Here is a 56266-nt window from a genome sequence, read left to right as displayed (position 1 = left end):
AGGGCGTGTCCGACTGGGCCGGCCGGAGCGTGTCCGACAGGGGGCGGCCGGAAAATTTGAACCGAAGATGCGCATTACCTACCCTGTCGGGTATGCGGTTGCTGCGCTCCACCGACCTGGCCCTTCGCGTCCTGATGCGACTGGCCGTCGTCGGCGACTCGACGCCCACCACGCGCGAGGTCGCGGACGACATGCGGGTCCCCTACACGCACGCAGCCAAGGTCGTGGCCGAACTCCAGCACCTCGGGCTGCTCGATGCCCGGCGCGGCAGGGGAGGCGGTCTCACGCTCACGGAGAAGGGGCGCGGCGCGTCCGTCGGGGCGATCGTGCGCTCCTTCGAGGGTGAGGGAGACGTCGTCGAATGCGAGGGGGCCACGCCGTGCCCGCTCATCTCCGCGTGCCGGCTGCGGGGTGCGCTGCGGCGGGCGCAGGAGGCCTTCTACGCCTCTCTGGACCCGCTGACCGTCGCCGACGTCGTCGCCGAGCCGACCGGGCCGCTGCTGCTCGACATCACCCGAAGGGCGTAGCGGTCCGGTCGCCCGTACGGCGTCCCGCGGAGGTGTCCGGACGTGCCGGATCGAAGCGGGGTCCGGCGTGTGTGCCGGACCCCGCCTCCGCCGTGTGATCCCGCCGGACGGGGCCTGTCAGGCGTGGGCCAGCCAGAGGTCCGGACCGAACACCTCGTAGTGGATGTCGGAGGCGGGCACGCCCTTGTCGAGGAGCTGGGTCCGTACCGCGCGCATGAAGGGCAGCGGACCGCACAGGTAGGCGTGTGTGCCCGGCCGCACGGTGACTCCCGAGAGGTCGACCGGACCGGTCCGCCCGGCGGGGTGGCCCGGCTCGGCCCGCTCGTACCAGAAGTGGGTCTCCGCGTCGGCGAGTTCGCCCGCGAACGCCTCGTGCTCGGCGCGCAGCGCGTGCTCGGCGGGGGAGCGGTCGCCGTGCACCACGGTGACGGGGGCCTTGTGACCGGTGATCGTCAGCTGCTCCAGCATGGCGATCACCGGGGTGACGCCGATGCCCGCGGAGGCGAGGAGGAGCGGGGCGTCCGTGTCGTGCAGGACCAGGTCGCCGTACGGCGCGGAGACCTCCAGGACGCTGCCCTCGCGGACGTGCGCGTGCAGATGGCTGGAGACCTCGCCCTCGGGGCTCGTCACGCCGGCGTTCTCCTCCGCGCGGACCCGCTTGACGCTGATCCGGCGCACCTGGGAGCCGGGCGCGCCGGAGAGGCTGTACTGGCGTATCTGGCGGGCGCCGTCCGGGAGTTGTACACCGACGGAGACGTATTGGCCCGCACGGAAGTCCGGCAGGGCTCCGCCGTCGGCCGGGCGGATCCGGAAGGTGGCGACGTCGGCGGTCTCCTCGACGCGCTCGGTGACCACCCAGGGGCGCAGGGCCCCGTCGTCCGCGTTCTCGTCGTACAGGCGCTTCTCGATGGCGATCAGGGCGTTCGCCATGAGCCAGTAGACCTCGTCCCAGGCGGCGGCGACCTCGGCGGTGACCGCGTCGCCGAGCACCTCGACGATGGCGGCGAAGAGGTGCTCGTGCACGACCTCGTACTGCTCGGGCGCGACGCCCAGCGAGGCGTGCTTGTTCGCGATGCGGCTCAGCATCGCGTCGGGCCGCTCGTCGGGGTGCTCGACCAGATGGGTGGCGAAGGCGGCGATGGATCCCGCCAGGGCCTGACGCTGGGTGCCCGCGGCCTGGTTGCCGCGGTTGAACAGGTCGCGGAGCAGCTCGGGGTGGGCGGCGAACAGTCCGGCGTAGAAACGCTCGGTGATCTCGCCGATGGCGGCACCGACGACGGGGAGGGTCGCGCGCACGGTGGAGGCGGATTGTTCGGACAGCATCAGGACTCCTCGAAGCCGGGGCCAGAGCGGTGGGTTGCACCTCTCCGCATGGATCGCACACTAATAAAACTTGCATCTGAGATGCAAGTTTAAAAACGAGGGACGGGTGAGTACCGGCCTGCCCTTACGGGTGCGGGCGTGAGCAGGCAGTATGTGCGGCAGAGCAGGACACCTGCCGTACGCGAGGCGTTCAGGCCGAGGTCGCCCGGCCGATCATGGTCCGCAACGCGCATGAAATGGTGTTGTGGTGGGATGCTCAGGTGCGCCGATCGTCTTCGAGGCGTGGGAGCAGGCGGCCTGACCAGCAAGGATGGGTGGAAGCGGAAGATGGACAAGCAGCAGGAGTTCGTGCTCCGGACGCTGGAGGAGCGTGACATCCGGTTCGTACGTCTGTGGTTCACGGACGTACTCGGCTTCCTCAAGTCGGTGGCAGTGGCCCCGGCGGAGCTGGAACAGGCCTTCGACGAGGGCATCGGCTTCGACGGCTCGGCCATCGAGGGCTTCGCCCGCGTATACGAGTCCGACATGATCGCCAAGCCGGACCCGTCCACCTTCCAGGTGCTGCCCTGGCGCGCCGAGGCCCCCGGTACGGCCCGGATGTTCTGCGACATCCTGATGCCGGACGGGTCGCCGTCCTTCGCGGACCCGCGCTATGTCCTCAAGCGCGCCCTCAACAAGACCTCGGACCTGGGTTTCACCTTCTACACCCACCCCGAGATCGAGTTCTTCCTGCTGAAGGACCGCCCGCTGGACGGCTCGCGGCCCACCCCCGCCGACAACTCCGGCTACTTCGACCACACCCCGCAGAACGTCGGCCAGGACTTCCGGCGCCAGGCCATCACGATGCTGGAGTCGATGGGCATCTCGGTCGAGTTCAGCCACCACGAGGGCGCCCCCGGCCAGCAGGAGATCGACCTGCGCTACGCCGACGCGCTCTCCACGGCCGACAACATCATGACCTTCCGGCTGATCATGAAGCAGGTCGCGCTGGAGCAGGGCGTCCAGGCCACCTTCATGCCGAAGCCGTTCTCGGAGTACCCCGGCAGCGGTATGCACACGCACCTCTCCCTCTTCGAGGGCGACCGCAACGCGTTCTACGAGTCCGGCTCGGAGTACCAGCTCTCCAAGGTCGGCCGCTCCTTCATCGCCGGCCTCCTGAGGCACGCCGGAGAGATCTCCGCCGTCACCAACCAGTGGGTCAACTCCTACAAGCGCATCTGGGGCGGCTCCGAGCGCACGGCGGGCGCCGGCGGCGAGGCCCCCTCGTACATCTGCTGGGGCCACAACAACCGCTCGGCCCTCGTCCGTGTGCCCATGTACAAGCCCGGCAAGACCGGCTCGGCGCGGGTCGAGGTCCGCTCGATCGACTCGGGCGCGAACCCGTACCTCGCGTACGCGCTGCTCCTGGCCGCGGGCCTGAAGGGCATCGAGGAGGGTTACGAGCTCCCGCCGGGCGCCGACGACGACGTCTGGGCCCTCTCCGACGCCGAGCGCCGGGCCATGGGCATCGAGCCCCTCCCGCAGAACCTCGGCGAGGCGCTGGCCCTCATGCAGCGCAGTGAACTGGTCGCCGAGACCCTCGGTGAGCACGTCTTCGACTTCTTCCTGCGCAACAAGAAGGCGGAGTGGGAGGAGTACCGCTCCGAGGTGACCGCCTTCGAGCTGCGGAAGAACCTGCCGGTGCTGTAGGCGCAGGTCAGGGACGTTTTCTGTGGTCCAGCACGTGGGGCCCACGGTCGATGACCGTGGGCCCCACGGCTGTCCTCACGACCCCTGGGCCGTCTGCGGGCCGTCCGCCCCGGAAACGCCGCCCTCGTACATGCTGTCCACGGCCCTTCGTGCGCGGCCTTCGCTGCTCGGCAGCAGGTGCGCCGGCGGCGACGAGCGCGGGCTTCCAGTAGCGGACGTTGAAGTCCGTGCGCCGGACAGCGCCGTTCCCGTCGGTGCGCAGGAACAGCAGACGCTTCGTGACGGGGGCACCGTCCGGGCGCAGCCACGGCAGGGTGACCTCCACCGGCGGATGCGCGTCCATGTGTGCCTTGAGCGTGTGAGCGACCCGGTTCGGTAGTGGTACGTCCCGCTCCTTGTCGCGCTTGGGCGGGGCGAAGACGAGTTTTCCACTACGGACGAGGCGTGGACGGGTCGATGCCAGATTGGCTGTGGCTTTCCCGATCCCGCAGGTCAGCGCCATGGTCGGTGTTCGATCTTGAGGGGACTGTAAAGCTGATGGCTGTCGGCGGAGACGGATCAAAACAGCGTGGCGGTCGGTTCGTGGCTCTCCCCGGCGCTGGGCAAGTCGGAGACCGCAGGCGGTGCACGACTGTCCATTGTTTCGCTGATCGGCACATGCTGAACTGGCTCACGTATGGACGCCGCAGAAGGGGCTGGAACATGACCGCGGTCCTCAGCACAGGGTGGGACAGCGTACGGCAGCGGGCCAGGTTGAGCGCCCAAGTGGCCGGCGCCGCCGCCCCGATGGAGCGGCTGACCGTGCTCGGGCGGGCGGAGCTGCTCGGGCGGCTGCGCTGGGAAGTCCTCCAGGGCGGTTCTCTGTTCCTGACCTATCCCCAACTGCTCGATGGCGCCGTCTTCGCTGCGCTCCGGCCCGCCGCACTCCTTGACGAGTTGGCGATCCGGGGGATCGGCGGTGGTGCCGTGTTACCGATCCGGGTGAACTCCCGGAACGCAGACCTGGCTGAGCAGCTGATTGCGATGCTCTCCACTGGTTTCCTCTTTTCTTCCCTTCCGATCCCCGATGACCAGTGCCTGCGGCTCCAGCGGGAGCTGGCCGTGCGCGCAGACGTCGAGTCCGCGGTCGCGGCCCTGGCCACGGAGGGGCCGATCGGTATGGCGGACCGGTTGCTGGCGGCGACCGGTGTCCTTGGGATTCCGCTACGGCGGCGCACAGTTGCCCGGTGGGGTGACTGGCTGGAAGCCGCCGGGCGCGGCCTTTTGGACGTCAGCCCCCTGGTGCCGGCCGACTACGCGACCGCGTACGCGTTGCGGCCTCCGCCGCGCCCGGAGGATGCGGCCAGTGACGAGGGCCGGGCGGTGCTCGCTGCCTGGACCAGCGGGGAGTTCGACGTGAACGGGCTACCCAGCCGCAGCCGCCTGTACGAGAGACTTGACCCCCTGCAGCGCTCCGGTGACCCCGCAGCGCAAGCGGATGCGCAGATGCTGCGTGAGTCCTTCGACGAGACGTACTACAGAGCCATCGCAGCGAGCGAAGGTTGCCTGCTTGGGTTGGCTTCGCCTCGTCGCGGCATCCGGCGCCGAGAGGCAGCGACGCTGGGGGAGCAGACACCGGTCGTGATCTATCCGACCCGCTTCGAACTGCGGCTGGGCCTGATGAGCGGTGCTCAATGGCAGCGTTACACGGATGAAGCCGCCGATGCCCTCACCAATTGGTGGCACCAGCGTGACCTTGCTGCTTTGCAGGAGGTGGGTGACCTGCTCGCGGAGCGTACGAAAGAGCCGCCGGCCGCTGACGCGGGCGAGGTGTCTGTGACCCGACTCCAGCGGTTCGCACCGAGCGCGCGCGGGGTCACTGCTCAGATGGTCGCGGGCGGTGGATTGAGCCTGGCGACCAGCCTGCTTGGCGAGGGGACGCCCGGAGTGTTCGCGGCTGGCGCAGGCGGAGCGCTCGCGCCGGTTGTCGTTGCGGCCGTAGCGGCGGGTGTGACCCGCTTGGGCGATTTCCGAGGGCGGTATGACGTGGTTGAGCTCCCAGGGATGCTGCAAGGAGGGCCTAATGGACACTGAGGCGCCACGTACGCACACCCACAAGGCCTACACCGATGCTGACGGCGGGCGATGGTGCGAGGTCTACCTGGACACCTATCGCCTGCCCTCCGGCACGGAGACAGTCCGGCACCGCATCCGCGTTGGCGGTGGCCGTACAGGAGTCGTGGTGCTGGCACGACGAGGCGATGACATTCTGCTGGTCCGCCAGTGGCGGCCGACGGTCGGTCGGTGGGCCTGGGAACTGCCACGCGGATTCGGCGAGACCGATCCTGTCTCGGACGCGCTGCGAGAACTGGTTGAGGAGGCGGGACTGGTGGGCTCCGCAGCGGTTGCAGTGGCGTACCTGGACATCGACTCTGGTCTGCTGGAGAACGAGGTTGCCGTCGTCGAGGTCTCGGTTCAGGGCGATGCCCCGCTGCGCCCCGGCACGGCTGACGGCGAGATCGCCGCCGCGCGCTGGTGGAGTCCACACGAAATCGCAAAGGCGATCCGTGCGGGAGAGCTACGGGATGGCTTCACCCTTGCCGCGCTCGGAGCAGTCGGCGCAGCCCGCGGCTAGGCGAGGTGCTGCTTAGCAGGCGTGGGTTCCCCCAGGCGTCGCCCAACAGGGCCAGGATCAAGAAATCCCGAAGGCCCGGATCGCCGTACCCGATTCGGGGCGTGAGCTGGGCCGTCTGTGGGCGCCCCGGAAACGCCGCCTCCTGCACGCTGTCCACGGCCCGCCGGGCGCGGCCTTCGCCGGCACGGTACGTGAGGGCGGTGACTCAGGCGTCCTGTGTCTGCTGGAGGGCGTCGCGCAGGGAAGTGCCGCTGTCGTCGTCGAGGGTCGTGCCGAGGTGGCGCAGCTGGGCACGTCGTTCGGTGTCGCCCCGCTCGGCCAGGGCGGTGGCCCACGCGATCTTCTGTTCGTCGGTGATTCCGGCCGTCTCGTTGAACAGCGCGTACAAGGCGTACCAGCGCACCGCCTCGTTGTCGTCCTCGGCCAGCTTCAGGAGGGCCTCGACGGCCCGGTCCTGGGTGTGTTCGCCGTCGGTCAGGGCGGGAAGCGCGGCGGCCACCGCGAAGCGGACGGGCTGCGCCGGGTGCGCCTGGTGGCCGAGCACCAGGTCGAGGGTCTCCTCGGCGTTGTGGTAGCCGAGTGCGGAGATCATCCATCCCAGGACCCAGGGGTCCGGCTCGTCGGCCATCTCCGCCACGACGACCTCGATCGTCTCCGCGGTGAACGGCCGGTGGTCCTCGGTGTCGTAGGGGCCCAGCTCGCGCAGAACCCGCGCTCCCAGTTCCCGCTCCGTCGGCTCCTCACATGCCAGCAACCGTGCCGCGCGCTCGAAGACATACCGGGTCGGTCGCCCGTGCAGGGCGACCAGGCAGGGGACGGATCCGTCGTCCCCGTCCTCCCCGTCCTCCACGCTGATCTCATGCAGAGCTCTCACGAACAGCTCGTCGTCCGTGGCGGCGTCGATGTCATCGATTCCCATGCTGTTTCCCCCTGCTTTCAGATGCCCAGTATGGGCGTGGCCCGCCGGCTCCGCGGGTGACCGGTGACGTCGGCTCGACAGACCCGATCGAGCTCGCTGTTCAGAGCTCAGGGGCGTAGCGTTTTCAAATAAGGCAAGGTGATCCAACTTATCGACACGGGGAGTCCCCATGATCGGCGCCACCGTCACCTTCTCCTACACCGGCGACTTCGATCGCTCACGGATAACCAAGGTGGCCGAGAACGCCCGGGGCATGTTCGAAGGCATGCCAGGCGTGCGGTTCAAGTTCTTCACCTTCGATGAGAAGCATCGCCAGGCGGTCAACTTCTACGTCTGGGAATCGAAAGAACAGGCGGAACAGTTCTTCTCCGAGGAGTTGCGCGAGCGAGTGACCGGTCTGTACGGCGTCGCACCGGCCATCGATTTCGTGGAGATCGCCGAGATCGTCGACAATTCGGCTCCGTAGCGGCGTGCTCGTTCACGAGTCCCAAGTAGTTCGGTCGGTGCGGGACAGGCCGCGGGCCCGGACCGTGAGGAGCGGTCCGGGCCCGTTGTTTGCGTGCCGTCCTGGCGTCTGTCAGACCTGGGGGACGCCGCCCGCGTTCTGCACCTCGGACAGCGCCTTCTTGATGGTGACCTTCGAGAGGTAGCCGGCGCCGAAGAATATGCACTGGACGACGTACCAGAACTTCTCGGCCCCGGTCATCTCGACCAGCCCGTACTCGCTCAGGGCCTTCTTCACCGGGACCTTCTGCATGTAGGCGGCACCGAAGTAGATGCAACCCAGGATGTACCAGAACTTCTCCGCCGAGGTGGTGGAGCCCTGACCGAGGTACTGACGTTCTGCCATGACGTTCTCTGCCTTCCGATGACCGTGGGACCCGGGGAAACGCGCCGATCCGGTCCCTTGCGGGCAGCCTCGGGCAGCAGTCGGACACAGGCGAGGACGCCTGAGGGCATGCTGAAGCGCGAGTTGAGATGGCGTGGGTGATGGGCACTTGTCACGGTGCCGGTCGTCATGACGGCCGGCCGCCCCCCGGATGTGCAAGCGCAGCATAGGGGCAAGAGCCCTTGACCGTCACCTCGGATATGCCGAAGTCGGAGGGGAGCGTTCGGAGTTGGGCGTCGACGGCTTCCAGGAGCCCTCAGCGGACGTACGCGGGTGACACCGCCGCCGTGGTGACGCGCCGCGGTCTTCCCGTGCCGTCGGACGGGAGGGTCCAGAGGTCGGCTCCGTAGTCGCCGGGGAGGGCGTAGACGAGGGTGTGGTCGTCTCGCCAGACCACCTGGTCGTCGACGCTGCGGGGCTCGGCGAGCGGGGTCTCGTGCCAGGTGCGCAGATCGAGGACGTACAGATGCCAAGGGGCGTCCTTGGGAAGGCCCTTGACGCGCTTCTTGAACGCGATACGGGTGCCGTCGGGGGAGAGGGACGGGCATTCGACGTTCGTGCGCAGGGTGGTGACGGTGCGGGCGGCCAGGTCGCCGCGGACCAGGTGGGTCGTGCCGTGCGTGGCCATCGTGGCGTAGAACGTGCGGTCGTCGCCCGCGAACGTCACGCCCCAGAAGTTGACGTCGGCCGCGTGGTAGGCCCTGCCGTCCTTCACGACGCGGTACGCCTCCAGGGACGAGGTCAGCTTCCCCGTGCGGGTGTCGACGATCGCCGCCCGGGTGGAGAAGTTCGTTCCCGCGTAGGAGTCGCCGCCCACGAACGCCGTCCAGGCCGCGTACCGGCCGCTGGGCGAGACGCGGGCGCGGGACGGGATGCCGGGCACGTCGTAGCGGGCCCTGACGTGCAGAGCGGCGTCGAGGATCACCGCCCGGTAGGTGTCCTGGACCGTGCCGTGCACCGCCTGAAGGCACACCCCGGTCCCCGAAGCGGCGTAGAAACGCAGGCACTTGACCTTGGACGCGGTACGCGGGCCCGACGGGTCGGACGCCGGGACGGACGTCAGCTCGTCGCGGTGCGGGCCCCACGCCATGTTGCGGAAGACCAGCAGCCGGGAGTCGGTCAGGGAGACGGCCCCCGCGGTGATCCGCGGGCCGCCCGGCTGGGCCTGGTTCCGGCGCTCCGCGCGGGCCGAGGCGTGCAGCACGGAGGCCGCCGCGACGCCCGCCAGGACGACCAGGGCCGAGACCAGGACCAGGATGCGGGTTCGCAGTGTCATACGAGGCCTTCTGGGGGAGTGCGGCGGACGGGGCGCAGGATCGTCGAGAACAGGGCGCACAGGGCGAGTGCCACGGCCGACGCCATGAGCGCCGTACGGTCGCCCCACGCCGTCCAGGCCGCGCCGAAGGCGAGCGAGCAGACGAAACGGGCCAGCGCCTGACCCGTCTGGACCAGCGCGAGCCCGGACGACCGCAGTTCCTCGGGCACGCTGTCCGAGGCGGCGGCCATGAGCACGCCGTCGGTCGCGGCGTAGAAGCCGCCGTGCAGGAACAGGACGGCGAAGGGCAGCGCCGTGCCGTGCCAGGAGGTGAGCAACAGGGCGTACGCGAGGAGCAGCGCGCCGTGGCCGGCCAGGAACACCCGCCAGCGGCCCGTCCGGTCCGCGAGCCGGCCGAGCGGGACGGCCAGCAGCAGGAACGCGGCGGCCGTGCCGACGGGCAGCAGCGCGAACCAGCGGTCCGGCACCCCGAGCCTGCGCTGGAGCAGCAGGAACACGAAGGAGTCGCTGACCGTGGCGAGGCCGAGCAGCAGCGCGCAGAGCGCGATACCGCGCAGCTCCGGGCGGCGCAGGAGGGCGAGGGCGGCGCGCAGGGTGGGGCGCGGCGTGGCAGGGGCGGCGGGCGCGGCCGGCTCGTCCGGCACCCCGGCCGCACGGGTGGACCGCGCGGCCGTACCGCCCGGCACGAACAGCACCAGGACCAGGACGCCCACCACGGCCACGCAGAAGCTCACCATGAACACCGCGTCGTAGCCGTCGACGGTCGCCCGCAGGATCAGGAAGGCGGCCAGCGGGCCCAGCAGGGCGCCCGCCGTGTCCATCGCGCGATGGACGCCGAAGGCGCGGCCCCGGGTCTCCGGGGTGCTCGACAGCGAGATCAGGGCGTCGCGCGGGGCGGTGCGCAGGCCCTTGCCGGTGCGGTCGGCGGCGAGGACGAGGCCGATGGGGGTGAGGGTCTGCGCCACCAGGAGCAGCGGTTTGCAGGCGGCCGAGAGGGCGTATCCGGCGCCCGCCACCCACTTGTGGCGGCCGCCGCCCCGGTCGGCGAGATGCCCTCCGACCAGGCGGACCAGCGCCGAGAAGCCGTTGTAGATCCCGTCGAGGAGTCCGAAGCCGAGCGGGGACAGGCCGAGGCCCGCCACCAGGTACAGGGGCAGGACGGCCGTCACCATCTCCGAGGAGACGTCGGTGATCAGGCTGACCGTGCCGAGTGCCAGCACCGTGGGCGCGACCGCGGCGAGGCGCCGCCCGGCTCGGGGCCGGGCGGCGCTTTCCGCGGACGCCGCCGGAGTCTTGGGTGTACCGGCGCGGCTGTCCGCTACGTACATGTCAGGACGTCCAGATGCCCGTGATGTCCTTGGCGGAGGCGGCGTTGCCGGCGTGCGTGAGGCCGTGCATGTCCTCCAGCGTGCGCAGCAGGTCGTAGTGGTTGTAGGTGGTGGTGGACGAGGAACCCGGGGTCACCTGCTGGCCGTACAGCACCGTCGGGATCTTGTTGCCCGCGAGCCGGTTGTCCTCGTCGAAGGTGACGACGAGCAGGCTGTTGTGGGTCTTGGCCCAGGTGGCGTAGGCGCTCAGGTTGGTGTTCAGCCAGGTGTCACCGGTGGACACCGAGCAGTCGTGCATGTCGCTGCACAGGTTCGGGACGACGAAGGAGACCTGCGGAAGCGTCGTGTAGTCCGTCGGGAACTGGGCGAACGTCTTGGCGCTGGACGTCGGTACGTTGCTGAAACCGAACCAGGGGTTGTGCTTGCGGGCGTAGTTCCCGCTGCTGCACGTGGTCGAACCCTGGCTGGGCAGCGTCTCGTTGTAGCTGCCCCAGGTCTTGCCCGCGGCGATCAGCTCGGAGGCGAGGTTGGGGGCGGAGGAGAACCCGGGGGTGTAGCAGCTGTCGTCCGTGATGCCCTGGGTGGCGCCGGAGAACAGGGCGAAGTAGTTGGGCTGGCTCGGGTGGGTCTCGGCGTACGACTGGGAGAGGTTGGCCCCGCCGGTCTTGAGCGAGTTGATGTACGGGGCGCTGGAGGAGCCGATCACCTGGCTGTAGGCGTGGTTCTCGAAGACCACGACCACGACGTGGTCCGGGGTCGGGACCGCGGCTGCGGCGTGCGCGGGGGCCGAGCCGGCGAACCCGGTCCACAGCCCTACCGCGGCCGCGGTGAAGGCGAGGGCGGATGCCACGACGGCACGACTGCGGGTGTACACGTTTCTGCCGGACACTTTCAGACCTCCGGTGGGGGGAAGGCGACGGTGGCGGTGCGGACAGAGCATGCACACGCCAACATTCCCCGCGCTCACATCCCTCAACCGGCGGGATGAAGAGCCGGTGAACTACTGCCTCCCCGTCTTTTGTACCGCCTCGCACGGCCGTCGGCGCGGGGCGCGATCGGGCGTACCGGGGTTACGCTCGGGCGGGTACGACCTTGATCGGACCAGAGGTGCGGAACGGGGCCAGGTGTACGGGACGAGACCAGGTGTGCGGGACCGGACCGGGCGTACGACGTCGATCGACAGGAGGCCGGAATGACGGCGCCGGGGCGCAGGAGCAGTACCTTCACGCGGCTGCTGCGGCACGGCTTCACCGATCCGTCGGCCGCCGAGCGGCTCCTGGAGGGCCCCGAACTGGCGCCCATACGATCCGACCCGGTCCTCCTGGACGCGCTGGGCGCCACCGCCGACCCGGACCTCGCGCTGCTCGGCCTCGTCCGGATCGTCGAGGCGCAGGACGAGCACTCCCCCCGGCGCGAGCTCCTCGACACGCTGATCGCGGCCAAGCCCCTGCGGGACCGGCTGCTCGGTGTGCTCGGCGCCTCCGCCGCGCTCGGCGACCATCTCGCCCGGCACCCGCACGACTGGCAGGCCCTCGTCACCTACGAGGCGCGGGACCTGCATCCCGGGGTCAGGGAGTTCGAACGCGGGCTGGCGGACGCGAAGGACCCCGTCTCGCTGCGTGTCGCCTACCGCCGCTGCCTGCTCTCCATAGCCGCGCGCGACGTGTGCGGCACCACCGACCTCGCCCAGACCGCCGCCGAACTCGCCGACCTCGCCACCGCGACCCTGCGCGCCGCGCTCGCCATCGCCGAGGCCGCCGCACCCGACGACGCCGCGGTGTGCCGGCTCGCGGTCGTCGCGATGGGCAAGTGCGGGGGACACGAACTGAACTACGTGTCCGACGTCGACGTGATCTTCGTGGGGGAGGGTGCCGAGGGAGCCGACGAGAGGAAGGCCGTGCAGGCGGCCACCCGGCTCGCCTCGCACATGATGCGGATCTGCTCCGAGACGACCGTCGAGGGCAGCATCTGGCCGGTCGACGCCAATCTGCGCCCCGAGGGCCGCAACGGCCCCCTGGTGCGGACGCTCAGCAGCCATCTCGCCTACTACCAGCGGTGGGCCAAGACCTGGGAGTTCCAGGCACTGCTCAAGGCCCGCCCGGTGGCCGGGGACCTGGAGCTGGGCGAGGAGTACGTCGCCACCCTGGCCCCACTGGTGTGGCACGCCGCCGAGCGAGAGAACTTCGTCGCCGACGTGCAGAAGATGCGGCGCCGGGTCGTCGAGAACATTCCGGCCGCCGAGATCGAGCGGGAGCTCAAGCTCGGCCCCGGAGGGCTCCGGGACGTCGAATTCGCCGTACAGCTCCTGCAGTTGGTGCACGGCCGGGCCGACACCTCGCTGCGCAGCGGTACGACCCTGGACGCACTGAAGGCGCTCGCCGCCGGCGGATACGTGGGCCGCGCCGACGCCGTACAGCTCGACGACGCCTACCGCTTCCTGCGGTCGATGGAACACCGCATCCAGCTCTTCCGGCTGCGGCGCACCCATCTGGTGCCGACGGACGAGGCGGATCTGCGGCGGATCGGGCGGTCGCTCGGGCTGCGGGTCGACCCGGTCAAGGAGCTGAACCGGGAGTGGAAGCGGCACGCGGCCATGGTGCGGCGGCTGCACGAGAAGCTGTTCTACCGGCCGTTGCTCGACGCCGTCGCACAACTGGCGCCGGGGGAGACCCGGTTGAGCCCGGGAGCGGCCCGGGAGCGGCTCGTCGCGCTCGGGTACGCCGATCCGGCCAGCGCCCGGCGGCATCTGGAGGCGCTGGCGTCCGGGGTCTCCCGCAAGGCCGCGATCCAACGGACCCTGCTCCCCGTGCTGCTGGGCTGGTTCGCGGATTCGGCCGACCCCGACGCCGGCCTGCTCAACTTCCGGAAGGTGTCGGACGCGCTCGGCAAGACCCCTTGGTATCTGCGGCTGTTGAGGGACGAGGGCGCCGCCGCGGAGAACCTCGCGCGGGTCCTCTCGGCGGGCCGGCTCGCCCCCGACCTGCTGATGCGCGCTCCGGAGGCGGTGGCCCTGCTGGGCGACGGGGAGAGCGGCGGCCTCGAACCCCGCGGCCGAGCCCACCTGGAGCAGGAGATCCTCGCCGCGGTGCGGCGGGCCGACGGCGGAGAGCAGGCCGTGACCGCCGCGCGCGGCGTGCGGCGGCGGGAGCTGTTCCGTACCGCCGCGACCGACATCGTCGCCTCCTACGGAACCGAGGAGACGCCGGCCGTCGCCGATCAGGGGGCGCTGGTCGACCTCGTCGGCGCGGCGGTGTCGGATCTGACGGCTGCGACGATCGCGGGAACCCTGCGGGCCGTGGTCCGCGACGGCTGGGGCGACACCCTGCCCACCCGGTTCGCGGTGATCGGGATGGGCCGCTTCGGGGGCCACGAGCTCGGCTACGGCTCCGACGCGGACGTGCTCTTCGTGCACGAACCCCGCGAGGGCGTCGACGAGCAGGAGGCGTCACGGGCCGCGAACGCGGTGGTCTCCGAGATGCGGCGGCTGCTCCAGCTCCCCAGCGCGGATCCGCCGCTGCTGATCGACGCGGATCTGCGCCCCGAGGGGAAGTCCGGGCCGCTGGTGCGCACACTGAAGTCGTACGAGGCGTACTACCGGCGCTGGTCCCTGGTGTGGGAGTCGCAGGCGCTGCTGCGCGCGGAGGTCGTGGCAGGGGACACCGATCTCGGGAGCCGGTTCATGGAGCTGGTCGATCCGCTGCGCTATCCGGCGGAGGGGCTGGGCGAGGACGCCGTACGGGAGATCCGGCGGCTGAAGGCCCGGATGGAGTCGGAGCGGATGCCGCGCGGCGCCGACCCCACGCTGCACACCAAGCTCGGGCGCGGCGGACTGTCCGACGTGGAGTGGACGGTCCAGCTGATCCAGCTCCAGCACGGCTGGGTCGAGCCGGGTCTGCGGACGACCCGCACCCGGGAGGCGCTGGCCGCCGCGTGCGCGGCGGAACTGCTGTCCACGGAGGACGCGGCGACGCTGGACGAGGCCTGGGTCCTGGCCACGCGCGTACGGAACGCGGTGATGCTCGTACGGGGCAGGGCCGGCGACACCTTCCCCTCGGACGGGCGCGAGCTCGCCGCCGTGGGCCGCTACCTGGGGTACGACCCGGGCCACGTCGGAGACATGCTCGACGACTACCGGCGCACCACCCGGCGGGCCCGGGCCATAGTGGACGAACTGTTCTACGGCGCGTGACCCGCGCTACGGCGCGTGACCCGCGCTACGGAGTGTGCCGTGCGCCGGTTCGCGAGGGTGCCGACGGGGCAGCCTGCTCGTCACCGAGAGTGACGGAGCGGGGTGTGGTTCAGGGTTTCACCGGTAGGACCTGTGCCCCGCGCGTCCCCGGTACCCACTGCGGCAGCGCGTACGGCAGCGCCCCGTACCAAAGGCGTGCCACCAGGAAGCCGAAGGCGAGGCAGAGCAGGCCGCCCACCGCGTCCAGCCAGAAGTGGTTGGCGGTGGCGACGATGACCACCAGGGTGGCCGTCGGATAGAGGACGCCGAGGATGCGTGCCCAGGGGGCCGAGGCCAGTGCGAAGACGGTCAGCCCGCACCACAGGGACCAGCCGATGTGCATCGACGGCATCGCGGCGTACTGGTTGGACATGTGTTTGAGATCGCCGGAGGCCATCGAGCCCCAGGTCTCGTGGACCGTGACCGTGTCGACGAAGTTGCCGCCGGTCATCAGGCGGGGTGGCGCGAGCGGGAAGAAGTAGTAGCCGAGCAGGGCCACCACCGTGGTGGCGAAGAGTGCGAGACGGGCCGCCGCGTAGCGGCCGGGATGACAGCGGTACAGCCAGACCAGGACACTCAGCGTCACCACGAAGTGCAGGGTCGCGTAGTAGTAGTTCATCCCGATGATCAGCCAGCCGACCGAGTTCACCGCGTGGTTGACGGACTCCTCGACGGCGAGACCGAGGTGGTGCTCCGTCCGCCAGATCCAGTCCGCGTTGCGCAGCGCTTCGCGTCTCTGTTCCGGCACCGCGTTCCGGATCAGCGAATACGTCCAGTAACTCATCGCGATGAGCAGGACTTCGAACCAGAGGCGGGGGCGACGCGGGGCCCGCATATGACGCAGGAACCTGTTCCCCGCATTCTCCTCCGCGACGGGCTGTGGACTGGCCTGATCCCGGCCTTCCAGTGTCGTCACGGTCGAATCACCCATAGGCACAGAGTCTGCCAGAAAAGCCTTCCGTCACCGATGATGCTCTGGTCGGGTCCTGGCCGCACGTTCTACGCCGGAGGGAGGGTGAAAACCCTCCTTGTCCTCCTACTCAGGGACGATTCCGCTCCCCGGGGGCAGAAGCGGTCGAACCGCGCACCACCAGCTCCGGCATGAACACGAATTCACTGTGCGGCGCGGGCGTCCCGCCGATCTCCTCCAGCAGCGTGCGCACCGCGGCCTGGCCCATCGCCGGCACCGGCTTGCGGACCGTCGTGAGCGGCGGGTCGGTGAAGGCGATCAGCGGTGAGTCGTCGAATCCCACGACCGAGATGTCCGTGGGGACCTCCAGGCCGCGCTGGCGCGCCGCCCGTATCGCGCCGAGCGCCATCATGTCGCTGGCGCAGACGATCGCCGTGCAGCCGCGGTCCATGAGCGCGCTCGCGGCGGCCTGGCCCCCCTCCAGCGTGTACAGAGAGTGCTGGACCAGCCGCTCCTCGACGTCCGCCGGGCTCAGGTTCAGCTGCTCCTGCATCGTGCGCACGAAGCCCTCGATCTTGCGCTGGACCGGCACGAACCGCTTGGGGCCGAGGGCGAGCCCGATGCTGGTGTGCCCGAGCGAGGCGAGGTGGGTGACCGCGAGGGCCATCGCCGCGCGGTCGTCCGGCGAGATGAACGGCGCCTGCACCTTCGGCGAAAAGCCGTCGACCAGGACGAACGGGACACCGCGGCCGCGCAGTTGCTCGTACCGCTGCATGTCGGCCGAGGTGTCGGCGTGCAGACCGGAGACGAAGATGATGCCGGCGACCCCGCGGTCGACCAGCATCTCGGTCAGCTCGTCCTCGGTGGAGCCGCCCGGAGTCTGGGTCGCGAGGACGGGGGTGTAGCCCTGGCGCGTCAGGGCCTGCCCGATGACCTGCGCGAGCGCGGGGAATATCGGGTTCTCCAGCTCGGGGGTTATGAGGCCCACCAGGCCCTCGCTGCGCTGCCGCAGGCGCACCGGGCGCTCGTAGCCCAGTACGTCGAGCGCGGCCAGGACGGACTGGCGGGTGGTCGCGGCGACGCCCGGCTTCCCGTTCAGGACGCGGCTGACAGTCGCCTCACTGACCCCCGCCTGGGCTGCGATGTCGGCAAGCCGTGTGGTCACGGGATTGGACTGTACCGGTCGCATCTCACCCTGCCCACCAACCAGACGCCGTGTGCGGGCGGCTGATCGGCCCGCTCCGGGCTGCTGCGTCATCGCGCTCCCTCGTGTTCTGGTCGGCTCGGTGTCCCGTGCGTGCGCCGCGCGGGAAAGGGGTGGCTCCTGCAAGGCGCTGACGGGCCGATGATCCCCGTACGCGACACCCATGGCAAGAGCTTGCAGAGTCTTGCACAGAGGTCCGGATGTCCGCTGATCGGCCTGGTAGCAGGGTTTCGGGACGGCCGCCGCGAGGTCACGGGCCCGTAACTGTCGGCAGTTCTTGCACTTTTTTGCTGCAAGGTCTTTCGCGCCGCTTACAACGCTGTTACGTTCACGTCGCCCGGCGGACGCAACGGCGCAGTCGGCAAGTCGGCAAGGGAATCGGGCGGGACCGATCACCCACCTACTCGGGCTTTCACCCTCAAGGAGATCTCATGCGGCGTGGCATAGCGGCCACCGCGCTGGTGGCGTCCTTCGCCCTCGCGGCGACGGCCTGCGGCGGCAGTGACAGCAGCAGCGACAAGTCTGCGGGCCCCACCACCATCACATGGTGGGACACTTCCAACGCCACCAATGAGGCGCCGACGTACCAGGCCCTGGCCAAGCAGTTCGAGAAGGCCAACCCGACCATCAAGGTCAAGTACGTCAACGTGCCCTTCGACCAGGCGCAGAACAAGTTCGACACGGCAGCCGGTTCCAAGGGCGCCCCGGACATCCTGCGCTCCGAGGTCGGCTGGACCCCGGCCTTCGCGAAGAAGGGCTACTTCCTGCAGCTCGACGGCACCGCCGCCCTCGCGGACCAGGCCAAGTTCAAGTCCAACCTGATCGAGCAGGCCAAGTTCGACGGCAAGACGTACGGTGTGCCGCTGGTCACCGACACCCTCGCGCTCGTCTACAACAAGGCGCTGTTCAAGAAGGCCGGCATCACCGAGGCCCCGAAGACCTGGGCGGAGCTGAAGGCGGACGCCGCCAAGATCGACACCAAGGACAAGGTGTACGGCTACTGGGGCTCGACCCAGGCCTACTACGCCCAGAACTTCCTCTACGGCGAGGGCACCGACACCGTCGACGCCACCGCGAAGAAGATCACGGTGAACTCGGCCGCCGCCAAGAAGGCCTACGGCACCTGGCTGAGCCTGTTCTCCGGACAGGGCCTGCACAAGGCGGACACCACCGCCGACGCGTACGCCCACATCCAGGACGCGTTCGTCAACGGCAAGGTCGCCGCGATCGTCCAGGGCCCGTGGGAGATCACCAACTTCTACAAGGGCTCGGCGTTCGCGGACAAGTCGAACCTCGGTGTCGCCAACATCCCGGCCGGCTCCACCGGAAAGTCGGGCGCCCCGACCGGCGGCCACAACCTCTCCGTGTACGCGGGTTCGGACAAGGCCCACCAGGAGGCCTCGCTGAAGTTCGTGCAGTTCATGACCTCGGCGGCGTCGCAGGCGACGATCGCTCTCAAGAACTCCACGCTGCCGACGCGTGACGACGCCTACACCGCCGAGGTGAAGGCCAACCCGGGCATCGCCGGCTACCAGGGCGTCCTCGCCGCCGCCCAGCCGCGCCCGGCACTGCCCGAGTACAGCTCGCTGTGGGGCCCGCTCGACACCGAGCTGCCCAAGATCGCGGGTGGCAAGGAGTCCCTGGACAAGGGCCTGAGCAACGCCGAACTGGCGATCGCCAAGCTGGTCCCGGACTTCAGCAAGTGAGCCCGTGTGGCCGCCGGATCCTTCCCCGGCCCGACTTCGGTCGGGCCGGGGGGACCCCGACAGGGGGAACGGAACCGGCGGCCACCGGCTGTATGCGCCCAACTCCTGATCTTGCAGAAGGTGTCGAACCATGACAGTCGCCATCGACCGTGCGACCGGCAAGCGCCGCGGTGACCGAGCACCGCGGCCCGGCCGGATGCAGCGTCTCAAGCACTCGTACCAGAAGTACTGGTACGCGTACGCGATGATCGCCCCGGTCGTCGTCGTACTCGGCGGATTGGTGCTCTATCCCCTGGTACGGGGCCTCTATCTGACGTTCACCGACGCCAACAGCCTCAACTCGGCCCGCACGATCGGCGTCAACCACATCGACGCCACCTACAAGTTCATCGGCCTGGACAACTACAAGGACATCCTGTGGGGTCCGACGTCGTACGACCGCTTCTGGTCGCACTTCATCTGGACCATCGCCTGGACCGTCCTGTGCGTCGCCCTGCACTACTGCATCGGCCTGGGTCTCGCGCTGCTGCTCAACCAGAAGCTGCGCGGCCGCACCCTCTACCGGCTGATCCTGGTTCTGCCCTGGGCCGTGCCGACCTTCGTCACCGTCTTCGGCTGGCGCTTCATGCTCGCCGACGGCGGCATCATCAACTCCATGCTCCACGCGGTGCACCTGCCGTCGCCGGCCTGGCTGGAGGACACCTTCTGGCAGCGCTTCTCCGCGATCATGGTCAACACCTGGTGCGGTGTGCCGTTCATGATGGTCTCGCTGCTCGGCGGACTCCAGTCCATCGACGGCACGCTGTACGAGGCCGCCGAGATGGACGGCGCGAACGCCTGGCAGCAGTTCCGCTTCGTGACCCTGCCGGGTCTGCGGTCGGTCAGCTCCACCGTCGTGCTCCTCGGCATCATCTGGACCTTCAACCAGTTCGCCGTGATCTTCATCCTGTTCGGCAACACCGCGCCGGACGCGCAGATCCTCGTCACGTGGGCCTACTACCTCGGCTTCGGACAGCAGCCGCGCGACTTCGCGCAGTCGGCGGCCTACGGCATGCTGCTGCTGGCCATCCTGATCGTCTTCACCTCCTTCTACCGCCGCTGGCTGAACCGCAATGACCAGCAGCTCGCGATCTGAGGCAGGAGTCTCCATGAGCACCACCACACTTCAGACGCCTCCGGCCGACCAGGCTTCCGTGCCCGCGGAGGCGCCGCGTCCGGCGCGCAGGCGCGGCGAGCGCAGCCTCGCCGGCAAGCTCGTCTCCCACGGCATCCTGATCGTCGCGAGCCTGGCCGCGCTGTTCCCGATCGGCTGGCTCGTCTTCCTGTCCCTCGGCCCGGACAAGGACGACTACCTGCACCCCGGACGCATCTGGAACACGATGACGTTCAGCAACTACTCCTTCGTGCTCCAGCACACGAACTTCTTCGAGTGGATGAAGAGTTCGCTCATCGTGTCGCTCGGCACCACGGTCATCGGCGTGATGATCGCGGCCACCACCGGCTACGCCGTCTCGCGCATGCGCTTCCCCGGCTACAAGAAGTTCATGTGGGTCCTGCTGGTCACCCAGATGTTCCCGATCGCCGTACTGATCGTGCCGATGTACCAGATCCTCTCGGACCTGCAGCTCATCGACTCCTACCTCGGCCTGATCATCGTCTACTGCTCGACGGCGGTGCCCTACAGCGCATGGCTGCTCAAGGGCTACTTCGACACCATCCCGTTCGAGATCGACGAGGCCGGACGCGTCGACGGACTGAGCCCCTTCGGCACCTTCTTCCGGCTGATCCTGCCGCTCGCCAAGCCCGGCCTCGCGGTGGCCGCGTTCTACAACTTCATCACCGCGTTCGGTGAGGTCGCCTTCGCCTCGACGTTCATGCTGGACGACTCGAAGTACACCTTCGCCGTCGGACTCCAGACCTTCGTCAGCGAGCACGACGCCCAGCGCAACCTGGCGGCCGCCACGGCCGTCCTGGTCGCGATACCCGTCTCCCTCTTCTTCTACCTGGTGCAGAAGAACCTGGTGACCGGACTCACCGCGGGCGGCACGAAGGGCTGATCCGTAAGGACGCCCCCAGAACGCCCGAAGACTCCCGCGCGCTCCAAGCGCGCGGGTGGCGGCCGCGGTGCCCATCCGACCCCGCCGGTACCGCGGCCGCCTCATTCCTCTGCCCCGCCCCCCGACACCTCTCGCCCCGAAGCCTCTCGCCCCGTGCTCCCGGCCTCGCGCGAGCAGGGGTCTGCCCCCACAGCCGAATTCCTCCCCACGCCCGACCGCGCTCGGACGCGGGGACCCTCATCGCATCAAGGACGCCATGAGCCAGCACTCCGCCGACCAGGCCCCGAACTCCGTTCTCGCCACCGTCGCCGCGCATCGCGACTGGTGGCGCGACGCGGTGATCTACCAGGTCTATCCGCGCAGCTTCGCCGACAGCAACGGCGACGGCATGGGTGACCTGGAGGGCGTACGTTCCCGACTCCCGTACCTGCGCGACCTCGGCGTGGACGCCGTGTGGCTCAGCCCCTTCTACGCCTCGCCGCAGGCCGACGCCGGCTACGACGTCGCGGACTACCGGGCCGTCGACCCCATGTTCGGCAACCTGCTGGACGCCGACGCGCTGATCCGCGACGCCCACGGGCTCGGCCTGCGGATCATCGTCGACCTCGTGCCCAACCACTCCTCGGACCAGCACGAGTGGTTCAAGCGCGCGCTGCGCGAGGGCCCCGGTTCCTCCCTGCGCGACCGCTACCACTTCAAGCCGGGCAAGGGCGAGAACGGCGAACTGCCGCCCAACGACTGGGAGTCCATCTTCGGCGGCCCGGCCTGGACCCGGGTCACCGAGCCGGACGGCACCGCGGGAGAGTGGTACCTGCACCTCTTCGCGCCCGAGCAGCCCGACTTCAACTGGGAACACCCGGCCGTGGGCGACGAGTTCCGCTCGATCCTGCGGTTCTGGCTGGACATGGGCGTCGACGGGTTCCGTATCGACGTCGCGCACGGCATGGTCAAGGCGGCGGGCCTGCCGGACCTCGGCGACCACGACCAGCTGAAACTGCTGGGCAACGATGTCATGCCGTTCTTCGACCAGGACGGCGTGCACGACATCTACCGGCAGTGGCGCACGATCCTCGACGAGTACTCGGGCGAGCGCATCTTCGTCGCCGAGGCGTGGACGCCGACCATCGAGCGCACCGCCAACTACGTGCGCCCCGACGAGCTGCACCAGGCCTTCAACTTCCAGTACCTGGGCACCCATTGGGACGCGGCCGAGCTGCGCTCGGTGATCGACCGCACGCTCGACGCGATGCGCCCGGTCGGCGCCCCCTCCACCTGGGTGCTGTCCAACCACGACGTGACCCGGCACGCCACCCGGTTCGCCAACGAGCCCGGCCTGGGCACCCAGATCCGCACCGCGGGCGACCGCGCGCTCGGTCTGCGCCGGGCCCGCGCGGCGAGCCTGCTGATGCTGGCCCTGCCCGGCTCGGCCTACGTCTACCAGGGCGAGGAGCTCGGCCTGCCCGACGTCGTCGACCTGCCGGACGAGGTGCGCCAGGACCCCGCCTTCTTCCGGGGCGCCGGACAGGACGGCTTCCGCGACGGCTGCCGGGTGCCGATCCCGTGGACCCGCGCCGGCTCGTCGTACGGCTTCGGCGACGGAGGCAGCTGGCTGCCGCAGCCCGCCGAGTGGGCCGAGCTGAGCGTCGAGGCGCAGGCCGGTGCGGAGGGCTCCACCCTGGAGCTGTACCGCGAGGCGCTCGCGGTCCGGCGTGAGCGCGCCGACCTCGGCGCGGGCGACACCGTCAGCTGGCTGACGGCACCGGAGGGCGTTCTCGCCTTCCGGCGCGGCGAGTTCGTCTGCACCGCGAACACGGGGAACAAGGCGGTGACCGTTCCCGCGTACGGCCGGGTGCTCGTCTCCAGCGGCGAGGTGACCCTGTCGAAGGACGGCGAGGCGAAGCTGCCCGCCGACACGACCGTGTGGTGGGCCGTCTGACACACGCCTGAGCGGTGCTCCGGTCCTGACCACCGGAGCACCGCTCGTCCGACGGGCGGTCTACACACGCACGGAAGCGGTGCTCCGGGACCTGACGGCCGGAGCACCGCTTCCGTGCGTCCGCACTACTTCCAGGTGTGGCTCACGGTGTACCCGGCGCCCGAGCCCGTGGTGCGGGCGCGGCTGTCCCCTGACTCCCAGTCGTACGCGGACGACGTGCCGTGCTTGCGGAAGCCACCGCCGCCGTCATCGACTGAAGGCATCAAGAGGACATCAAAACGCGTCAGATCCGCCGGTGACCAGGGTCGCCCGCAGCCGGGCCGCCCTCCAGCACCGGGCGCCGGCGCAGCTGTACGGCGTTGAGCATGTGTTCGCCCATGGGATCGGAGTCCAGGTGGGGATGGGCGTCGATCCGGAGGCGGCGCCCGCCATGGGAGATCACGTGGTAGGCGAGCACCTTGCCGCCGAAGAGCTTGGTTCCGTGGATCTGCCGTGAGAGCACGAGGCGGTCGACGTCGTCCCAGGTCACGGCGAGAGGACGGCCGTAGGAGGTGTACACGAGACCGTTGGCGTACAGATGCGTGCGGACGAACCCCTTGGGCATTCTCCACAGCATGACCGGAAGCGCGACGATCGACAGGAAGAGCGCCGCGAGCAGGCAGAGCACCAAGGTGGTCACCAGCTTCTGAAGGCCCGGGATGTCGGTCCCGGTCCTGCTCAGGACCCAGTTCACGCCCCACAGCGCTCCTACGATCAAAGCGCCGATGGCCACCGTGGCGACCACGATCTCCAGTGGGCTGGTGTTCTTGCGGGTGAAGACGTGATCGCCCAGGGAGCGCTCGGCCGCAAGGCGGGTGACGCGGGCGGACGGGGCGTACCCCTTCATCTCCGCGGCGTCGGGGAACCGTTTGATGACGGCGACACCCAGGACCGTGACGGCCAGACCCGCGAGGAGGACGGTGGCGGCGGACAAGGCCGGGGTGTCGCCGAAGACCAGCACTCCCAGGCCGTACAGCATCGTCGCCAGCCCGCCGCACACCACCAGCACCATCAGGCAGCCCAAGTTCAACAGGGGCCCCTCGGAGTGTTGTTGTGCTTCGTCCGTCATGGCGCCCCCAGGGAAATCGTGGATGTCGACGCCGAATGTAGCCGTTCTCCGGCGGTCGGCCGGGCTTCCCGCCCCTCGGCGGCAGTGGCTCCGACACCGCCCACCGCTCGTCCGTCAGGTCTCCACGCGTCCCGAACGAAGCTCATGTCCGGCCGGGTCGAGGACGTACACGCACGTGGACGCGACCGGCTTCCGGTTCCACTCCCACAAGTCGGCGATCGCATCGCCACCGGGGATGCCGGTGTCCTGCGGCCGGGGAACCCTTCTTCGTCGTGAGGCCATCGGGGATGCGGCTCCTCTCCGGATCCGGTCAGCACGCCCGCCGGGCGCGGAGAGCCGACCCATGTGGAGCGTGGGACCGCCGAAGGGGGCGCGTCAATAAGGGAGTTGGAAGTTCTTTCGACATCTTGCTGAAACTTGATTGCAAGCGGTACGTTCCGATCCCCCCACCCGCACGACGAAGTGCAGGAGTACACACACATGGCAAGGAAAACGCTTGCCGCCTCGTTCGCCCTCGTGGCGGGCCTGGCGGTCTCGGTGACCGTTCCCCCCGGTTCGGCGGCGGCCTCGCCGCCCGGCACCAAGGATGTCACCGCCGTCCTGTTCGAGTGGAAATTCGACTCGGTCGCCAAGGAATGCACCAACACGCTGGGCCCCGCCGGATACGGCTACGTCCAGGTGTCCCCGCCCGCCGAGCACATACAGGGCTCGCAGTGGTGGACCTCGTACCAGCCCGTGAGCTACAAGATCGCCGGCCGGCTCGGTGACGCCACCTCCTTCAAGAACATGGTCAGCACCTGCCACGCGGCCGGTGTGAAGGTCGTGACGGACACGGTCGTCAACCACATGTCGGCCGGATCCGGCACCGGCACCGGCGGCTCTTCGTACACGAAGTACAACTACCCGGGCCTGTACTCGTCCGCCGACATGGACGACTGCACGGCCACCATCAGCGACTACACCAACCGCGCCAACGTCCAGAACTGCGAACTCGTCGGCCTCGCCGACCTGGACACCGGAGAGGAGTACGTCCGGGCGACCATCGCCGGCTACATGAACACCCTGCTCGGCTACGGCGTCGACGGGTTCCGCATCGACGCCGCCAAGCACATCCCGGCGGCCGACCTGGCCAACATCAAGTCCCGGCTGAGCAATCCGTCCGTCTACTGGAAGCAGGAGGTCATCTACGGCTCGGGCGAGGCCGTCCAGCCCACCGAGTACACCGGCAACGGCGACGTCCAGGAGTTCCGCTACGCCTACGACCTCAAGCGGGTCTTCAACAACGAGAACCTCGCCTACCTGAAGAACTACGGCGAGGGCTGGGGCTACATGAGCAGCTCGGTCGCGGCCGTCTTCGTCGACAACCACGACACCGAGCGCAACGGCTCGACGCTCAACTACAAGGACGGGGCGAACTACACCCTCGCCAACGTCTTCATGCTCGCGTACCCCTACGGCGCCCCCGACATCAACTCCGGCTACGAGTGGTCCGACGCGGACGCCGGACCGCCCAACGGCGGTACCGTCAACGCCTGTTGGCAGGACGGCTGGAAGTGCCAGCACGCCTGGCCGGAGATCAAGTCGATGGTCGCCTTCCGCAACACCACCCGCGGGCAGGCCCTCAGCAACTGGTGGGACGACGGCGGCGACGCCATCGCCTTCGGCCGCGGCAGCAAGGGCTTCGTGGCCATCAACCACGAGACCTCCTCGCTGAGCCGGACGTACAGCACCTCGCTCGCCGCGGGGACCTACTGCAACGTCCAGAACAACACCAGCATCACGGTGAACAGTTCAGGCCAGTTCACGGCGACGCTGGGCGCCAACACGGCACTTGCCATCTACGCGGGCAAGTCCAGCTGCTGAAAAGTCTTTCCGCACGTTGCAAGACTCTTGCTGTAAACCTTGCGTGAGCGATACGGTCACGCGGGCGTTCGGCATCGTGGCCGAAACGCTGCGCGGGGTCGGACCCGAGTACGCCGTAATCGCTAGGAGTTCACAGCTGTGGACCTGATACCGAGAGGGGCGGCGAGCCGCATCGGCCGCCCCAGGCTGCGCGCAGCCGTCCTCGCCGCCGCACTGGCCGTATCGCTTGCGCAACCCATCGCGGCGCGGGCCCAGACCCCGCCCGCACCCCCGTCGGACGCGAAGCTCGCCGCCGAGCCGTCGCGACACGACTCCACCCATGACCAGTTCTACTTCGTCATGCCGGACCGCTTCGCCAACGGCGACACGTCCAACGACGAGGGCGGACTGACCGGTTCCCGCCTGTCGACCGGCTACGACCCCACCGACAAGGGCTTCTACCAGGGCGGCGACCTCAAGGGCCTGACGAAGCGGCTCGACTACATCAAGGGCCTCGGCACCACCGCCATCTGGATGGCGCCGATCTTCAAGAACCAGCCCGTCCAGGGCACCGGCAAGGACGCCTCGGCCGGCTACCACGGCTACTGGATCACCGACTTCACCAAGGTCGACCCGCACTTCGGCACCAACAAGGACCTGTCGACCCTGATCTCCAAGGCCCACGCCAAGGGCATGAAGGTCTTCTTCGACGTCATCACCAACCACACGGCCGATGTCGTCGACTACAAGGAGCAGTCCTACAACTACCTCTCCAAGGGCGCCTTCCCGTATCTGACCAAGGACGGGAAGCCCTTCGACGACGCGGACTACGCGGACGGCAGCCACCCGTTCCCCTCCGTGGGCACCGGCTCCTTCCCCCGGACGCCGACGGTTCCCGCCGCGAAGAAGAACGTGAAGGTCCCGTCGTGGCTCAACGACACGACGATGTACTCCAACCGCGGCGACTCCACCTACGCCGGTGAGTCCACCACGTACGGCGACTTCTCCGGGCTCGACGACCTGTGGACCGAGCGTCCCGAGGTCGTCAGCGGCATGGAGAAGATCTACGAGCGGTGGGTGAAGGACTTCGGCATCGACGGCTTCCGGATCGACACCGTGAAGCACGTGAACATGGAGTTCTGGACGCAGTGGGCGACCGCCCTCGACGCGTACGCGGCCCGGCACGGGCGCAAGAACTTCTTCATGTTCGGCGAGGTCTACTCCGCCGACACGTCGATCACCTCGCCGTACGTCACCCAGGGCCGCCTCGACGCCACCCTGGACTTCCCCTTCCAGGACGCGGCCCGCTCCTACGCCTCGCAGGGCGGCAGCGCGCAGAAGCTGGCGTCCCTGTTCGCGGACGACTACAAGTACACGACCGACAAGGCCAACGCCTACGAGCAGGTCACCTTCCTCGGCAACCACGACATGGGCCGCATCGGGTACTTCCTGAACCAGGACAACCCCAAGGCGACCGACGCCCAGCTGCTGAAGAAGGACAAGCTGGCCAACGAGCTGATGTTCCTCAGCCGCGGCAACCCCGTCGTCTACTACGGCGACGAGCAGGGTTTCACCGGCTCCGGCGGTGACAAGGACGCCCGCCAGACGATGTTCGCCTCCAAGGTCGCCGACTACCTCGACGACGACGAGATCGGCACCGACCGGACACACGCGAGCGACGCGTACGACACGAGCGCACCGCTCTACGACGAGATCAGCGCTCTCTCCAAGCTGCGTAAGGACAACCCGGGCCTCACCGACGGAGTCCAGACGGAGCGCTACGCCGCGGACGGCGCCGGTGTGTACGCCTTCTCCCGCACGGACGCGAAGACCGGCACCGAGTACGTCGTCGCCGTGAACAACGCCGACGACGCGAAGTCGGCCACGTTCGCGACGGGCTCGGCGAACATGAGCTTCCGCGCCGTATACGGAACATCCGCCTCGGTGAGGAGTGACGCGGACAAGAAGGTCACCGTCACCGTCCCGGCCGGTTCGGCCGTCGTCCTCAAGGCCGCGGGCCGGCTCGCCGCCCCCGCCGCCAAGCCGACGCTCACGCTGAAGGCCCCCGCCGCGGGCGCCACCGGCACCGTCGAACTGTCGGCGGACGTCACCGGCGGACAGCTCGACCGGGTCGTCTTCGCCGCCCAGACCGGCAACGGCAGCTGGCACACCCTCGGCTCCGCCGACCACGCCCCGTACAAGGTCACCCAGGCCATCGGCGAGGACGTACCGGCCGGAACCGCCCTGCGCTACAAGGCCGTCGTCATCGACTCGGCCGGACACACCGCGAGCGCGACGGCGGAGTCCACCACCGGCACCGCGCCCGCCGCGGAGATCCCGACCGCCTCCTCGCGCGACTACGCGGTCGTCCACTACAAGCGCACCGACGGCGACTACACCGACTGGCGCCTGTACGCCTGGGGCGACCTCGCCGACGGCGAGGCCACCACCTGGCCGGCCGGACACGACTTCGTCGGCCGGGACGCCTACGGCGCCTTCGCCTACGTGAAGCTGAAGCCCGGAGCCTCCAGCGTGGGCTTCCTGGTCATCGACAAGGACGGCAACAAGGACGTCGCGAGCGACCGCACGATCGACGTCACCAAGACCGGCGAGGTCTGGGTCGAGCAGGGCAAGGACACCGTCCTCACCGAGCGGCCCGACCTGCCCGCCCAGGACAAGACCAAGGCCGTCATCCACTACCACCGCGCCGACGGCGACTACGCCGGCTGGGGTCTGCACGTGTGGACCGGGGCCGCGACGCCCACGGACTGGACGAAGCCCCTGGAGCCGGTGCGGACCGACGCCTACGGCGCGGTCTACGAGGTGCCGCTCGCCGAGGGCGCGACCAGCCTCAGCTACATCCTCCACAAGGGCGACGACAAGGACCTGCCCACCGACCAGTCGCTCGACCTCACGGCGAACGGCCACGAGGTGTGGCTGCTGAACGGCCAGGAGAAGTACCTCCTGCCGCAGCCCGCGGGCAGCGCGGCCGCGCTCGACCTGACCACCTCCAAGGCGGTCTGGATCGACCGGGACACCGTCGCCTGGAACGGCTCCGACGCCGCCGTGTCCACCCAGCTCCTCTCCTCCCGCGACGGCTCGATCGCCGTCAAGGACGGCGGCCTGACCAGCGACGACGAGCGCTGGCTGCGGCTGGAGAAGACCACCCTCACCGACGCCCAGAAGGCGAAGTTCCCGTACCTGAAGTCGTACACCGCCTGGTCCGTGGACCCGCGCGACCGCGACCGGGTGCGTTCGGCGCTCGGCGGCCAGCTCGTCGCCTCGCAGCGGGCCGCGAACGGCGCCGTGCTGGCGGCGACCGGCGTGCAGATCGCCGGTGTCCTCGACGACCTGTACCCCGCGACGAAGGCGAACCTCGGACCGGTCTTCCACCACGGAGTCCCCACCCTCTCGGTGTGGGCCCCCACCGCCCAGTCGGTCGCCCTCGACCTCGACGGCTCCACCGTCGCCATGAAGCGCGACGACGCCAACGGCGTCTGGTCCGTCACGGGCAGGAAGTCCTGGACGGGCAAGCCCTACCGCTACGTCGTGAAGGTGTGGGCGCCGACCGTCCGGAAGATCGTCACCAACAAGGTGACCGACCCGTACTCGGTGGCCCTGACCGCCGACTCGAAGCGCAGCCTGGTCGTCGACCTCGACGCCAAGTCCCTCGCCCCGTCCGGCTGGTCGGCCCTCAAGAAGCCCAAGGCCGTGCCGCTGCGGGACGCGCAGATCCAGGAACTGCACGTCCGGGACTTCTCGGTGGCGGACAAGACCGTCCCCGCGAAGGACCAGGGCACCTACCTCGCCTTCACCGACAAGAACAGCGACGGCTCGAAGCACCTGAGGAAGCTGGCCGCGTCCGGCACCTCGTACGTGCACCTGCTGCCCGCGTTCGACATCGCCACCATCCCCGAGAAGAAGGCCGACCAGCAGAGCACCGACTGCGATCTCGCCTCCTACGCGGCCGACTCGCAGAAGCAGCAGGAGTGCGTGGCGAAGACCGCCGCCAAGGACGCCTACAACTGGGGCTACGACCCGTACCACTACACGGTTCCCGAGGGCTCCTACGCGACCGACCCCGACGGCACCGGCCGCACGGTCGAGTTCCGCAAGATGGTCAAGTCCCTCAACGAGGACGGCCTGCGGGTCGTCATGGACGTGGTCTACAACCACACCGCCGCGAGCGGCCAGGCCGACACCAGCGTCCTCGACCAGGTCGTCCCCGGCTACTACCAGCGGCTCCTCGCCGACGGCAGCGTCGCCAACTCCACCTGCTGCTCCAACACGGCCACCGAGAACGCCATGATGGGCAAGCTGGTCGTCGACTCGATCGTCACCTGGGCCAAGGAGTACAAGGTCGACGGCTTCCGCTTCGACCTCATGGGACACCAGCCCAAGGCCAACATCCTCGCGGTCAGGAGGGCCCTCGACGGGCTCACCCCCGCGAAGGACGGCGTCGACGGCAAGAAGATCATCCTGTACGGCGAGGGCTGGAACTTCGGCGAGGTCGCCGACGACGCCCGCTTCGTCCAGGCCACCCAGAAGAACATGGCCGGGACGGGCATCGCGACCTTCTCCGACCGTGCCCGTGACGCCGTACGCGGCGGCAGCCCCTTCGACTCCGATCCCGGCGTCCAGGGCTTCGCCTCGGGCCTGTACACCGACCCCAACTCGTCGACCGCCAACGGCACTCAGGCCGAGCAGAAGGCCCGCCTGCTGCACTACCAGGACCTCATCAAGGTCGGCCTGAGCGGCAACCTGGCCGCGTTCCACTTCACCGACTCCGCCGGCAAGGAGGTCAAGGGCTCCGAGGTCGACTACAACGGCCAGCCCGCCGGTTACGCGGCCGCGCCGGGTGACGCGCTCGCCTACGCCGACGCGCACGACAACGAGTCCCTGTACGACGCGCTGACGTACAAGCTGCCCGCGACGACGAGCGCCGCGGACCGGGCCCGGATGCAGGTCCTGGCGATGGCGACGGCCACCCTCTCGCAGGGTCCGTCCCTCTCCCAGGCCGGCTCCGACCTGCTGCGCTCCAAGTCCCTGGACCGCAACTCCTTCGACAGCGGCGACTGGTTCAACGCCATCCACTGGAACTGCCAGGACGGCAACGGCTTCGGGCGCGGGCTGCCCATGGCCGCCGACAACGCCTCCAAGTGGCCTTACGCCACACCGCTGTTGACCTCGGTCAAGGTGGGCTGCAACCAGATCGACGGCAGCTCGGCCGCCTTCCAGGACCTGCAGCGGATCCGTACGAGCGAGAAGGTCTTCTCGCTCTCCACGGCCGGGCAGGTGCAGTCGAAGCTCTCCTTCCCGCTGTCGGGGAAGGACGAGACCCCCGGGGTGATCACCCTGCGTCTCGGTGATCTCGTGATCGTCTTCAACGCGACCCCCGAGAAGCGGGAGCAGACCGTCGGCTCCCTGGCCGGCACGGGATACACGCTGCACCCGGTGCAGGCGGCGGGCGCCGACCCGGTCGTCAAGTCCTCCTCCTACGTCGAGGGAACGGGCACCTTCGCCGTTCCGGGCCGCACGGTGGCGGTGTTCACCCGGACGCCGTGACAGCGGGCCGACCAGTGTCGTGAGGGCGGAGCCGGAGACCGGGAGTTCGAGCCGGGATCCGGAGCCGCCCTCACGGGCGTCCGCGCGCCGGGCGCGGGGCCGCTCCGGCCTCCGGAGCCGCGACTAGGGTGATCACGACCGTCCCCGGAACTGGAGTGCTCATGCCGCAGATCACCGTCGACTACTCCGCGCCGCTCGAAGGCGCATTCGACCGGCAGGGGTTCGCCCTGGCCCTGCACGCGGAGGTGGTCGAGACGGCGGCCGCGAAGATCGGCGCGTGCAAGACGCGGTTCCGCCGGACCGAGGACACCGTCGTCGGCGCGGACACCGAGGGGCACGCCGTCGTCCATGTCACGCTCGGTCTGCTCGCCGGGCGGACCGAGGAGGTCAAGGCGAAGCTGACCGAGGCCGTACTGGACCTGCTGAAGATCCATGTGAAGCAGGCCGGGGGACTGGAACTGCACGCCTCGGCCGAGGTGCGCGACCTCGACCCGTCCTACCGCAAGTTCGAGGCGTAGTCCCGCGGCGCAGGGCCGGATCCGGGTCCGGGGCGCGCCCGGCCTGCGCCCGGCCCGCGCCCGCGCGAACCCCGCGCCCGTTCCTAGGCCTGAGGCGGCGAGGCGAGCGCGAGCAGCCGGACGACGAGATCGGTGAACGGTCCGTCGCCCGGCTCGTCCTTGAGGCCCTTGCGCAGCAGTTCGGCGAACTCCGGGTCGTAGGCGGCGCTCACCGCGGCCAGGGCCGCGAAGTCGTGCACGAGCTGCACCTCCAGCTCACCGCGCGGAATCCGCCGCCCGTCCAGCCAGATCAGCGCGGTGGACTCGACGAGTGAGATCCAGGAGCGGATCACCAGCTCCAGCCGGGCGGGCGGGTTCTCGACGTCCAGATGGGACAGGATCTGGAGGTACGCCGCCTGCCGCACGGCGTCGACGAGGGCGTTGGTGGTCGACGAGCCGACGGCCGGGCCGCCGCGCATCAACGCGGCGAAACCGGGCCCGTGGTCGTCCACGAAGTCGAAGAACCGGCGCATCACCCGCAGCAGCCGGGCCCCCAGCGGCCCCTCGCGGGACTCCACGAACCGGCCCGCGAGATCGTCGGCGGCCCGCTGCAACGCCGCTTCGTACAGGCTGAGTTTGCCCGGAAAGTAGTGGTACACCAGCGGTCGCGAGATGCCGGCGGCCGCGGCTATCTCGTCGATGGAGACCTCGTCGGGCGAGCGTCGGCTGAACAGGTCGAGGGCGACGCCGATCAACTGCTGCCGTCGCTCCTCGACACCCATCCTGCGGCGTACCCCGGTTGTCATGCGGATACCTTACCGATCGGATCCGGCCCGGAACGGGCCGGTCCGGCCGACAAAGTGTTCGCCTGACTCCCGCGAGGACGTTCCGGCTCAGCGCAGCCCGGTGATGCCCCTGCCGTCCGTCAGGGTGCCCTTCAGCTCGGCCCGCGCTCCCCGCTTCGTCCGTACGGTGAGCAGGGACCCCTGCGCCGACCCGCGCACGCCGCCCGTCGCGTCGACCGACGCCGTGTCCTTGCTGCCGGCCGCGAGGAGATACCACGACCCCGCACCCGACTTCCACAGGACGCCTGCCAGTACATGCGGATCGCGGGAACCGCACGCCGGGGAGTTCTCGGCCTTCGAGACGACCGCCCCGTACGTCCCGCCGGGGGTGCGGAACTGGGCCAGCACCAGGGTGCCGCCGCCCCGCCAGGTGTCGGCGCGGGTGCACACCCAGGCGGCCGATCCGCTCCCGTCGGGCAGCGGCTGCAGCGCGTACGGCCAGGCGTTCACGGACCGCACGCCCTGCGAGCGCACGGAGGCCAGCGAGCACGCGAAGGGCGCCCACTCCCGCAGGTTCTCGGCGCCCGTCGCCTCCCGGGGCGCGGCGGGCCGGCCCGCGGTGAGGTGGGCCGGGACCAGCTCGCCGAGGTCGGTCAGCAGGTGGGTGCCCGAACCGTCCTTGATCTGGAGCACGTTCCACGACGTGCACGCGCCGGTGCGCGGCGGTCCCGCCAGCGGTGAGGTGGCGCCGTCCGCGGACAGGGCGAGGTCCATCGTCCCGGCGGAGGGCTTCAGCAGGTCGCGCTCGGCGGCCTTGGTCACCCACGGAGCGGTCAGATAGCGGACGTTGCCGTCGGACCGGCTCAGCAGCACCGCGCTCGCCTCGGCCCCGCTCGCCCCGTCGACCCGCGCGAAGTCGAGGGCCGCGCGGGCCGTGCCGTCCCTCGGCTCGGCGTAGCGCACGATCCGCAGGCCGTCGTGGAGGAGCACCACGCGGGCCTGGTCGACATCGCCCGCGTACAGCAGCTGGGGCGGTCCTGGCGGCGCGCCGGAGGGCGTGTCGGGCGTCCCCGCGACCCGTACGGACGCGCCGGGCCGGGCCCAGACGGCGAGCGCGCGACGCAGCAGCGCGGTGTCCTTGACGAGGTTGCCGCGCGCGGGCCACACGGAGAAGTCGGTTCGCGCGGAGGACTCCCAGGCCGTGGCCGGCACCCGCTCCAGCCGTGCCGGGTCGAGGGCGGCCTCGGCGGCCGGGTTCTGCGCGTAGGAGGGGGCCGCGGCGCCGTCCGGGCCCCAGCCGTCGCCCGGCAGTGCGAGCAGCGCGCCGCACACGATCACGGCGGCGGTGGCGGCGAGCCCGGCCTTCATGTGCTGCCTGCGCCGCATCAGGTCGGTGGGCCGGGCGTGCAGCGAACAGGGGTCGAACTCGGGGGAGTCGAGCAGGGCGTCGCGGGCCTCGACACCGGCGGCCTCCTCCAGCGCCGCGGCCGGGTCCTCGACTCCCGCGGCAGCCAGCACCTTGCGCAGATGCGCGTCGGGCAGCTTCTCCAGACCGCGCAGCACGTACGCGGTGCGGGCCGGCCCCGAGAGCGCGGACAGCCGCTGGTCCAGGGCGAGCTCGTCGGCGCCGCCCGAGCGCGGGAAGAGCCGCAGGCCCCACACATGGGGGAGGAGGGGCGGCAGCTGGGACCGCTTGGGCCAGGCCCGCCGCCTCAGCGGCAGTCCCGCCTCCAGCGCCGTACGCACCACCTGGAGGCGTACGAAGGCGTAGCCCGGGTCGCCGTCGCCGTCGCGGCCGCCGCCGCTCTGCTGGGCCGGGATCACCGAAGCGTCGCCCGACGCCCGGCCCCGCGGCAGCGCGCGCTGGGTGAGCGCGTGCGCGGTCAGCACCCTGCGATTGCGGCCGAGGCTCGGCGGAAGCATCAGATAGGCGAGCCGGACCAGCCGCGGGTAGTGCTCGACGAGCGCGGCCTCGGCCTGCTCGACATCGACGACAGCTCCGGAGGAGGGTGCGGGGCGCGGGGCTACATCCTGTGACTGCACGTTCAGCAAAACGAGCGAATCGGTGGATGGTCACCGGCCCCGGCCAGGACTCAGTCCCCGGATTCCCCGGATTCCCCGGGCTCCTCCACGAGCAGTCGCGCGTAGTTCGCCATCGAACGCTGGTAGCGGGGCAGATGGGGGGCCAGGGCGCCGATCACCAGGGACAGGCCCTCGCGCTCACGGCCGAGGTCGGCGAGGCAGAGGGCCAGGCAGGCCCGCACCGCGTCGTCCAATTCGTCGGAAGGTCCGTCCAGTTCGGGGGTGAGGAGCTTGACGCCCTCGTCCGCCTGTCCGGTGTTGCGCAGTGAGCTGGAGAGCTGGATCTTCGCGCGCCGGCTGTTGTACGCGTTCAGACCGCGCGCCAGCGCCTCCCGGTACAGGGGCACGGCCTGGTCGGAGTGGCCCGTCGAGTCCCAGGCGCAGGCCCGCTCGAAGGGCCCGCGGGCACTGTCCGCGGGCAGTTCGGCGACCAGCGCGTCGATCACCGCCCGGAAGTCCGCCGCCCGGTCTTCCTCGTAGTCGTCGAAGCCGGCCCAGGCCGCCGCCGTACGCTCTTCCCAGTCCTCGTTCACGGGTGCCACCCTCACACAGCCGTGGCTTCGGCGGTACCGGTTCCCCAACCGCGACGGCGGCGGATTGAGCACGGGGCGGCCCGGAGCCGTATCGAAGGCAGAGCCCTCGCCGGGGCTCTCCTCGGCGTGAACGCCGACAGGTACCGGAGGAACGTATGAGGTTGACACGCGGGAAGCTTCTGGCCGGGGCGGCGGTGGCCGCGCTCCTGGCACTGAGCGGCTGCGGCGGCGGATCGGACGGCAAGGGCGCGGCGGCGAAGGAGACCGTGCCGCCCACGGCGACCGGCAGCCTGGAGGACCTGGCGGCCGAGGTGAAGTGCAAGCCGAGCATCCAGACCGACGCCGACGAGATCCGGCAGGGTGTCTGCAAGATCAGCGCCGGCAAGTTCATCCTGGCGACCTTCGCCACCGACCGCGGCCAGCGCGAGTGGCTCAACGGGGCCAAGGACTACGGCGGCTCGTACCTCGTGGGCGCCAAGTGGGTCGCCGTCGGGGACCAGAAGATGGTCACGACGCTGCGCGGCCGGCTCGGCGGGACCCTCGAAGAAGGGGCCTCACACGGCTCGCACGCCGGTCACGAGCACAGCGGCTGACCGCGCGCGAGGGCCTCGGGGCCGACCGCGCGGGCCACGGATGTCAGGACACAACAGGACGCAAAAGGAAGCCGGTGGCGGGATCTCCCGCCACCGGCTTCCTCATGGGGGCTGCTTACCTACAACGCTGGCCGTTGTTGATGCAGGTGACCATCTTGTTCATCAGGGCGTCGTCGAAGACGTTGATGAAGTCGTCGTGGTCGGTGGCGGCCTTGTGCAGCTGCTCGGGGAATCCGTCCACCGCGTAGGCGTTCTTGATCTGCCCGTTGGTGAGGGTCGGGGCCCGGAAGCCGTAGACGAGCCGCATCGTCAGCTGCGGGATGGCCTTGAAGCCGTTCGCGCAGTTGCCCTGGGCGTCGGCGAAGGCCACGTGGGTGCGGTGGTTCGCGCTGTCGGCGTTCACCCCGTCCCAGCAGCTCTGGAAGGCGAAGGTGCGGACCACGGTGCTGCCGCGCGGGCAGATCGGGTACTGCTGCGTCAGCTGCACCTTGTTCTCGAAGCCGGTGCAGCTCCAGTGGGCGTTGGCGTTGGCGAGACCGTTGGTCGTGGTCTTCGCGTCACCGGTGATGATGCGCAGGAACTTCGGCATCGCGACGACCTTGCTGGTCGGGCTGCCGACGAACTTGATCTGCGCCTGCCTCACCTGCTGGATCTTGCCGACGTTGAGTTCCTTGCCGCCGCCCAGGTTGTTCTGGTCGAAGTCCTGCGTACCGTTCTGGATACGCACGACCGGCCAGTAGTACGACGACTTGTCGCCCTGGTTGGCGCAGGACGTCTGGGCCGCCGCGAACGTGTCGTTGGTGGCGAAGGCGTCGTTCGACTGGTTGCCGACGTAGTCGTGCAGGTGGTGCGCGCCGTTGGTGACACCGGGCGCCACGATCACGTTGTCCGTGTTGAACTTCTTGTTCGCGTTGACACCGCAGGCCGTCGAGAACACACCGGCCGAACCGGCCGCACCGGTCTTGGCCTTGGCGGTGACGTTCGGCTGCACCTTCGTGATGTCGACGAAGTCGGCCGCGAGCGGACCGTTTCCGGCCTGTCCGCCACCCGCCGCCGCACCACCGGCAGGGGCACTGGCACTCGCGGACGCACCGGCACCGGCACCCGCGCCCGCACCGGCTCCCGCACCGGCACCGGCACCCGCGCCGGCACTCGCGGACGGGCTGGCCGCGGCGCCGCCGTTGTTCTGTCCGCCGGTGTTCGTCTGGTCAGCGGGCTGGCCCGCGCAGGTGGAGAGACCGTCGAGCCAGCCCGGAGCCTTCCCGCCGACGCGGCTGATCTCCAGCTTGATCCGGTCGATGATCACCGACCGGTTCTGCTTCAGCGGTACGAGGATGGAGTTCTGGACGAAGCTCGCGTCCCTCGTCTGCGCGTCACGGGTGGTGGCGAGCCGCTGGTAGGCGGCGGTGATCTGCTGGTCGAGCGTCGCCAGCTCACCGTCGACCTCGCCCCGCGCCTGGTTCGGAACGTTGGTCAGCTTCTGACCGACGTCCGGACAGGTGATGGTCGCTACCTGTGCGCCAGCGGCCTTGGTGGTGTTGTGAGCCGAGTTGCTCTCGTGTGCCGAGGCGTAGAAATTCGCCCAGACCAGCCCACCCCCACCGATCGCGAGCGCTGCCGACGCGGCAACGGCGCGAACGACCAGCGGCGAACGGCGTTTTCTGATGTTGCGTCCCATGGAACTCCTCTGACTTCCTTGCGGGGCAGCGAGGCGCCCGACAGGAGTGAAGCGGCTCCATTCCATACGCGGGAGGTGTGTGAGGTGTTCAGGGGTCTCGAAAAAAACTTGGAGGTTCCTGAGGTCAATTCGGGCACAATGGTCTCAGAAGCCCGCGAATTCACGAGAGTTGATCTCGCTATTCAGGTTTGAGAACGCTTTTTTGACTGATATTCAGTAAGCGCGCGGTCCGAATGCGCCGTTGCTTTACGTCGACCGTTGCTCACGTCAGGCTCCAACTCGCGGACCGTACGGCCAAGTTCGAGATCGCTCCCGACGGTCGCGGCGATCTCGAAGCCGTAAGCCGGAAGCCTCCGGACCCGGTTCGGCGGACAACAGGGGATGTTCACCGGCCGACGGGTCCGGTCGGTGAACCGAATCCCCTGGTGGTGTGCCGACGCCACCCGAGCGCCGGCCGGACCGTCCGGGACCGGGAATTCCCGGAAGTTCAGATTCCGAGGACCTTCGCCTCCACCGCGGGATCCAGTCCCACCGCCGGCCGGTCGGCGCGCATGGGTGCAGGCCCGCCGAGCGACCGGAGCCAGCTCCAGGTGCCGGCGACGGTCTCCTCGACGGGTCGGCACCGCAGACCCGTCCGTACCGCCCGGGACACGTCACCCGAGTGCATCGCGGCATGAAGGTCGCTCCCCGGCGGCACCCACACCGGCAACTGCGTCCACGGCTCGATCCCGGCGCCGAGCACGGCCTCGGGATCCGTCCAGCGGAGTTCGGCCCGCGCCCCGGTCGCCTTCACGCACGCGTCGAGCAGCGCCCCCATCGTGCTGTGCCCCGTGGGGCCGACCAGGTTGAACGCCCCGTCGAGTTCCGCCTCCACGGCTCCGAGCGTCCACTCCGCGAGGTCACGGACGTCGACGTACTGGAGCGGCAGCTCGCGCGGCCCGGGAGCGAGCACGGGACCGCCCGCCGCGATCCGGTTCAGCCACCACGGCAGCCGCCCGACGTTCTCGTACGGCCCGAGGATCAGCCCGCACCGCACGAGCAGCGAACGCTCCCGGCCGAAGGCCTCGACGGCGGCCAGCTCCCCGCCCCGCTTGTCCCGGGCGTAGTCGGTGGCGTCCGCGCCGGCCGACGCCCCGTCCACCACCGGGGTGTCCTCGGTGTAACCGGCCGGCCGGGGCCACGCGTACACCGAGCAACTCGACACGTACACATGGCGGGACACCCGCCCGGCCAGCACACGGGCCGCGTCCCGGACGGCCCGTGGCGCCGCCGACCAGGTGTCGACGACGGCATCCCACGTCTCCGTGGTGCCGGCCAGTGCCGCGAGCCCGTCCGGCACGGTGCGGTCGCCCAGCAACGACCGCACCCCGGCCGGGGGTTCGTGCCGTCCGCGGTGGAAGACGGTCACCTCCCATCCCCGGGCGAGCGCCGCTTCCACGACGGCGCGCCCAACGAACTCCGTACCGCCCAGCATCAGAAGTCTCCGCGTCATACGGACGACTCTGCACGGACCGCCCACTCGACGGCGCGCGAATCTGCTGACGGAAGATTCTGCGGGACGGACCCTGGGCCCGGCCGGAGATGGTTCGTCGAGCGGGTCAACTCCGGGCGAGAAAAGACGGATTCGCCGCAGCCGGTGTCAACGGCCGGTCGGCGGCGTGTACTTGTAGCCGACCCGGCGCACCGTCTGGATCGCCTGCCGGTGCTGGGTGCCGAGCTTGCGGCGCAGCCGGGCGACATGGACGTCGACGGTTCGTCCGTCGCCGACATGCCCGTAGCCCCACACCGTGGAGACCAACTGGTCGCGGGTGTGCACCCGGTGAGGATGCCGGACGAGATGCGCGAGCAGCTCGAACTCCAGGTAGGTGAGGTCCAGCACCCGCCCGTCGACCTCGGCGGTGCGCTGCACGGTGTCGATGCGCACCAGCGGGTCGGTGGCACGGTCGGCGCCGCCGTCCGTGGCGGCCGGGGCCTCGGCCCGGTCCGTCACGGCGAGCGGGAACAGGGGCTGCTGGTCCGCCGGTACGAGGACCAGGTAGCCGATCATCGGCGGCTGCCCCGGCAGGACAGGCAGCGCGTGCTGAGGAGCGGGCAGCCAGGTGGCACCCGGCGGCAGGAAGTCGGCGACGTCAACCACCTCATCCCGGTCGACGGCACGCAGTCGGTGCCGTCCCGGAGCGGTCGAGGGGGTGGAGGCCGTCGCGACGGAGGAGAAGGAACGAGTGGTCGCCATGAGAGGTCAGCTCTTTCGCGCGAGAAGTTCGTCGGGAAGGTCGACGACCGCGAGTTCGTGGTCGGGGCCGTCGAGGACGTACGTCGTGCGCGCTGGCCGAAGGCCGGGGTGTACGGCTTTAGAGGGCCGGCGCGTTCATCGCGCGACAACACTCCCGGTCGAAGTCGTGGTGCTGACGGGAGGGCCAGAAGGGCTCGAGGTCATGGCGACCCGTCGCGATGCACTTCTGGAAGCTGGCCATGACCCCATTGAAGCAGAAACACGAGCCCGGCAGCAGACTCCTTGCGAGGGCCGGACACTTCCTTGGCGTGAAACTGACCGTGCGTACCCCTATCCGACCAGGCGCTTGTGCCAAGTCAGCCCAGTGACGCGGATCGTGCTGTCGGCGGAGCCGTCCCACTGTGCGGACAGCCCGGCAGCGCCGAGCGCCGCGACGACCTCGCGTCCGACGGCCGCCGTCGTCTCGGCCGAGCCGTCGAACCCGCCGTAGAGCAGGCTCAGTCCGTAACCCGCGGCGACGCTCTCCGTGCACTGGCTGTGGAAGTAGACGAAGCCACGCGCTCCCTCGCCGCGCTCCTCGGCCATCTCGGTGGTACCGCAGTTGCGGCAGCAGGCGAAGTTCTCGCGCGCGGTGATGCCACTCGCGTCCAGCGCCTCGAAGACCTCGGTGAGGCGCTCGGGATCGGTGACCCCTGCCCAGGCCTCCTGCTCGGCCAGCCGCTCCGTCCACAGCCGGTCCACGAGCTCCCGGGCCTGCGCCTTGGACACCGGACGGTGGTCGCCGGAGACGAGACACTCCTCGGCGTCCTCGGCGAGCTGCGCCCGGTCCGCGTACCCGCAGGCCAGCAGCTCCCTGATGCGGACCTCGACCTCTTCCCGCACATCCTCGGGGAGTTCCGGGATCTCCTGAGGGGCGTCGTGACCGAGCGGCTCCCAGGTGATGCCCTCATCCCAGTCGGGATCCTTCCGGGCCCACCCCGTCATGGCGTCCGCGACCCGGTCGCGGTCACCCAGAACCGTGCCGAAGAAGCGCGCGCGGCCTTCGCGGTACTCCAGCTGGTACTCCCCGCCGTGCTTGTGCCACACCTGGACGAAGACGTCCGGGACGTCCGGTATCCGTTGCACGACCAGGAAGTGGTCGTCGTCACCGCCGATCCGGTGCACCAGCTCCCGCAGTCGCCCGCCCGAAATCCGCGCGTGCTTTTGCCGGTTCTCCGTCTCGACCTTGATGGCGAGGGACTCGTCGCTCCGCATGGATCAAGGCTGCCACACCCCACTGACAACGTGATGGGCGGATGGAAGGGCCTCCATGGCGGCGCGGACACGCGGAAGGGGCGCCCGCCGAAATCGGCGGGCGCCCCTTCCGCGTGCGCGTGGGGATCAGACCTGGCCGGCCTTCTCCAGGGCGGTGCAGCAGGTGTCGACGATGAGGCGCGTCACGACGTACGGGTCGACGTTCGCGTTCGGGCGGCGGTCCTCGATGTAACCCTTGCCGTCCTTCTCGACCTGCCACGGGATGCGGACCGAGGCGCCGCGGTCGGAGACGCCGTAGCTGTACTCGTTCCACGGGGCGGTCTCGTGCAGGCCCGTCAGACGGTCGTCGATGCCGGCGCCGTAGTTCTTGACGTGGTCCATCGGCTTGGAGCCCTCACCGAGCGACTCGCACGCGGTGATGATCGCGTCGTAGCCCTCGCGCATCGCCTTCGTGGAGAAGTTGGTGTGCGCGCCCGCGCCGTTCCAGTCGCCCTTCACCGGCTTCGGGTCCAGCGTCGCGGAGACGCCGAAGTCCTCGGCGGTGCGGTAGAGCAGCCAGCGGGCGACCCACAGCTGGTCCGAGACCTCCAGCGGCGCCAGCGGGCCGACCTGGAACTCCCACTGGCCGGGCATGACCTCGGCGTTGATGCCGGAGATGCCGAGGCCCGCCTTCAGGCAGTTGTCCAGGTGCGCCTCGACGACGTCACGGCCGAAGATCTCGTCCGCGCCGACACCGCAGTAGTAGCCGCCCTGCGCGGCCGGGAAGCCGCCCTCGGGGAAGCCGAGCGGGCGCGCACCCTTGAAGAAGGTGTACTCCTGCTCGATGCCGAAGATCGACTCCTGCGCGGCGAACTTCTCCGCGACCTCGGCCAGCTCGGCACGGGTGTTGGACTCGTGCGGCGTCATGTCGATGTTGAGGACCTCGCACATGACGAGGATGTCGTCGCCGCCGCGGATCGGGTCCGGGAAGCTGGCCACGGGCTTGAGTACGCGGTCCGAGGCGTGACCCTCGGCCTGGTTCGTCGAGGAGCCGTCGAAGCCCCAGATCGGCAGCTCGGCACCCTTGGCGTCGTCGGCCAGGATCTTCGTCTTGGAACGGAGCTTGGCCGTCGGCTCGGTGCCGTCGATCCAGATGTACTCAGCCTTGAAGCTCACGGGCCACATCCTTCGGGGTGGGTCTTGATCGCACTTGCGGGTGCTGCGGCGCTGCGGCACTGGGGCGCCGCTGATATGCCGGGCAGCCTGTCAACCGGCGATTTCCCGAGCGTTGCCCGAATGTGAACCCCGTGTTACCTGGGCTGTGTGTGCGCGGTCTCACACGACCTGCGCCGACGCGGTGGTCCGCGCGTGATCGTTCGCGACCGCGATCGGCCGACCCGTCGTCCGCACGGGGTCCGGCGGGTCCGGCGGGGGCTGCTCGTATGCGATGCGCGTGGAAGCGGTACGGGGGATGTGGCCCGGTTCCGCCCGGGTTCCCGGTCCGCGCGAACGGGTGCCCGCCCACGCGAACGGTTGCCCGCCCATGCGAAAGCCCTGCCGCTTCCGACCGGGAGGGGATCGGCGACGGCAGGGCCTTCGGCATGCTCTGCCCGTTATCCGACCTTCTCGATACGGGCCTTGCGGATCAGGAACTTGCCCGGCTCACGGACCTGTTCGAAGGCCGCGTTGTTCAGCAGGACGCAGCTGCCGGACACCGAGGTGACCTGAACGGTCGTGGACTTGTTGTTGTCCAGGTTGGTGACCTTCAGCTTCGTCCCGGCCGGGAACTGGTTGCTGGACGCGGCCGGTGCGCCGCCCTCGCCGGAGAGCGTGACGGTCGAACCGGTGCAGACCTGCTGGCCGGTGGCGGCGCCACCGCCGGCGTTGTTCGCCGGGGCGGTCTGCGCCGGAGCCGCCGGGGCGGGCGCGGCCTTGGCCGGTGCGGACTGGGCGGGCTGCTGAGCGGGCTGCTGGCCGGTCTGGGAGCCCTGAGCCGATTCCCCGACAGCGCAGTTGGAAGCCTGCTGCTGAACCTTGATCTGCGCGATGACTGCCTCGCGGTTCGCGATCCTGGCCGTCGACTGGGCGTCGGGGTGGGCCTTCTGGTCCGCGATGAACTGCTGGTTGTTGCCGAGCGCGATGGCAAGGCCCTGGCATGCGATCGAAGTCTGAGCGGTCTGCACCGACGCCGCGTTCGAGGTGGCGGCCAGGGCGAAGGCCCCGCCGCCCGCCACGGTCGCCGCGCTGACCAGCAGAGCGATCTTCTTCTTGGTGCTGAGAGTTCTTCTCCTACGCGACATGCGCGCCTCCAGAGCGGTGGGGGAGCGTTACGCCGCTATGTACGAGATGCCGAACGCAGTTACTCAACGGTTACGACATTCACTTAAGTAACCTGGATCACACGGGAGTTGGGCGGAGTGGGTGAGCGGCGGACGCCGGCCGGGTGGCGCCCGCCCCGCCCCGGCCCGTTATCGCGACAGGGCTTCCCGCACCGCTTCGTCCGTGCGGCCCACCAGCGCCGTCCCGTCGTCCGCGGTGATGATCGGCCGCTGGATGAGCTTCGGGTGCTCGGACAGCGCCTTGATCCACCGGTCCCGTGAACCGGCGTCCCGCGCCCACTCCTTGAGTCCCAGTTCCTTCGCGTCGGCCTCCTGGGTCCGTGTGATGTCCCACGGTTCGAGTCCGAGGCGGGCGAGGACGTCGCGGATCTCGTCCTCGCCGGGCACGTCCTCCAGATAGCGGCGGACGGTGTAGTCGGCGCCTTCGGCGTCGAGCAGGCTGATCGCGCTGCGGCACTTCGAGCAGGCCGGATTGATCCAGATCTCCATGCCGCAGACGTTACGGGAGAACCCTTCGTGCACTGTCGTCACGGCACCCTCAAGGCCTTGTGGCCAGCGGCTTTTGTCAGTGCCCGGCGGTAGAATAGAAGCAGTGTTCGAGGGTGCCGCCGGGCGGTCCGGACGGCGCCCTGACCGCGACAGGAGGATGCCTGTGCCCGCTGCCGCACTGAAGCCGCTGCCCACTCAGTCCACATCCAAGAGGGCGGTCCCGCTGGACCTGCCGTACAAACCCGTGGAGAAGCGCCCGCTGCCGCCGGGGCGCCCCCGCGACTGGTACGTCACGCACAACCGCCGGCTCAAGGCGATGCGCCTCGCCATCGCTCTGCTCGACTCCGGTGTGTACGTGCCGAACCAGGCCCGCAACGAGAAGATCCGCAGCACCGCGGAAGTCATCGGCGTTCACCCGCCGTCGGACACCACGTGCCACATGGTGCGTGCGCTGATGAGGTACGCGCGTTGAGGAACTGAGCGCGCCGATCCACCGGTACCGGGTGGCTTCCGCCCCGAGGCGGGGCTACCCGGGACCGGTATCGGCGGTGATCCGGGACCGGTATCGGTGGTGATCCGGGACCGGTATCGGTGGTGGCCCGGGACCCGGCGTCCATCGTCACCCATCACCGTCACCCGTCACCCGTCACCCGTCACCCGTCACCCGCCGGCCCGCGTCGGCACGCGGCCCGCGTCGCGTGTCGGCACGCGGCCCGTGTCGGCCGTCACCCTGCCGACAGCTCCCGCTCCAGCGGTGTCCGGAAGCGTGGGGTGACCCGGGTCCGGCCGACCCACGCCTGAAGGCGTTCCGCCTCCGCCGAGATCGCGTCCCGTGCCTCGCGGCCGACACCCCCGGTGTCCAGCAGCCGCCAGACGACCTCGCCGTCGGGCCGCTGCGCCCACCCCCCGACCACCTGCCCGTCCCACCACACCGTCGGCCCGACGTTGCCGCTGCCGTCGAAGAGGGCGGGCCGCAGGGACGGTTCGAGATACCAGTCCCGCTCCTGCCGGCTCATCGGCGTCGGATCGAGGCCGGGCAGCAGGGCCGCCCAGGGCGCGACCGGCCCGTCCACCGGGTTCTCGTCGCCCGCGGCCACGTACCCCGTGACCCCGTCGCCGAGCGAGACGGCCACCGCCCCGATCTCGGTCAGCGTCCGCCGTACGTCGGTGACCTTCCACCCCGTCCACCACTTCAGGTCGGCCTCCGTGGCGGGCCCGCACGCCGTGAGCCAGCGGCTCAGCAGCTCGGACCTGGCCTCGGCGGGCGGGAGCGGGGGATGCGGCGGCGCGACCGCCCAGCGGAACTGGCTCGACGTCCAGGAACCGAGCGGGCGACCGCGCACCACCCGGCCCTCGACCCCCAGCACCCGCATCAGCCGGGACGACACGGTCTGCGGACTCTCGTAGCTCTTCCCGGCCCCGTAGACGAACTGTTCCCTCAGCCGAGGCTCGTCCCGGGTGAGTTCGTTCACCGTGGCCTGTCCGCGCCGGGCCAGCGCGGTGAGTGCGGACACCTCGACCTCGTCGAGCCACTCCTCGGTCAGCCGGCCGTCGCTTCCGGTGACGATGTCCTTGACCAGTCCGGCGCGGGCCTTCGCGGCGATGTCGAGCCCCGTCGAGGCGTGCACGACGGCGGCCAGGCCGGTGGGGAACACGAACACGGTGTGCCGCATGCCGTGCATCCGTACGAGTGAACGGTCCTCGTACAGCGCCCGGTCGACCTGCGCCACCGTCTCCCCGGCCTCCGCGAGACGCGCGCCCACCGCCAGGTACACCGTCGCCGGGTCGGTCCCGTGCAGCGCGACCAGGGAGTCCGCCACCTCCTCGGGGGTCGCCGCCCGCGCGGCGCCCACGAGCCGCTGCCGCAGCCCGAGCCGTGCCCGCCGCTCCGCCACCCCGATGTGCCGCGGCTTCCCCGTCACGTCGCCTCCGTCCGTCCCGTACTCCGTACTCCTGCTCCGTGCTCCTCATCCTCTCGAACGTCCGCCCGTCACAGGACGAGACTCACCCGTTCGACGCAGCCGGGCATGCGGCGGCCCCGCCGGCGGCCTTGACTGGGGCCACCGCGAGGAAGCGGAGTCCGGAAAGGCGAACCAGGACCACGTGGGGAGAGACGATGCATCAGAGGAACGGCATACGAGGACCGGTCCGACTGATCCTGGCCGTGTTCGTGGTGACGGCCCTGGCCACGCAACTGGCCGCCTGTTCGGACGACAGCAGCCCCTCGGACACCGCCTCCAAGGCCGCGTCCGCCGCCTCCAAAGCCGCGTCCGCCGCATCCAAGGCCGCGTCCGCCGTCTCGCAGGCCGCGTCCGCCGCCACCCAGGCGGGTGACGCCCTCGCCTCCGCGACCGCCGAGGCCGGCCGCAAGTTCGACGAGTTCAAGGGCGGCGTGGACGCCAAGGACGAGGTGAAGCTCGACGGGAACGCGAGCCCCGACTCCGACGGGCGCGCCACGGTCAAGATGACCGTCACCAACCCCACCTCCTCGACGAAGTCGTACGTCGTCCAGGTCGACTTCCGCGACCAGAGCGGCAACCTGCTCGACACGACCGTCGTGACCGTGAACGACGTCGCGGGGAACGGCTCCAAGGACGCCACCGCCCGCAGCAACCGTTCCCTCACCGGCGACGTCAAGACCACCGTCGCCCGCGCAGTAAGGCACTGACCGCCGTGCTCCGCAACAGCGTCACGGCCACCTCGGAGGACCGGGCCGCCCGGGGCCGGGCCGCCCGCAAGCGGGTCTCCCGTTCCGGGCACGGCACCTGGATCCCCGCCGCCGACCGCCCCGACCCGGTCGGCCTCCTGCAAACACAGGGCAGGGACCGGCTGCCGGAACTGCTGCCGATCCGGTACGCGCGGATGGCCGCGTCACCGCTCGCGTTCCTGCGCGGGGCCGCCGCCGTCATGGCGGCCGACCTGGCCGCCCAGCCGCACACCGGGCTCACCGTCCAGCTGTGCGGCGACGCCCACCTGCTGAACTTCGGCCTGTACGCCTCCCCGGAACGCTCCCTGCTCTTCGACCTCAACGACTTCGACGAGACCTTCCCCGGACCCTTCGAGTGGGACGTCAAACGGCTCGCGGCCAGTGTCGCGGTCGCGGCCCGGGAGAACGGGCACAAGGAGGAGCACGTCTTCGGCGCGGCACGGGCCGCCGCCGGGCAGTACCGCGAGGTCGTGCGGCGGCTGGCCCGGCAGGGCGAGCTGAGCGTCTGGTACCAGCACATCGACGCCGATCTGCTGCTGCCGCTGGTGCGCTCGGGGCGACAGCGCCGACGGGCCGAGGCGACACTCACCCGGGCCCGCCGCCGCACCAGCCTGCAGGCGCTCGGCAAACTCACCGAGACCGTCGACGGACGCCGCCGTATCGTCCACGACCCGCCCCTGCTGGAACCGGCCGGATCCCTCGACACGGCCTCGCTCCGCAAGATCTTCAGCGACTACCGCTCCACGCTCCCCGAGGAACGCCGCCTGCTCCTCGACCGTTACCGGTTCGTCGACGCGGCCCGCAAGGTCGTCGGCGTGGGCAGTGTCGGCACCCGCTGCTTCATCGTGCTGCTCGCCGGACGGGACGCCGACGACCCGCTGTTCCTGCAGATCAAGCAGGCGGGACGGTCCGTACTCGAAGAGCATCTGCCCAGCGGTCCGTACGTCCATCCCGGGCGCCGGGTCGTCGCGGGGCAGCGGCTGATGCAGGCCGCCGGAGACATCTTCCTCGGCTGGACGACCGGCCCCGAGGGGCGGGCGTTCTACTGGCGCCAACTGCACGACATGAAGGGGTCCGCGGACATCGCCGGCATGAGTCCGGGCGAACTGCGCGCCTACGCCCGGCTGTGCGGCACCGCCCTGGCCCGCGCGCACGCCCGCTCCGGCGACCGCGTCGCCATCGCCGCCTATCTCGGCGGCGCCGACACCTTCGACCGAGCCGTCGCGGAGTTCGCGCTGCGCTACACGGACCGCAACGCCACCGACCACGCGGCGCTGGGCGCGGCGGTGATGGCGGGCGTGGTCCCGGCGGCCCCGGGCGTGTGAGACACCCCGCCCCGAATTCCCGCCGCCGTCAAGGCTGTTCAGGCGGCGACGGCCGTGACGCGGCGGGTCGCCGAGTCCGAGTCCGCCGTGAGACGCGGGCAGACTCCGCGACCTGCCGCGACCTGCCGCGACCCGCCGTGACCCGCTGTGCGGCGCCGGGGCGCCCGGTCATCCGAGGGCGAGGTCCACGAGCCGGCGCCGGTCCTCCGCGTGGTCGCGGAACCAGAGGCCCAGCAGATGATCGGCGTCGGGCAGTTCGAGGCGGGTGAAGCTGGCGCGGGCGGTGAGCGCCTCCGCGACCGCCTCGGTCACGGCGGGCGGGATCACCGCGTCCACCCTGGGGACGGCGAGCACCGCCCGCCCCTCGTACGCCCGCAGTACGCCGAGCGCGGGAGCCCGTCGCCAGCTGTCCGGCGTGCGGATGATCCGGCTGAAGCTGCTCTCGACCGCCCCGGCGCCGTCCTGCCGCGCGACGCTCTCCGCGTCCTCGAACGGAACCGGCCAGGCCTCGGCGGCGTACACCGCGGGCGCGCACAGCACGAGTGCCATCGCGCGTTCCCCGTAGTGCCGCGCGAGATCGGCCACCGTCTGGCCGCTCATGCTGAACCCGACGAGGATCAGCGGGGCGCCCGCAGGAACCGTCGCGTCGATGACCGACACGGCCTGCTCGAAACGCCGCCGAAGGCTCAACTCGCCGAGTTTTCCGGTGCTTTCACCATGTCCGGAGAAGTCGAACGCGAGCCCCGCGCAGTCGCGGGCGGCGAAGTCGTCGAGCAGCGGGAGCAGTCGCTCCTTGCTCCCGTTGCCCGCGCCGTGCAGGAGAACGGCGGTCGCCGTACCGCCGCCGAAGTCGTCCCCGCCGCTGACGCAGCTCAGTCGTTCACCGTCGTGGTCGTGTGTGAAGGGAGAGCGCATCTCCCCATTGACGCACGCGGGTCGTGGAGCTCCCCAGGTGGGTGCGGCGCGCGGGACGTCACCCGGGCGACGTGAGTGATGGGCCAACTCCGTATCCGGGACAGGTGGTTGACCGGCGACCGGCGACCGGCGACCGGCGGGACCGTCGGCTCAGGAGGAGGCGGGAGCGCCGCTCGCGTCCGGCTTCGTGGTGCTCGCCGTCGGCGACGCGGTCGCGGGGGCGGCTCCGGGGGTGGCCTCGGGGCCGGTTCCGGGGGTGGCCGTCGTGCCCGCTTCCGGAGCGGCCGTCGCACCCGCCGCCGGTGCGGCCGAACCGCCCGTCTCCGGTGCCGCGGTGCCACCGGCTGTCTTCGCCCGCGCCGCGGCGACCGCGTGACGCAGCGCGTCCTCCTGCTCCTGGCTCAGCGAGGTCTGCACCAACTGGCCGCCGAACTCGGCGATCTGAGGGATCACCTTGTCCCCGGCCGCCTGCTTGACCAGAACGAACAGCGCGGCGGCGCCCGGCCGCAGGTTCTGGCTGAGATCCTTCATGAACTTGTCGTCGATCCCGGTGTCCGTGATGGCGCCACCGGCGGCACCGGCCGCCGCGCCCACCGCCGCGCCGAGCAGCGGGGCCAGGAAGAGCAGTCCGATCACCCCGCCCCACAGCGCGCCCCCGGCCGCGCCGACGGCCGTGTGGCTGACCGCCTGGTGCAGCTTGATCCTGCCGTCCTCGCTCCGCTCGACGACGACCGCGTCCTCCAGCTCGACGAGATGCTGCTTCGACAGCTCGAACAGTTTGTCGCGCACCTGACTCGCGGTCGCGACATCGTCGTAGGCGATGACGAACAGATTGCTCATGACGGGTGCCCCTTATGTCGAGTCCGTTCGACTTTATAGCGATATGGGGTGGGTTGCAGTCGGGAGGAATCCGGATGCGTACGGGCGGTCACGCTCCCTACGCCGAAGGCGCGTTCCGGAGCGGCGGCACACCGGTTTCCGCCGCTCCGGGCTCCGGCGGAGCCGCGGGCTGCACGGACGCCGGCTACCGGGCGTACCGCGACCGTCGTGACCGCCAGGCCAGGTGGGAGCGCCGCTACCGACGCGAACGCCCCCTCCAGACGCGCCGCCAGGAACGCCAGAAGTAGGCCCTGCCCGGTCCTGACCCCAGCCCCGGGGCGTCACAGTCCCGGGGCACCCCAGATCGGGAACCAGCGGGCGAGGTCCTGTTCGATGCGCAGGTCGTCGACGAGCGCCGCCTTGATCTGGAGTTCCAGCGCGTTGTCGCGCCGCTCACCTTCATCGCCGAGCGGCGCGAAGGGGTAGAAGGAACCTCGTTTGTAGAGATAGACGAGGTCGAGCCGCCGCTGCCCGCTGTCCCGGAAACCCACCACGGAACAGAGCAGCTGAGGCCCGAAACCGGTGCCCTCCAGCGCTGTGTTGACCGCGTGCAGGTCGCTCACCAGGGCCGGCAGGTCGTCGGGCGCGCGGCGGGAGACGAGCCAGGAGTATCCGTACTCGTCCCTGCTGAGTTCCACCGGGGAGCCTGTCCGCTCGGAGTCCGCGTCGAGCAGGGCCTGCGCCTCCTGGTGCGCCTCGGCGAAGGCCGCGCCCTCGACGGACGCGAAGCACACCGCGCCCGTGCCGGTCGGGGTGAACCCGGCCGCCGCCTGGAGGGTCACGGCCGCCGACGGCAGCCCGAAGAGCTGGTCGAGGTCGGGTACGGCGGGCTTGCTGCGGCCGAGCAGGATGTCCAGGAACCCCATGCGGTCAGAGGGCCTCTCCGGGAGTCGGTGTGATCGCGTCCGGCACCGCGGGCTCGCCCAGCTCGACGGAGATGCGGGCCAGTTGTTCGAGCCGCTGCTCCAGGCTCGGGTGGGTGGAGAAGAGGTTGGCGATGCCCGGCTGGGCGCCGATCGCGGGGGTGAAGTAGAAGGCGTTGAAGGCCTGCGCGGTCCGCAGGTCCTTCGTCGGGATCCGGCCGATGTCCCCGGTCACCTTGGTCAGCGCGGACGCCAGCGCCGAGGGGCGGCCGGTGAGCAGGGCCGCGGAACGGTCGGCGGCCAGCTCGCGGTACCGGGAGAGCGCCCTGATCAGCATGAAACTGATGGCGTACACGGCCGCGGACACCGCCATCACCGCCATGAAGATGGCGACGGTGTTCTGGTCCTTGCGGCCCCTCCCGCCGAAGAGCTGCGAGTAGAAGGCGAACCGCACGATCAGCCCGGCGAGCACCCCCAGGAACGAGGCCACGGTGATCACGGCGACGTCCTTGTGTGCCACGTGCGACAGCTCGTGCGCGAGGACGCCTTCGAGTTCGTCGGGCTCCAGGCGGCGCAGCAGCCCGGTCGTCACGCACAGCACCGCGTGATCGGCGTTGCGTCCCGTGGCGAAGGCGTTCGGCATGTCGATGTCCGACACCGCGACGAGCGGCTTGGGCATGTCGGCTACGGCGCACAGCCGGTCTACGACGCCGTGCAGCTGGGGATACTCCTCCCGCTCCACGATCCGCCCGTGCATGGCGTAGAGCGCGATCCGGTCAGAGAACCAGTACTGCGCGATGAGCAGCCCGGCCGCGATCACCACGACCAGCACCCACGATTTCAGCAACACGATCAACGCGGCGACGAAGGCCACGTACAGCAATCCGAGCAGGAACAGCGTGACCGTCATCCGCACGGTCAGCTGCCGATCGTTCCGGAATCGACTCTGCATGTCGCACCATCCCGCAGTCAGGCACTCGTCCCGCTTTCCATTGTGCGCCCGCGGTTCCCCATGAACAGGTGCCGATCGGCCCCGCGGTGGGCAAAGAACTTCCCTGTCAAGAACCCCTTATTTATGCGGAGCGGACGCACCGTCCACGCGGAGCTGACGCACCCGGAGCCGCCGCGACGCTCCGGTCACGGGAAAAGCGCACCGGCCGTGCCCCTCCCGGAGGAAGGGCACGGCCGGTGGTGTGCGACTGGAGCGACGGGCTCACACGTCGGTGACGGGCTTACACGTCGAAGTACAGCTCGAACTCGTGCGGGTGCGGGCGCAGCTGGAGCGGGGCGATCTCGTTGGTGCGCTTGTAGTCGATCCACGTCTCGATCAGGTCCGACGTGAAGACGTCGCCCGCGAGCAGGAACTCGTGGTCGGCCTCCAGACGGTCGAGGACGGCCGGGAGCGAGGTCGGGACCTGGGCGACGCCCGCGTGCTCCTCGGGAGCCAGCTCGTACAGGTCCTTGTCGATCGGCTCGGCCGGCTCGATCTTGTTCTTCACGCCGTCCAGGCCGGCCATCAGCAGGGCCGAGAACGCCAGGTACGGGTTGCCGGAGGAGTCGGGCGCGCGGAACTCGACGCGCTTGGCCTTCGGGTTCGAGCCGGTGATCGGGATACGCATGGCGGCGGAGCGGTTGCGCTGCGAGTACACCAGGTTGACCGGGGCCTCGAAGCCGGGGACCAGGCGGTGGTAGGAGTTCACCGTCGGGTTGGTGAAGGCGAGCAGCGACGGGGCGTGCTTGAGGATGCCGCCGATGTAGAAACGGGCGGTGTCCGACAGGCCCGCGTAGCCGGCCTCGTCGTAGAACAGCGGGTCGCCGTTGCTCCACAGGGACTGGTGGACGTGCATGCCCGAGCCGTTGTCACCGAAGATCGGCTTCGGCATGAAGGTCGCGGTCTTGCCGTTGCGCCAGGCCACGTTCTTCACGATGTACTTGAAGAGCTGGAGGTCGTCGGCCGCGGCGAGCAGCGTGTTGAACTTGTAGTTGATCTCGGCCTGGCCGGCGGTGCCCACCTCGTGGTGCTGGCGCTCGACCTGGAGGCCGGAGGCGGCCAGTTCCAGGGAGATCTCGGCACGCAGGTCGGCGAAGTGGTCGACCGGCGGGGTGGGGAAGTAGCCGCCCTTGTAGCGGACCTTGTAACCGCGGTTGTCCTCGACCGCACCGGTGTTCCAGGCGCCGGCCTCGGAGTCGATGTGGTAGAAGGCCTCGTTCTCGGAGGTCTTGAAGCGCACGCTGTCGAACACGTAGAACTCGGCCTCGGGACCGAAGTACGCGGTGTCGGCGATACCGGTCGAGGTGAGGTACGCCTCGGCCTTCTTGGCCACGTTGCGCGGGTCACGGGAGTACTGCTCGCCCGTGATCGGGTCGTGGATGAAGAAGTTGATGTTGACCGTCTTGTCGCGGCGGAAGGGGTCGACGCGCGCGGTGGACAGGTCGGCGCGGAGCGCCATGTCGGACTCGTGGATGGCCTGGAAGCCGCGGATGGAGGACCCGTCGAACGCGAGCTCCTCGGTCGGGTCGAAGGCCTCGGCCGGAATCGTGAAGTGCTGCATCACACCCGGCAGGTCGCAGAAGCGGACATCGACGAACTTGACGCCCTCGTCCGCGATGAACTTCTTGGCCTCGTCGGCGTTCTGGAACATCCAGCTCCTCCTACTCCCGCCCACAGTGGACCGGGGTGGTAGTTCGTTCGTGCGGCCAGTGCGGTGGCACACGCTGGAGCCGACCATAGGGACGGGGGATTTCTCAAGCGTGACCCGTTTGTTTCGCCCAAGTTAACCGACCCGGGCAGTCCCGGCCCCTCCTGTCCGTATGGCAAAACGGGCACAGTACCTTGGACGGGTGGACAACAGGCAAGCAATCGGATCGTGGCTCTCCGGCCCCCGCGCGGCGGCGGAGGAAGCCGGTGTCGACTTCGGATACCGGGGCGAACAGCTCGGTCTCCCGGAGCACGGACCGGGCTCGATCGCCCGCCCCGGCCGCCGGCTGGGCGCCCTCGCCGTCGACTGGGGCCTGTGTCTCTTGATCGCATACGGGCTGCTCACCGACGGCTACGACCAGGCGACCGGCAATTGGGCCCTGCTCGTCTTCTTCGTTCTCGGCCTGCTCACGGTCGGTACCGTCGGCTTCACTCCGGGCAAGCGCCTGCTGGGCCTGCGCGTCGTCCCCGAGGGCGGCGGCCGGCTGAACCTGCTGCGCGTCCTCGTGCGGACCGCGCTCCTGTGCGTGGCCGTCCCCGCGCTGATCTGGGACCGCGACGGCCGCGGTCTGCACGACCGGCTGGCCCGCACGATCGAAGTCCGCATCTGATACCCGAGTCCGTATCTGACACCCGTACACCCCGGCCCCGGCACCTCGGGCCCGGGGTGCCGGGGCCGGGGTGAAACGATCCCGCAACGCCGATGGGGCGCCCGGAGAATCTCCGGGCGCCCCATCGGCGCAGAACTGCTCGGTGCTGCTGGGAACTGCTGGGAACTGCCGGTCCGCGTGGAACCCGCAGCAGGAAGGTCAGCGCTTCGGGCCGCCGCGCGGCATCCGCATGCCCTTGGGCATCGGACCCTTCGGCAGCGGCATGTTGCTCATCAGGTCACCCATCGCGCGCAGCCGGTCATTGGTCGCGGTGACCTGAGGGCCGGCGAGCACGCGCGGCAGCTTCAGCATCGTCGTGCGGAGCTTCTTCAGCTCCACCTGGCCCTCGCCGGTGCCCACGAGGATGTCGTGCACGGGGACGTCCGCGACGATCCGCGCCATCTTCTTCTTCTCGGCGGCCAGCAGGCTCTTCACCCGGTTCGGGTTGCCCTCGGCGACCAGCACGATGCCGGCCTTGCCGACCGCGCGGTGCACCACGTCCTGGCTGCGGTTCATCGCCACCGCCGGGGTCGTGGTCCAGCCTCGGCCGATGTTGTCGAGCACCGCCGCGGCCGCGCCGGGCTGGCCCTCCATCTGCCCGAAGGCGGCCCGCTCGGCCCTGCGTCCGAAGACGATCGCCGTCGCGAGGAAGGCGAGCAGAAGCCCGAGAATCCCGAGATAGACGGGGTAGCCGATCAAGAAGCCGATCGCGAGGAAGACACCGAGGGTGAGAATTCCGACAGCCGCGAGTACAAGACCGATCTTGGAATCAGCCTTGCGGGTCATTTTGTACGTCAGAGCGATCTGCTTGAGTCGCCCGGGGTTCGCAGCGTCCGCTGCGGGTTCCTTCCTCGCCATGCCACGAGTCTACGTGGCCCGGGAAGCGCCGACGACGGCAGTACCGGCGGTCGGGACCGCGGCACCGGGGGAGCGGCGGCCGGGAGCGCGTCGTTCAGGAGTGCGAGACGGATTCCAGCACGCGCTGCGCCTCGAACCGGTCCTTGGCCCGTCGGCGGTCCTCCAGGACGGAGGTCCAGGCGTTGCGGCGAGCGGTGCGCTGCCCGCTGCTCATGAGGATCGACTCGACGGCACGGAGTGCATCGGTGAACGACGGAATCGCGGTGGCGCGTACGGGCGCGGCCTGCATGATGGAGGTCCCCCCTCGGGATCGGCGGCTCGGACGGGGCGGTGTGTGGCGTAGGACCAGGGTCACTGATTGGTGTTACCAGGGCGTGACCGACCGGTCAAACACCAGTGAAGCCTTGATACGGCGGGTCTTCTTCCTGGATTGGTCCGTACGGTGTCTTCAACTGCGCGGATGGACCAGGGGATGTGAACGGCCCCTTGTGAAAGCAAGGCCGCTTGTGCCCGGATTCACACAAAAGCGGTGGCACCGAGTGCCACCGCTTTCGTTTCGCAACGTGATCCGTTCGGCGTATCAGACCGCCTGGGAGGCGACGTAGGCTCCCCGCTTCTCGACGGCCATCTGGTACAGGCGGCCGGCCCGGTAGGAGGAGCGGACCAGCGGGCCCGACATGACGCCGGAGAAGCCGATCTCCTCGGCCTCCTCCTTGAGCTCCACGAACTCGTGCGGCTTGACCCAGCGCTCCACGGGGTGGTGGCGCACGGAGGGGCGCAGGTACTGCGTGATCGTGATGAGCTCGCAGCCCGCGTCGTGCAGTTGCTGGAGCGCTTCGCTGACCTCTTCGCGGGTCTCGCCCATGCCGAGGATCAGGTTCGATTTCGTGACCAGACCGTAGTCGCGGGCCTCGGTGATGACCTTGAGCGAGCGCTCGTAGCGGAAGCCCGGACGGATGCGCTTGAAGATCCGCGGGACCGTCTCCACGTTGTGCGCGAAGACCTCGGGGCGCGAGGAGAAGACCTCGGCGAGCTGCTCGGGCTCGGCGTTGAAGTCCGGGGCGAGAAGTTCGACCTTGGTGCGGCCGGCCTCGCGGCCCGCCGTCTGGGCGTGGATCTGGCGGACCGTCTCGGCGTACAGCCAGGCGCCGCCGTCCTCCAGGTCGTCGCGGGCGACGCCGGTGATGGTCGCGTAGTTCAGGTCCATCGTGACCACGGACTCACCGACACGGCGCGGCTCGTCGCGGTCCAGCGCCTCGGGCTTGCCGGTGTCGATCTGGCAGAAGTCGCAGCGCCGGGTGCACTGGTCACCGCCGATGAGGAAGGTGGCCTCGCGGTCTTCCCAGCATTCGTAGATGTTGGGACAGCCCGCCTCCTGGCAGACCGTGTGCAGGCCCTCGCCCTTCACGAGCGCTTGCATCTTCGTGTACTCGGGGCCCATCTTCGCCCGGGTCTTGATCCACTCGGGCTTGCGCTCGATGGGGGTCTGGCTGTTCCGGACCTCCAGGCGCAGCATCTTGCGTCCGTCGGGTGCGACTGCGGACACATCGGCTCCCTGTAACTTCGATTCTTCGGCGTACACCAGGGTACGCCCGTGCGGTTCTCGGCCCCCGAGGTGGGCAACCTTCGGGAGCGGGGGTGCATTCCCGAGGGGTTCCGCGCCGTGGGGGGGCCGGGCCCCCGGGCCCCCCCCCCCCCGCGCCCCCGGGGCGGGGGCGGGGGGGGGGCCCCCGGCCCCCCGGGGGCCGCCGCGGGGGGGGGGCGACCCGCCGGGGGCGGTGCCCCCTG

General features: G+C 69.9%; 50 protein-coding genes. 19 read left to right on the top strand and 31 right to left on the bottom strand.

Translation table 11 applies throughout. The features are described from left to right. Positions 1–92: 92 nt before the first annotated feature. Positions 93–527, top strand: a complete 435-nt coding sequence (locus ACFYW8_RS31460) for an RrF2 family transcriptional regulator (RefSeq protein ID WP_389084727.1) — start codon at positions 93–95, stop codon at positions 525–527. Between the two features lie 117 nt (positions 528–644). Here the strand turns inward: ACFYW8_RS31460 and ACFYW8_RS31455 are convergent, their stop codons facing one another. Further along, a complete protein-coding gene (locus ACFYW8_RS31455; protein WP_389084723.1) occupies positions 645–1850 on the bottom strand; it encodes a globin domain-containing protein in 1206 nt (401 codons plus the stop codon). A 327-nt stretch (positions 1851–2177) separates the two neighbouring features. Between ACFYW8_RS31455 and glnA (ACFYW8_RS31450) the strand changes: the two genes are divergently transcribed. Further along, a complete protein-coding gene (gene glnA / locus ACFYW8_RS31450) occupies positions 2178–3539 on the top strand; it encodes a type I glutamate--ammonia ligase (protein WP_389084717.1) in 1362 nt (453 codons plus the stop codon). Positions 3540–3546: 7 nt separating this feature from the next. Here the strand turns inward: glnA (ACFYW8_RS31450) and ACFYW8_RS31445 are convergent, their stop codons facing one another. Beyond that, the gene (locus tag ACFYW8_RS31445) at positions 3547–3882 is read right to left on the bottom strand and encodes a hypothetical protein (protein WP_389084713.1); all 336 of its coding nucleotides are present in this window, start codon (positions 3880–3882) and stop codon (positions 3547–3549) included. 359 nt (positions 3883–4241) lie between these two features. Here ACFYW8_RS31445 and ACFYW8_RS31440 point away from each other — a divergent pair, with 359 nt between their 5' ends. Together ACFYW8_RS31440 and ACFYW8_RS31435 are read left to right on the top strand one after the other, a co-directional pair. Next, the gene (locus ACFYW8_RS31440; RefSeq protein ID WP_389084708.1) at positions 4242–5612 is read left to right on the top strand and encodes a hypothetical protein; all 1371 of its coding nucleotides are present in this window, start codon (positions 4242–4244) and stop codon (positions 5610–5612) included. Continuing rightward, positions 5602–6153: an NUDIX hydrolase gene (locus ACFYW8_RS31435; RefSeq protein WP_389084704.1), complete on the top strand. Its 552-nt coding sequence runs from the start codon at positions 5602–5604 to the stop codon at positions 6151–6153. Before ACFYW8_RS31440 ends, ACFYW8_RS31435 begins: the two co-directional genes overlap by 11 nt. Positions 6154–6358: 205 nt before the next feature. Here ACFYW8_RS31435 and ACFYW8_RS31430 read toward each other — a convergent pair whose 3' ends face one another. After that, positions 6359–7072, bottom strand: coding sequence for a HEAT repeat domain-containing protein (locus ACFYW8_RS31430; protein WP_389084700.1), 714 nt, complete (start codon positions 7070–7072; stop codon positions 6359–6361). A 169-nt stretch (positions 7073–7241) separates the two neighbouring features. On the opposite strand from ACFYW8_RS31430, the gene ACFYW8_RS31425 reads away from it, so the two are divergent. Then, positions 7242–7538 (top strand): hypothetical protein, encoded by a 297-nt coding sequence (locus tag ACFYW8_RS31425; RefSeq protein ID WP_389084695.1) that lies wholly within the window; start codon positions 7242–7244, stop codon positions 7536–7538. Between the two features lie 111 nt (positions 7539–7649). On the opposite strand, the gene ACFYW8_RS31420 is transcribed toward ACFYW8_RS31425, so the two are convergent. The 4 genes from ACFYW8_RS31420 to ACFYW8_RS31405 form a co-directional block, all read right to left on the bottom strand. After that, positions 7650–7922: a hypothetical protein gene (locus ACFYW8_RS31420; protein WP_365872698.1), complete on the bottom strand. Its 273-nt coding sequence runs from the start codon at positions 7920–7922 to the stop codon at positions 7650–7652. A 295-nt stretch (positions 7923–8217) separates the two neighbouring features. Then, positions 8218–9237: a TolB family protein gene (locus tag ACFYW8_RS31415; protein ID WP_389084688.1), complete on the bottom strand. Its 1020-nt coding sequence runs from the start codon at positions 9235–9237 to the stop codon at positions 8218–8220. Further along, entirely contained in the window at positions 9234–10565 is a 1332-nt protein-coding gene (locus ACFYW8_RS31410) for an MFS transporter (RefSeq protein ID WP_389084684.1), read from the bottom strand. The genes ACFYW8_RS31415 and ACFYW8_RS31410 overlap by 4 nt, the downstream gene beginning before the upstream one ends. A 1-nt stretch (position 10566) precedes the next feature. Next, positions 10567–11454 carry an alkaline phosphatase family protein gene (locus ACFYW8_RS31405; RefSeq protein WP_389084679.1) on the bottom strand — a complete coding sequence of 296 codons (888 nt, stop codon included), beginning with the start codon at positions 11452–11454 and terminating at the stop codon, positions 10567–10569. A 303-nt stretch (positions 11455–11757) separates the two neighbouring features. On the opposite strand from ACFYW8_RS31405, the gene ACFYW8_RS31400 reads away from it, so the two are divergent. After that, positions 11758–14754: a bifunctional [glutamine synthetase] adenylyltransferase/[glutamine synthetase]-adenylyl-L-tyrosine phosphorylase gene (locus ACFYW8_RS31400; protein WP_389084674.1), complete on the top strand. Its 2997-nt coding sequence runs from the start codon at positions 11758–11760 to the stop codon at positions 14752–14754. Between the two features lie 109 nt (positions 14755–14863). Here ACFYW8_RS31400 and ACFYW8_RS31395 read toward each other — a convergent pair whose 3' ends face one another. Beyond that, complete coding sequence (locus ACFYW8_RS31395; protein WP_365872690.1) at positions 14864–15724, bottom strand: phosphatase PAP2 family protein; 861 nt, start codon at positions 15722–15724, stop codon at positions 14864–14866. A 109-nt stretch (positions 15725–15833) separates the two neighbouring features. Further along, positions 15834–16868: a LacI family DNA-binding transcriptional regulator gene (locus tag ACFYW8_RS31390; protein ID WP_365872688.1), complete on the bottom strand. Its 1035-nt coding sequence runs from the start codon at positions 16866–16868 to the stop codon at positions 15834–15836. A gap of 470 nt (positions 16869–17338) precedes the next feature. On the opposite strand from ACFYW8_RS31390, the gene ACFYW8_RS31385 reads away from it, so the two are divergent. The 4 genes from ACFYW8_RS31385 to ACFYW8_RS31370 all read left to right on the top strand — a co-directional run bounded on the left by ACFYW8_RS31385 (position 17339) and on the right by ACFYW8_RS31370 (position 22606). Next, a complete protein-coding gene (locus ACFYW8_RS31385; RefSeq protein WP_365872686.1) occupies positions 17339–18613 on the top strand; it encodes an extracellular solute-binding protein in 1275 nt (424 codons plus the stop codon). A 130-nt stretch (positions 18614–18743) separates the two neighbouring features. Next, positions 18744–19748: a sugar ABC transporter permease gene (locus ACFYW8_RS31380; RefSeq protein WP_365872684.1), complete on the top strand. Its 1005-nt coding sequence runs from the start codon at positions 18744–18746 to the stop codon at positions 19746–19748. A 13-nt stretch (positions 19749–19761) separates the two neighbouring features. Beyond that, positions 19762–20670, top strand: a complete 909-nt coding sequence (locus ACFYW8_RS31375) for a sugar ABC transporter permease (RefSeq protein ID WP_389084660.1) — start codon at positions 19762–19764, stop codon at positions 20668–20670. A 256-nt stretch (positions 20671–20926) separates the two neighbouring features. Further along, a complete protein-coding gene (locus tag ACFYW8_RS31370; protein ID WP_389084654.1) occupies positions 20927–22606 on the top strand; it encodes a glycoside hydrolase family 13 protein in 1680 nt (559 codons plus the stop codon). Positions 22607–22731: 125 nt separating this feature from the next. Here the strand turns inward: ACFYW8_RS31370 and ACFYW8_RS31365 are convergent, their stop codons facing one another. The 3 genes from ACFYW8_RS31365 to ACFYW8_RS31355 form a co-directional block, all read right to left on the bottom strand. Continuing rightward, positions 22732–22869 (bottom strand): hypothetical protein, encoded by a 138-nt coding sequence (locus tag ACFYW8_RS31365; protein WP_389084648.1) that lies wholly within the window; start codon positions 22867–22869, stop codon positions 22732–22734. 20 nt (positions 22870–22889) lie between these two features. Continuing rightward, a complete protein-coding gene (locus ACFYW8_RS31360) occupies positions 22890–23714 on the bottom strand; it encodes a hypothetical protein (RefSeq protein WP_389084643.1) in 825 nt (274 codons plus the stop codon). Between the two features lie 114 nt (positions 23715–23828). Continuing rightward, complete coding sequence (locus tag ACFYW8_RS31355; protein ID WP_389084639.1) at positions 23829–23996, bottom strand: hypothetical protein; 168 nt, start codon at positions 23994–23996, stop codon at positions 23829–23831. Between the two features lie 198 nt (positions 23997–24194). Here ACFYW8_RS31355 and ACFYW8_RS31350 point away from each other — a divergent pair, with 198 nt between their 5' ends. From ACFYW8_RS31350 to ACFYW8_RS31340, 3 genes are all read left to right on the top strand, one after another. Continuing rightward, positions 24195–25577 carry an alpha-amylase family protein gene (locus tag ACFYW8_RS31350; RefSeq protein ID WP_365872674.1) on the top strand — a complete coding sequence of 461 codons (1383 nt, stop codon included), beginning with the start codon at positions 24195–24197 and terminating at the stop codon, positions 25575–25577. Positions 25578–25721: 144 nt separating this feature from the next. After that, entirely contained in the window at positions 25722–31121 is a 5400-nt protein-coding gene (gene pulA, locus ACFYW8_RS31345; protein ID WP_389085080.1) for a pullulanase-type alpha-1,6-glucosidase, read from the top strand. Positions 31122–31282: 161 nt separating this feature from the next. Further along, the gene (locus tag ACFYW8_RS31340; RefSeq protein WP_389084631.1) at positions 31283–31639 is read left to right on the top strand and encodes a 5-carboxymethyl-2-hydroxymuconate Delta-isomerase; all 357 of its coding nucleotides are present in this window, start codon (positions 31283–31285) and stop codon (positions 31637–31639) included. Positions 31640–31722: 83 nt separating this feature from the next. Here ACFYW8_RS31340 and ACFYW8_RS31335 read toward each other — a convergent pair whose 3' ends face one another. The 3 genes from ACFYW8_RS31335 to ACFYW8_RS31325 form a co-directional block, all read right to left on the bottom strand. Continuing rightward, positions 31723–32424 carry a TetR/AcrR family transcriptional regulator gene (locus ACFYW8_RS31335; protein ID WP_365872669.1) on the bottom strand — a complete coding sequence of 234 codons (702 nt, stop codon included), beginning with the start codon at positions 32422–32424 and terminating at the stop codon, positions 31723–31725. 87 nt (positions 32425–32511) lie between these two features. Further along, positions 32512–34446, bottom strand: coding sequence for a hypothetical protein (locus tag ACFYW8_RS31330; RefSeq protein WP_389084622.1), 1935 nt, complete (start codon positions 34444–34446; stop codon positions 32512–32514). A gap of 50 nt (positions 34447–34496) precedes the next feature. Continuing rightward, the gene (locus ACFYW8_RS31325) at positions 34497–35018 is read right to left on the bottom strand and encodes a tetratricopeptide repeat protein (protein ID WP_389084617.1); all 522 of its coding nucleotides are present in this window, start codon (positions 35016–35018) and stop codon (positions 34497–34499) included. Positions 35019–35173: 155 nt separating this feature from the next. Here ACFYW8_RS31325 and ACFYW8_RS31320 point away from each other — a divergent pair, with 155 nt between their 5' ends. Further along, the gene (locus ACFYW8_RS31320) at positions 35174–35611 is read left to right on the top strand and encodes a hypothetical protein (RefSeq protein ID WP_389084611.1); all 438 of its coding nucleotides are present in this window, start codon (positions 35174–35176) and stop codon (positions 35609–35611) included. A gap of 115 nt (positions 35612–35726) precedes the next feature. Here the strand turns inward: ACFYW8_RS31320 and ACFYW8_RS31315 are convergent, their stop codons facing one another. The 7 genes from ACFYW8_RS31315 to ACFYW8_RS31285 form a co-directional block, all read right to left on the bottom strand. Beyond that, entirely contained in the window at positions 35727–37289 is a 1563-nt protein-coding gene (locus ACFYW8_RS31315; protein WP_389084606.1) for a DUF1996 domain-containing protein, read from the bottom strand. Between the two features lie 487 nt (positions 37290–37776). Further along, a complete protein-coding gene (locus tag ACFYW8_RS31310; protein WP_389085075.1) occupies positions 37777–38763 on the bottom strand; it encodes an NAD-dependent epimerase/dehydratase family protein in 987 nt (328 codons plus the stop codon). A gap of 165 nt (positions 38764–38928) precedes the next feature. After that, positions 38929–39522: a winged helix-turn-helix domain-containing protein gene (locus ACFYW8_RS31305; protein WP_389084600.1), complete on the bottom strand. Its 594-nt coding sequence runs from the start codon at positions 39520–39522 to the stop codon at positions 38929–38931. A gap of 330 nt (positions 39523–39852) precedes the next feature. Beyond that, positions 39853–40776 (bottom strand): DUF6891 domain-containing protein, encoded by a 924-nt coding sequence (locus ACFYW8_RS31300; protein ID WP_389084595.1) that lies wholly within the window; start codon positions 40774–40776, stop codon positions 39853–39855. A gap of 126 nt (positions 40777–40902) precedes the next feature. Continuing rightward, positions 40903–41931, bottom strand: coding sequence for a glutamine synthetase (gene glnII / locus ACFYW8_RS31295; protein WP_365872656.1), 1029 nt, complete (start codon positions 41929–41931; stop codon positions 40903–40905). A 437-nt stretch (positions 41932–42368) separates the two neighbouring features. Next, positions 42369–43055 (bottom strand): hypothetical protein, encoded by a 687-nt coding sequence (locus ACFYW8_RS31290; protein ID WP_365872654.1) that lies wholly within the window; start codon positions 43053–43055, stop codon positions 42369–42371. Positions 43056–43223: 168 nt separating this feature from the next. Continuing rightward, positions 43224–43583 (bottom strand): arsenate reductase family protein, encoded by a 360-nt coding sequence (locus ACFYW8_RS31285; RefSeq protein WP_389084584.1) that lies wholly within the window; start codon positions 43581–43583, stop codon positions 43224–43226. A gap of 163 nt (positions 43584–43746) precedes the next feature. Between ACFYW8_RS31285 and ACFYW8_RS31280 the strand changes: the two genes are divergently transcribed. Continuing rightward, positions 43747–44055, top strand: coding sequence for a hypothetical protein (locus ACFYW8_RS31280; protein WP_389084578.1), 309 nt, complete (start codon positions 43747–43749; stop codon positions 44053–44055). A gap of 253 nt (positions 44056–44308) precedes the next feature. On the opposite strand, the gene ACFYW8_RS31275 is transcribed toward ACFYW8_RS31280, so the two are convergent. After that, entirely contained in the window at positions 44309–45505 is a 1197-nt protein-coding gene (locus tag ACFYW8_RS31275) for a winged helix DNA-binding domain-containing protein (RefSeq protein ID WP_389084573.1), read from the bottom strand. 194 nt (positions 45506–45699) lie between these two features. Between ACFYW8_RS31275 and ACFYW8_RS31270 the strand changes: the two genes are divergently transcribed. Both ACFYW8_RS31270 and ACFYW8_RS31265 read left to right on the top strand, forming a co-directional pair. After that, positions 45700–46251 (top strand): FxLYD domain-containing protein, encoded by a 552-nt coding sequence (locus tag ACFYW8_RS31270; protein WP_389084568.1) that lies wholly within the window; start codon positions 45700–45702, stop codon positions 46249–46251. A 5-nt stretch (positions 46252–46256) separates the two neighbouring features. Then, entirely contained in the window at positions 46257–47615 is a 1359-nt protein-coding gene (locus ACFYW8_RS31265; RefSeq protein WP_389084563.1) for a DUF2252 domain-containing protein, read from the top strand. 168 nt (positions 47616–47783) lie between these two features. On the opposite strand, the gene ACFYW8_RS31260 is transcribed toward ACFYW8_RS31265, so the two are convergent. Continuing rightward, complete coding sequence (locus tag ACFYW8_RS31260; RefSeq protein ID WP_389084557.1) at positions 47784–48530, bottom strand: alpha/beta hydrolase; 747 nt, start codon at positions 48528–48530, stop codon at positions 47784–47786. Between the two features lie 150 nt (positions 48531–48680). Then, positions 48681–49370: a DUF1269 domain-containing protein gene (locus tag ACFYW8_RS31255; protein WP_389084551.1), complete on the bottom strand. Its 690-nt coding sequence runs from the start codon at positions 49368–49370 to the stop codon at positions 48681–48683. 74 nt (positions 49371–49444) lie between these two features. On the opposite strand from ACFYW8_RS31255, the gene ACFYW8_RS31250 reads away from it, so the two are divergent. Next, on the top strand, positions 49445–49657 hold the full coding sequence (locus ACFYW8_RS31250) for a hypothetical protein (RefSeq protein ID WP_389085133.1): 213 nt from the start codon (positions 49445–49447) through the stop codon (positions 49655–49657). A gap of 33 nt (positions 49658–49690) precedes the next feature. On the opposite strand, the gene ACFYW8_RS31245 is transcribed toward ACFYW8_RS31250, so the two are convergent. The 3 genes from ACFYW8_RS31245 to glnA (ACFYW8_RS31235) all read right to left on the bottom strand — a co-directional run bounded on the left by ACFYW8_RS31245 (position 49691) and on the right by glnA (ACFYW8_RS31235) (position 52914). Beyond that, positions 49691–50275 (bottom strand): hypothetical protein, encoded by a 585-nt coding sequence (locus ACFYW8_RS31245; protein ID WP_389084545.1) that lies wholly within the window; start codon positions 50273–50275, stop codon positions 49691–49693. A gap of 4 nt (positions 50276–50279) precedes the next feature. Then, positions 50280–51224 carry a zinc metalloprotease HtpX gene (gene htpX / locus ACFYW8_RS31240; RefSeq protein ID WP_365872638.1) on the bottom strand — a complete coding sequence of 315 codons (945 nt, stop codon included), beginning with the start codon at positions 51222–51224 and terminating at the stop codon, positions 50280–50282. Between the two features lie 280 nt (positions 51225–51504). Then, positions 51505–52914: a type I glutamate--ammonia ligase gene (gene glnA, locus ACFYW8_RS31235; protein ID WP_365872636.1), complete on the bottom strand. Its 1410-nt coding sequence runs from the start codon at positions 52912–52914 to the stop codon at positions 51505–51507. A 199-nt stretch (positions 52915–53113) separates the two neighbouring features. Here glnA (ACFYW8_RS31235) and ACFYW8_RS31230 point away from each other — a divergent pair, with 199 nt between their 5' ends. Next, positions 53114–53581 (top strand): RDD family protein, encoded by a 468-nt coding sequence (locus ACFYW8_RS31230; protein ID WP_389084533.1) that lies wholly within the window; start codon positions 53114–53116, stop codon positions 53579–53581. A gap of 198 nt (positions 53582–53779) precedes the next feature. On the opposite strand, the gene ACFYW8_RS31225 is transcribed toward ACFYW8_RS31230, so the two are convergent. From ACFYW8_RS31225 to lipA, 3 genes are all read right to left on the bottom strand, one after another. Further along, a complete protein-coding gene (locus ACFYW8_RS31225; protein ID WP_365872632.1) occupies positions 53780–54478 on the bottom strand; it encodes a DUF4191 domain-containing protein in 699 nt (232 codons plus the stop codon). Positions 54479–54572: 94 nt separating this feature from the next. Further along, positions 54573–54767: a hypothetical protein gene (locus ACFYW8_RS31220; protein ID WP_328555926.1), complete on the bottom strand. Its 195-nt coding sequence runs from the start codon at positions 54765–54767 to the stop codon at positions 54573–54575. Between the two features lie 291 nt (positions 54768–55058). Continuing rightward, positions 55059–56024 (bottom strand): lipoyl synthase, encoded by a 966-nt coding sequence (gene lipA / locus ACFYW8_RS31215; protein WP_266757921.1) that lies wholly within the window; start codon positions 56022–56024, stop codon positions 55059–55061. Positions 56025–56266: the final 242 nt, after the last annotated feature.

Origin of the sequence: Streptomyces sp. NPDC002742 (assembly GCF_042888885.1) — a bacterium.
Lineage (GTDB): Bacteria > Actinomycetota > Actinomycetes > Streptomycetales > Streptomycetaceae > Streptomyces.
This window is presented reverse-complemented; position numbering and strand designations above follow the sequence as displayed.

Bases quoted from the DNA above. Each gene is read 5' to 3' on its own strand.
- ACFYW8_RS31460 (WP_389084727.1), top strand. From the start codon at position 93: ATGCGGTTGCTGCGCTCCACCGACCTGGCCCTTCGCGTCCTGATGCGA.
- ACFYW8_RS31455 (WP_389084723.1), bottom strand. From the start codon at position 1,850: ATGCTGTCCGAACAATCCGCCTCCACCGTGCGCGCGACCCTCCCCGTC.
- glnA (WP_389084717.1), top strand. From the start codon at position 2,178: ATGGACAAGCAGCAGGAGTTCGTGCTCCGGACGCTGGAGGAGCGTGAC.
- ACFYW8_RS31445 (WP_389084713.1), bottom strand. From the start codon at position 3,882: ATGGACGCGCATCCGCCGGTGGAGGTCACCCTGCCGTGGCTGCGCCCG.
- ACFYW8_RS31440 (WP_389084708.1), top strand. From the start codon at position 4,242: ATGACCGCGGTCCTCAGCACAGGGTGGGACAGCGTACGGCAGCGGGCC.
- ACFYW8_RS31435 (WP_389084704.1), top strand. From the start codon at position 5,602: ATGGACACTGAGGCGCCACGTACGCACACCCACAAGGCCTACACCGAT.
- ACFYW8_RS31430 (WP_389084700.1), bottom strand. From the start codon at position 7,072: ATGGGAATCGATGACATCGACGCCGCCACGGACGACGAGCTGTTCGTG.
- ACFYW8_RS31425 (WP_389084695.1), top strand. From the start codon at position 7,242: ATGATCGGCGCCACCGTCACCTTCTCCTACACCGGCGACTTCGATCGC.
- ACFYW8_RS31420 (WP_365872698.1), bottom strand. From the start codon at position 7,922: ATGGCAGAACGTCAGTACCTCGGTCAGGGCTCCACCACCTCGGCGGAG.
- ACFYW8_RS31415 (WP_389084688.1), bottom strand. From the start codon at position 9,237: ATGACACTGCGAACCCGCATCCTGGTCCTGGTCTCGGCCCTGGTCGTC.
- ACFYW8_RS31410 (WP_389084684.1), bottom strand. From the start codon at position 10,565: ATGTACGTAGCGGACAGCCGCGCCGGTACACCCAAGACTCCGGCGGCG.
- ACFYW8_RS31400 (WP_389084674.1), top strand. From the start codon at position 11,758: ATGACGGCGCCGGGGCGCAGGAGCAGTACCTTCACGCGGCTGCTGCGG.
- ACFYW8_RS31395 (WP_365872690.1), bottom strand. From the start codon at position 15,724: ATGGGTGATTCGACCGTGACGACACTGGAAGGCCGGGATCAGGCCAGT.
- ACFYW8_RS31385 (WP_365872686.1), top strand. From the start codon at position 17,339: ATGCGGCGTGGCATAGCGGCCACCGCGCTGGTGGCGTCCTTCGCCCTC.
- ACFYW8_RS31380 (WP_365872684.1), top strand. From the start codon at position 18,744: ATGACAGTCGCCATCGACCGTGCGACCGGCAAGCGCCGCGGTGACCGA.
- ACFYW8_RS31375 (WP_389084660.1), top strand. From the start codon at position 19,762: ATGAGCACCACCACACTTCAGACGCCTCCGGCCGACCAGGCTTCCGTG.
- ACFYW8_RS31370 (WP_389084654.1), top strand. From the start codon at position 20,927: ATGAGCCAGCACTCCGCCGACCAGGCCCCGAACTCCGTTCTCGCCACC.
- ACFYW8_RS31365 (WP_389084648.1), bottom strand. From the start codon at position 22,869: ATGCCTTCAGTCGATGACGGCGGCGGTGGCTTCCGCAAGCACGGCACG.
- ACFYW8_RS31360 (WP_389084643.1), bottom strand. From the start codon at position 23,714: ATGACGGACGAAGCACAACAACACTCCGAGGGGCCCCTGTTGAACTTG.
- ACFYW8_RS31355 (WP_389084639.1), bottom strand. From the start codon at position 23,996: ATGGCCTCACGACGAAGAAGGGTTCCCCGGCCGCAGGACACCGGCATC.
- ACFYW8_RS31350 (WP_365872674.1), top strand. From the start codon at position 24,195: ATGGCAAGGAAAACGCTTGCCGCCTCGTTCGCCCTCGTGGCGGGCCTG.
- ACFYW8_RS31340 (WP_389084631.1), top strand. From the start codon at position 31,283: ATGCCGCAGATCACCGTCGACTACTCCGCGCCGCTCGAAGGCGCATTC.
- ACFYW8_RS31335 (WP_365872669.1), bottom strand. From the start codon at position 32,424: ATGACAACCGGGGTACGCCGCAGGATGGGTGTCGAGGAGCGACGGCAG.
- ACFYW8_RS31320 (WP_389084611.1), top strand. From the start codon at position 35,174: ATGAGGTTGACACGCGGGAAGCTTCTGGCCGGGGCGGCGGTGGCCGCG.
- ACFYW8_RS31315 (WP_389084606.1), bottom strand. From the start codon at position 37,289: ATGGGACGCAACATCAGAAAACGCCGTTCGCCGCTGGTCGTTCGCGCC.
- ACFYW8_RS31310 (WP_389085075.1), bottom strand. From the start codon at position 38,763: ATGCTGGGCGGTACGGAGTTCGTTGGGCGCGCCGTCGTGGAAGCGGCG.
- ACFYW8_RS31305 (WP_389084600.1), bottom strand. From the start codon at position 39,522: ATGGCGACCACTCGTTCCTTCTCCTCCGTCGCGACGGCCTCCACCCCC.
- ACFYW8_RS31300 (WP_389084595.1), bottom strand. From the start codon at position 40,776: ATGCGGAGCGACGAGTCCCTCGCCATCAAGGTCGAGACGGAGAACCGG.
- ACFYW8_RS31290 (WP_365872654.1), bottom strand. From the start codon at position 43,055: ATGTCGCGTAGGAGAAGAACTCTCAGCACCAAGAAGAAGATCGCTCTG.
- ACFYW8_RS31285 (WP_389084584.1), bottom strand. From the start codon at position 43,583: ATGGAGATCTGGATCAATCCGGCCTGCTCGAAGTGCCGCAGCGCGATC.
- ACFYW8_RS31270 (WP_389084568.1), top strand. From the start codon at position 45,700: ATGCATCAGAGGAACGGCATACGAGGACCGGTCCGACTGATCCTGGCC.
- ACFYW8_RS31260 (WP_389084557.1), bottom strand. From the start codon at position 48,530: ATGCGCTCTCCCTTCACACACGACCACGACGGTGAACGACTGAGCTGC.
- ACFYW8_RS31255 (WP_389084551.1), bottom strand. From the start codon at position 49,370: ATGAGCAATCTGTTCGTCATCGCCTACGACGATGTCGCGACCGCGAGT.
- ACFYW8_RS31250 (WP_389085133.1), top strand. From the start codon at position 49,445: ATGCGTACGGGCGGTCACGCTCCCTACGCCGAAGGCGCGTTCCGGAGC.
- ACFYW8_RS31245 (WP_389084545.1), bottom strand. From the start codon at position 50,275: ATGGGGTTCCTGGACATCCTGCTCGGCCGCAGCAAGCCCGCCGTACCC.
- htpX (WP_365872638.1), bottom strand. From the start codon at position 51,224: ATGCAGAGTCGATTCCGGAACGATCGGCAGCTGACCGTGCGGATGACG.
- glnA (WP_365872636.1), bottom strand. From the start codon at position 52,914: ATGTTCCAGAACGCCGACGAGGCCAAGAAGTTCATCGCGGACGAGGGC.
- ACFYW8_RS31225 (WP_365872632.1), bottom strand. From the start codon at position 54,478: ATGGCGAGGAAGGAACCCGCAGCGGACGCTGCGAACCCCGGGCGACTC.
- ACFYW8_RS31220 (WP_328555926.1), bottom strand. From the start codon at position 54,767: ATGCAGGCCGCGCCCGTACGCGCCACCGCGATTCCGTCGTTCACCGAT.